The 49,866-nt window shown below is 39.3% G+C and carries 56 protein-coding genes, 3 tRNA genes and 3 pseudogenes (1 of these 62 cut by a window edge); 46 read left to right on the forward strand and 16 right to left on the reverse strand.

Annotation, left to right across the window (positions count from 1 at the left end):
• From rplB to AC07M3_RS08835, 25 genes and pseudogenes are all read left to right on the forward strand, one after another.
• On the forward strand, positions 1-665 hold the 3' portion of the coding sequence (rplB, locus tag AC07M3_RS08715) for a 50S ribosomal protein L2 (protein ID WP_004789629.1). Its footprint begins 160 nt before the window's first position; the window shows 665 of its 825 coding nt (coding positions 161-825); its start codon lies beyond the left edge, outside the window; its stop codon occupies positions 663-665.
• A 13-nt stretch (positions 666-678) separates the two neighbouring features.
• On the forward strand, positions 679-954 hold the full coding sequence (rpsS, locus tag AC07M3_RS08720) for a 30S ribosomal protein S19 (protein WP_001138119.1): 276 nt from the start codon (positions 679-681) through the stop codon (positions 952-954).
• Positions 955-965: 11 nt separating this feature from the next.
• The gene (gene rplV, locus AC07M3_RS08725) at positions 966-1,295 is read left to right on the forward strand and encodes a 50S ribosomal protein L22 (protein ID WP_004639524.1); all 330 of its coding nucleotides are present in this window, start codon (positions 966-968) and stop codon (positions 1,293-1,295) included.
• Position 1,296: 1 nt separating this feature from the next.
• Positions 1,297-2,113, forward strand: a pseudogene (gene rpsC, locus AC07M3_RS08730) (30S ribosomal protein S3).
• Entirely contained in the window at positions 2,053-2,466 is a 414-nt protein-coding gene (rplP, locus tag AC07M3_RS08735; RefSeq protein ID WP_002049688.1) for a 50S ribosomal protein L16, read from the forward strand. Before rpsC ends, rplP begins: the two are co-directional and overlap by 61 nt.
• Positions 2,466-2,663 carry a 50S ribosomal protein L29 gene (rpmC, locus tag AC07M3_RS08740; protein WP_000849928.1) on the forward strand — a complete coding sequence of 66 codons (198 nt, stop codon included), beginning with the start codon at positions 2,466-2,468 and terminating at the stop codon, positions 2,661-2,663. Before rplP ends, rpmC begins: the two co-directional genes overlap by 1 nt.
• Positions 2,660-2,917, forward strand: coding sequence for a 30S ribosomal protein S17 (gene rpsQ, locus AC07M3_RS08745; RefSeq protein WP_001291845.1), 258 nt, complete (start codon positions 2,660-2,662; stop codon positions 2,915-2,917). Before rpmC ends, rpsQ begins: the two co-directional genes overlap by 4 nt.
• A gap of 92 nt (positions 2,918-3,009) precedes the next feature.
• Positions 3,010-3,378: a 50S ribosomal protein L14 gene (gene rplN, locus AC07M3_RS08750; RefSeq protein WP_001982634.1), complete on the forward strand. Its 369-nt coding sequence runs from the start codon at positions 3,010-3,012 to the stop codon at positions 3,376-3,378.
• Positions 3,379-3,387: 9 nt separating this feature from the next.
• Positions 3,388-3,705 (forward strand): 50S ribosomal protein L24, encoded by a 318-nt coding sequence (gene rplX, locus AC07M3_RS08755; protein ID WP_002116820.1) that lies wholly within the window; start codon positions 3,388-3,390, stop codon positions 3,703-3,705.
• 15 nt (positions 3,706-3,720) lie between these two features.
• The gene (gene rplE, locus AC07M3_RS08760; protein WP_003653658.1) at positions 3,721-4,257 is read left to right on the forward strand and encodes a 50S ribosomal protein L5; all 537 of its coding nucleotides are present in this window, start codon (positions 3,721-3,723) and stop codon (positions 4,255-4,257) included.
• Between the two features lie 9 nt (positions 4,258-4,266).
• The gene (gene rpsN / locus AC07M3_RS08765) at positions 4,267-4,572 is read left to right on the forward strand and encodes a 30S ribosomal protein S14 (protein WP_003653657.1); all 306 of its coding nucleotides are present in this window, start codon (positions 4,267-4,269) and stop codon (positions 4,570-4,572) included.
• Positions 4,573-4,583: 11 nt separating this feature from the next.
• The gene (gene rpsH / locus AC07M3_RS08770) at positions 4,584-4,979 is read left to right on the forward strand and encodes a 30S ribosomal protein S8 (RefSeq protein WP_003653656.1); all 396 of its coding nucleotides are present in this window, start codon (positions 4,584-4,586) and stop codon (positions 4,977-4,979) included.
• 13 nt (positions 4,980-4,992) lie between these two features.
• Positions 4,993-5,526: a 50S ribosomal protein L6 gene (gene rplF / locus AC07M3_RS08775; RefSeq protein ID WP_003653655.1), complete on the forward strand. Its 534-nt coding sequence runs from the start codon at positions 4,993-4,995 to the stop codon at positions 5,524-5,526.
• A 14-nt stretch (positions 5,527-5,540) separates the two neighbouring features.
• Positions 5,541-5,891, forward strand: a complete 351-nt coding sequence (gene rplR / locus AC07M3_RS08780) for a 50S ribosomal protein L18 (RefSeq protein ID WP_494566933.1) — start codon at positions 5,541-5,543, stop codon at positions 5,889-5,891.
• 2 nt (positions 5,892-5,893) lie between these two features.
• On the forward strand, positions 5,894-6,391 hold the full coding sequence (gene rpsE / locus AC07M3_RS08785) for a 30S ribosomal protein S5 (RefSeq protein WP_003653653.1): 498 nt from the start codon (positions 5,894-5,896) through the stop codon (positions 6,389-6,391).
• A gap of 6 nt (positions 6,392-6,397) precedes the next feature.
• Positions 6,398-6,574 carry a 50S ribosomal protein L30 gene (gene rpmD, locus AC07M3_RS08790; RefSeq protein ID WP_003653652.1) on the forward strand — a complete coding sequence of 59 codons (177 nt, stop codon included), beginning with the start codon at positions 6,398-6,400 and terminating at the stop codon, positions 6,572-6,574.
• Positions 6,575-6,577: 3 nt separating this feature from the next.
• On the forward strand, positions 6,578-7,018 hold the full coding sequence (rplO, locus tag AC07M3_RS08795) for a 50S ribosomal protein L15 (protein WP_003653650.1): 441 nt from the start codon (positions 6,578-6,580) through the stop codon (positions 7,016-7,018).
• 45 nt (positions 7,019-7,063) lie between these two features.
• On the forward strand, positions 7,064-8,383 hold the full coding sequence (gene secY / locus AC07M3_RS08800; RefSeq protein ID WP_170834093.1) for a preprotein translocase subunit SecY: 1,320 nt from the start codon (positions 7,064-7,066) through the stop codon (positions 8,381-8,383).
• 20 nt (positions 8,384-8,403) lie between these two features.
• A complete protein-coding gene (rpmJ, locus tag AC07M3_RS08805; protein WP_000867907.1) occupies positions 8,404-8,520 on the forward strand; it encodes a 50S ribosomal protein L36 in 117 nt (38 codons plus the stop codon).
• A 105-nt stretch (positions 8,521-8,625) separates the two neighbouring features.
• On the forward strand, positions 8,626-8,982 hold the full coding sequence (gene rpsM, locus AC07M3_RS08810; protein ID WP_003653646.1) for a 30S ribosomal protein S13: 357 nt from the start codon (positions 8,626-8,628) through the stop codon (positions 8,980-8,982).
• Between the two features lie 19 nt (positions 8,983-9,001).
• Positions 9,002-9,388 carry a 30S ribosomal protein S11 gene (gene rpsK / locus AC07M3_RS08815; RefSeq protein WP_001040166.1) on the forward strand — a complete coding sequence of 129 codons (387 nt, stop codon included), beginning with the start codon at positions 9,002-9,004 and terminating at the stop codon, positions 9,386-9,388.
• 12 nt (positions 9,389-9,400) lie between these two features.
• Positions 9,401-10,027 (forward strand): 30S ribosomal protein S4, encoded by a 627-nt coding sequence (gene rpsD / locus AC07M3_RS08820; RefSeq protein WP_003653643.1) that lies wholly within the window; start codon positions 9,401-9,403, stop codon positions 10,025-10,027.
• A 17-nt stretch (positions 10,028-10,044) separates the two neighbouring features.
• Positions 10,045-11,052, forward strand: a complete 1,008-nt coding sequence (locus AC07M3_RS08825; protein ID WP_003653641.1) for a DNA-directed RNA polymerase subunit alpha — start codon at positions 10,045-10,047, stop codon at positions 11,050-11,052.
• A gap of 18 nt (positions 11,053-11,070) precedes the next feature.
• Positions 11,071-11,448: a 50S ribosomal protein L17 gene (rplQ, locus tag AC07M3_RS08830; RefSeq protein WP_002049717.1), complete on the forward strand. Its 378-nt coding sequence runs from the start codon at positions 11,071-11,073 to the stop codon at positions 11,446-11,448.
• A gap of 181 nt (positions 11,449-11,629) precedes the next feature.
• On the forward strand, positions 11,630-13,120 hold the full coding sequence (locus AC07M3_RS08835) for a flavin-containing monooxygenase (protein ID WP_494566932.1): 1,491 nt from the start codon (positions 11,630-11,632) through the stop codon (positions 13,118-13,120).
• Between the two features lie 51 nt (positions 13,121-13,171).
• Here AC07M3_RS08835 and AC07M3_RS08840 read toward each other — a convergent pair whose 3' ends face one another.
• Entirely contained in the window at positions 13,172-14,344 is a 1,173-nt protein-coding gene (locus tag AC07M3_RS08840; RefSeq protein ID WP_017388309.1) for an acyl-CoA dehydrogenase family protein, read from the reverse strand.
• Positions 14,345-14,533: 189 nt separating this feature from the next.
• On the opposite strand from AC07M3_RS08840, the gene AC07M3_RS08845 reads away from it, so the two are divergent.
• From AC07M3_RS08845 to AC07M3_RS08865, 5 genes are all read left to right on the forward strand, one after another.
• Positions 14,534-14,791 carry an FAD assembly factor SdhE gene (locus AC07M3_RS08845; protein ID WP_017388310.1) on the forward strand — a complete coding sequence of 86 codons (258 nt, stop codon included), beginning with the start codon at positions 14,534-14,536 and terminating at the stop codon, positions 14,789-14,791.
• Between the two features lie 6 nt (positions 14,792-14,797).
• The gene (locus AC07M3_RS08850; RefSeq protein ID WP_494566931.1) at positions 14,798-15,187 is read left to right on the forward strand and encodes a hypothetical protein; all 390 of its coding nucleotides are present in this window, start codon (positions 14,798-14,800) and stop codon (positions 15,185-15,187) included.
• Positions 15,188-15,957: 770 nt separating this feature from the next.
• Complete coding sequence (locus tag AC07M3_RS08855) at positions 15,958-17,046, forward strand: hypothetical protein (protein WP_494566930.1); 1,089 nt, start codon at positions 15,958-15,960, stop codon at positions 17,044-17,046.
• 83 nt (positions 17,047-17,129) lie between these two features.
• Complete coding sequence (rrtA, locus tag AC07M3_RS08860) at positions 17,130-17,705, forward strand: rhombosortase (protein ID WP_045433088.1); 576 nt, start codon at positions 17,130-17,132, stop codon at positions 17,703-17,705.
• 178 nt (positions 17,706-17,883) lie between these two features.
• Complete coding sequence (locus AC07M3_RS08865) at positions 17,884-20,079, forward strand: TRAP transporter large permease subunit (RefSeq protein WP_494566929.1); 2,196 nt, start codon at positions 17,884-17,886, stop codon at positions 20,077-20,079.
• A 162-nt stretch (positions 20,080-20,241) separates the two neighbouring features.
• Here AC07M3_RS08865 and AC07M3_RS08870 read toward each other — a convergent pair whose 3' ends face one another.
• The 4 genes from AC07M3_RS08870 to rnr all read right to left on the reverse strand — a co-directional run bounded on the left by AC07M3_RS08870 (position 20,242) and on the right by rnr (position 25,532).
• Positions 20,242-20,667 carry a hypothetical protein gene (locus AC07M3_RS08870; protein WP_092710319.1) on the reverse strand — a complete coding sequence of 142 codons (426 nt, stop codon included), beginning with the start codon at positions 20,665-20,667 and terminating at the stop codon, positions 20,242-20,244.
• 11 nt (positions 20,668-20,678) lie between these two features.
• Positions 20,679-20,888 (reverse strand): YheV family putative zinc ribbon protein, encoded by a 210-nt coding sequence (locus AC07M3_RS08875; RefSeq protein WP_004639498.1) that lies wholly within the window; start codon positions 20,886-20,888, stop codon positions 20,679-20,681.
• 40 nt (positions 20,889-20,928) lie between these two features.
• On the reverse strand, positions 20,929-22,983 hold the full coding sequence (locus tag AC07M3_RS08880) for a M3 family metallopeptidase (RefSeq protein ID WP_494566928.1): 2,055 nt from the start codon (positions 22,981-22,983) through the stop codon (positions 20,929-20,931).
• A gap of 134 nt (positions 22,984-23,117) precedes the next feature.
• The gene (rnr, locus tag AC07M3_RS08885) at positions 23,118-25,532 is read right to left on the reverse strand and encodes a ribonuclease R (protein ID WP_348948815.1); all 2,415 of its coding nucleotides are present in this window, start codon (positions 25,530-25,532) and stop codon (positions 23,118-23,120) included.
• A 261-nt stretch (positions 25,533-25,793) separates the two neighbouring features.
• Here rnr and AC07M3_RS08890 point away from each other — a divergent pair.
• The 3 genes from AC07M3_RS08890 to AC07M3_RS08900 all read left to right on the forward strand — a co-directional run bounded on the left by AC07M3_RS08890 (position 25,794) and on the right by AC07M3_RS08900 (position 26,672).
• Positions 25,794-25,884: transfer RNA gene (locus AC07M3_RS08890), tRNA-Ser, on the forward strand.
• A gap of 9 nt (positions 25,885-25,893) precedes the next feature.
• Positions 25,894-25,970 (forward strand) — tRNA-Arg (locus AC07M3_RS08895).
• Between the two features lie 108 nt (positions 25,971-26,078).
• Complete coding sequence (locus AC07M3_RS08900) at positions 26,079-26,672, forward strand: HAD family hydrolase (RefSeq protein WP_494566927.1); 594 nt, start codon at positions 26,079-26,081, stop codon at positions 26,670-26,672.
• Between the two features lie 64 nt (positions 26,673-26,736).
• On the opposite strand, the gene AC07M3_RS08905 is transcribed toward AC07M3_RS08900, so the two are convergent.
• Positions 26,737-29,022, reverse strand: a complete 2,286-nt coding sequence (locus AC07M3_RS08905) for a hypothetical protein (RefSeq protein WP_494566926.1) — start codon at positions 29,020-29,022, stop codon at positions 26,737-26,739.
• Positions 29,023-29,360: 338 nt separating this feature from the next.
• On the opposite strand from AC07M3_RS08905, the pseudogene AC07M3_RS08910 reads away from it, so the two are divergent.
• A pseudogene (locus AC07M3_RS08910) lies at positions 29,361-29,459 on the forward strand (hypothetical protein); the annotation flags it as partial.
• A 141-nt stretch (positions 29,460-29,600) separates the two neighbouring features.
• Positions 29,601-29,677, forward strand: a tRNA-Arg gene (locus tag AC07M3_RS08915).
• Between the two features lie 115 nt (positions 29,678-29,792).
• On the opposite strand, the gene AC07M3_RS08920 is transcribed toward AC07M3_RS08915, so the two are convergent.
• Positions 29,793-30,485 (reverse strand): nitroreductase family protein, encoded by a 693-nt coding sequence (locus tag AC07M3_RS08920; protein ID WP_494566925.1) that lies wholly within the window; start codon positions 30,483-30,485, stop codon positions 29,793-29,795.
• A gap of 222 nt (positions 30,486-30,707) precedes the next feature.
• Here AC07M3_RS08920 and AC07M3_RS08925 point away from each other — a divergent pair, with 222 nt between their 5' ends.
• Positions 30,708-31,205, forward strand: coding sequence for a YcxB family protein (locus tag AC07M3_RS08925; RefSeq protein WP_003653610.1), 498 nt, complete (start codon positions 30,708-30,710; stop codon positions 31,203-31,205).
• A gap of 39 nt (positions 31,206-31,244) precedes the next feature.
• Entirely contained in the window at positions 31,245-31,886 is a 642-nt protein-coding gene (locus tag AC07M3_RS08930) for a fumarylacetoacetate hydrolase family protein (RefSeq protein WP_205468502.1), read from the forward strand.
• Between the two features lie 108 nt (positions 31,887-31,994).
• Here the strand turns inward: AC07M3_RS08930 and AC07M3_RS08935 are convergent, their stop codons facing one another.
• Positions 31,995-33,242 carry a YihY family inner membrane protein gene (locus AC07M3_RS08935; RefSeq protein ID WP_199989505.1) on the reverse strand — a complete coding sequence of 416 codons (1,248 nt, stop codon included), beginning with the start codon at positions 33,240-33,242 and terminating at the stop codon, positions 31,995-31,997.
• Between the two features lie 361 nt (positions 33,243-33,603).
• Between AC07M3_RS08935 and wrbA the strand changes: the two genes are divergently transcribed.
• Entirely contained in the window at positions 33,604-34,212 is a 609-nt protein-coding gene (wrbA, locus tag AC07M3_RS08940; RefSeq protein WP_201774416.1) for an NAD(P)H:quinone oxidoreductase, read from the forward strand.
• A 49-nt stretch (positions 34,213-34,261) separates the two neighbouring features.
• On the opposite strand, the gene AC07M3_RS08945 is transcribed toward wrbA, so the two are convergent.
• From AC07M3_RS08945 to AC07M3_RS08955, 3 genes are all read right to left on the reverse strand, one after another.
• A complete protein-coding gene (locus tag AC07M3_RS08945; protein ID WP_004639480.1) occupies positions 34,262-34,837 on the reverse strand; it encodes a xanthine phosphoribosyltransferase in 576 nt (191 codons plus the stop codon).
• Between the two features lie 71 nt (positions 34,838-34,908).
• Complete coding sequence (locus AC07M3_RS08950) at positions 34,909-35,622, reverse strand: DUF3108 domain-containing protein (protein ID WP_003653602.1); 714 nt, start codon at positions 35,620-35,622, stop codon at positions 34,909-34,911.
• Between the two features lie 158 nt (positions 35,623-35,780).
• A complete protein-coding gene (locus AC07M3_RS08955) occupies positions 35,781-36,452 on the reverse strand; it encodes a hypothetical protein (protein ID WP_494566924.1) in 672 nt (223 codons plus the stop codon).
• A gap of 232 nt (positions 36,453-36,684) precedes the next feature.
• On the opposite strand from AC07M3_RS08955, the gene AC07M3_RS08960 reads away from it, so the two are divergent.
• Positions 36,685-37,569 carry an energy transducer TonB gene (locus tag AC07M3_RS08960; protein ID WP_494566923.1) on the forward strand — a complete coding sequence of 295 codons (885 nt, stop codon included), beginning with the start codon at positions 36,685-36,687 and terminating at the stop codon, positions 37,567-37,569.
• Between the two features lie 101 nt (positions 37,570-37,670).
• Here the strand turns inward: AC07M3_RS08960 and ybeY are convergent, their stop codons facing one another.
• Genes ybeY through miaB form a run of 3 tightly spaced genes read right to left on the reverse strand, consistent with a single transcriptional unit; the run spans position 37,671 to position 40,740 of the window.
• On the reverse strand, positions 37,671-38,153 hold the full coding sequence (gene ybeY, locus AC07M3_RS08965) for an rRNA maturation RNase YbeY (RefSeq protein WP_133747486.1): 483 nt from the start codon (positions 38,151-38,153) through the stop codon (positions 37,671-37,673).
• A 9-nt stretch (positions 38,154-38,162) separates the two neighbouring features.
• The gene (locus AC07M3_RS08970) at positions 38,163-39,251 is read right to left on the reverse strand and encodes a PhoH family protein (RefSeq protein WP_003653596.1); all 1,089 of its coding nucleotides are present in this window, start codon (positions 39,249-39,251) and stop codon (positions 38,163-38,165) included.
• Positions 39,252-39,288: 37 nt separating this feature from the next.
• The gene (miaB, locus tag AC07M3_RS08975) at positions 39,289-40,740 is read right to left on the reverse strand and encodes a tRNA (N6-isopentenyl adenosine(37)-C2)-methylthiotransferase MiaB (protein WP_199989512.1); all 1,452 of its coding nucleotides are present in this window, start codon (positions 40,738-40,740) and stop codon (positions 39,289-39,291) included.
• A gap of 287 nt (positions 40,741-41,027) precedes the next feature.
• Here miaB and AC07M3_RS08980 point away from each other — a divergent pair, with 287 nt between their 5' ends.
• From AC07M3_RS08980 to AC07M3_RS08995, 4 genes are all read left to right on the forward strand, one after another.
• Positions 41,028-42,971 carry a lytic transglycosylase domain-containing protein gene (locus AC07M3_RS08980; protein WP_494566922.1) on the forward strand — a complete coding sequence of 648 codons (1,944 nt, stop codon included), beginning with the start codon at positions 41,028-41,030 and terminating at the stop codon, positions 42,969-42,971.
• A gap of 57 nt (positions 42,972-43,028) precedes the next feature.
• Entirely contained in the window at positions 43,029-43,691 is a 663-nt protein-coding gene (locus AC07M3_RS08985) for a ribonuclease T2 family protein (RefSeq protein ID WP_092711057.1), read from the forward strand.
• Positions 43,692-43,902: 211 nt separating this feature from the next.
• The gene (locus AC07M3_RS08990) at positions 43,903-44,889 is read left to right on the forward strand and encodes a malate dehydrogenase (RefSeq protein ID WP_003653591.1); all 987 of its coding nucleotides are present in this window, start codon (positions 43,903-43,905) and stop codon (positions 44,887-44,889) included.
• 175 nt (positions 44,890-45,064) lie between these two features.
• Positions 45,065-45,310, forward strand: a complete 246-nt coding sequence (locus AC07M3_RS08995) for a DUF2789 family protein (RefSeq protein ID WP_003653589.1) — start codon at positions 45,065-45,067, stop codon at positions 45,308-45,310.
• A 58-nt stretch (positions 45,311-45,368) separates the two neighbouring features.
• Here AC07M3_RS08995 and AC07M3_RS09000 read toward each other — a convergent pair whose 3' ends face one another.
• Complete coding sequence (locus tag AC07M3_RS09000) at positions 45,369-45,896, reverse strand: hypothetical protein (protein ID WP_092711060.1); 528 nt, start codon at positions 45,894-45,896, stop codon at positions 45,369-45,371.
• Between the two features lie 67 nt (positions 45,897-45,963).
• Positions 45,964-46,569 (reverse strand): 2OG-Fe(II) oxygenase, encoded by a 606-nt coding sequence (locus AC07M3_RS09005; protein ID WP_494566921.1) that lies wholly within the window; start codon positions 46,567-46,569, stop codon positions 45,964-45,966.
• Positions 46,570-46,686: 117 nt separating this feature from the next.
• On the opposite strand from AC07M3_RS09005, the gene AC07M3_RS09010 reads away from it, so the two are divergent.
• The 3 genes and pseudogenes from AC07M3_RS09010 (at position 46,687) to AC07M3_RS09020 (ending at position 49,514) form a co-directional block, all read left to right on the forward strand.
• The gene (locus AC07M3_RS09010) at positions 46,687-47,544 is read left to right on the forward strand and encodes a 23S rRNA (adenine(2030)-N(6))-methyltransferase RlmJ (RefSeq protein ID WP_003653584.1); all 858 of its coding nucleotides are present in this window, start codon (positions 46,687-46,689) and stop codon (positions 47,542-47,544) included.
• Positions 47,545-47,585: 41 nt separating this feature from the next.
• Positions 47,586-48,419, forward strand: a complete 834-nt coding sequence (gene pssA / locus AC07M3_RS09015) for a CDP-diacylglycerol--serine O-phosphatidyltransferase (protein WP_005043810.1) — start codon at positions 47,586-47,588, stop codon at positions 48,417-48,419.
• 17 nt (positions 48,420-48,436) lie between these two features.
• Positions 48,437-49,514: pseudogene (locus AC07M3_RS09020) on the forward strand (DUF6670 family protein).
• Positions 49,515-49,866 lie beyond the last annotated feature (352 nt).

Below are 49,866 nucleotides of genomic sequence, written 5' to 3' on the forward strand. Positions count from 1 at the left end.
TTGGTGGTGGTCATAAGCAACACTATCGTATCGTTGACTTTAAGCGTAATAAAGACAGCATCCCAGCTGTTGTAGAGCGCATTGAATACGATCCTAACCGTACAGCACATATTGCTTTGTTGAAATATGCTGATGGTGAGCGTCGTTATATCATTGCACCTAAAGGCTTACGTGCTGGCGATAAAGTACAATCTGGTAACGATGCTCCAATTCGTCCAGGTAACTGCTTGCCACTTCGTAACATGCCGATCGGTTCTACACTTCATAACGTTGAACTTAAAATTGGTAAGGGTGCGCAATTAGCGCGTTCTGCTGGTGCTTCTGTTCAGTTGTTGGGTCGTGATGGTTCTTACGCAATTGTTCGTCTTCGTTCAGGCGAAATGCGTAAAATTCATGTTGAATGCCGCGCTGTAATTGGTGAAGTTTCTAACCAAGAAAACAACCTTCGTTCATTGGGTAAAGCTGGTGCTGCGCGCTGGCGTGGTGTTCGTCCTACCGTACGTGGTATGGCGATGAACCCAGTTGATCACCCGCACGGTGGTGGTGAAGGGCGTAATAAAGGTATTCAACCTGTAAGCCCATGGGGTCAAAAAGCTAAAGGGTACAAGACACGTACCAATAAGCGTACGACTAAGATGATTATTCGCGACCGTCGCGTCAAGTAAAGGAATCTGACTAATGCCTCGTTCTCTGAAAAAAGGCCCATTCGTCGATGCGCACTTGTTCGCTAAGGTTGAAGCGGCTGTTGCTAGTAACTCTCGCAAGCCGATTAAAACTTGGTCTCGTCGTTCGATGATCCTTCCAGATTTTGTTGGTTTAACAATTTCTGTTCATAATGGTCGTAATCACGTTCCAGTAATTGTTACTGAGCATATGGTTGGTCATAAACTCGGTGAATTCGCGCCAACTCGTACCTATCGTGGTCACGGTGTTGACAAGAAGTCTAAACGTTAATAGGTGTCATGATGGAAGTAACTGCTAAATTACGCGGTGCCGCTATCTCGGCACAAAAGGCACGTTTGGTTGCAGATCTTATTCGCGGCAAATCTGTTGCGCATGCTTTAAATATTTTAAACTTCAGCAATAAAAAAGCTGCTGTTTTAGTAAAAAAAGCATTGGAATCTGCGATTGCAAACGCTGAACACAATAACAGTTTAGATGTTGATGATCTTAAAGTTTCTACGATTTACGTTGATGAAGGCGTTAGCCTTAAACGTATTATGCCACGTGCTAAAGGCCGTGCAGATCGTATTACTAAGCGTACTTGTCACATCACCGTTAAGGTAGGGGTTTGATATGGGTCAGAAGGTTCATCCAATCGGTATCCGCCTAGGTGTTGTGAAACGTCATAACGCTAACTGGTATGCGAGTCCGAAACAATACGCTGAATACTTGCTTAAAGATCTTCAAGTTCGTGAGTTTTTAAATAAAAAACTTAAGAATGCGATGATCAGCAACATTCTTATCGAACGTCCATCAGGCGCTGCTAAAGTAACAATTAGCACAGCTCGTCCTGGTATCGTAATCGGTAAAAAAGGCGAAGATATTGAGAAATTACAGCGCGAACTTACTAGCATTATGGGTGTTCCTGCGCAAGTAAGTATCAACGAAATTGATCGCCCAGACTTAGATGCGCGTTTAGTTGCTGAAGCAATTGCTTCTCAATTAGAAAAGCGTGTAATGTTCCGTCGTGCTATGAAGCGTGCGGTTCAAAACACTATGCGTGCTGGTGCTAAAGGTATCAAAGTTGAAGTGTCTGGCCGTTTAGGTGGTGCAGAGATTGCTCGTACTGAATGGTATCGTGAAGGTCGTGTACCTTTGCATACATTGCGTGCAGACATTGACTATGCAACTGTGCGTGCAGAAACAACTTACGGTACGATTGGTGTTAAAGTTTGGATTTTCCGTGGCGAGATTTTAGGTGGCATGAAACAAGTCATGAACCCTGCTCCTGCTGAAGATCGTCCAGCTAAACGTGGTCGTGGTCGTGGTGAAGGTCAAGAGCGTCGTGGTCGTCGCGGTGACCGTGCTGCTGACAAGGGAGAATAATCCATGTTGCAACCTAAACGTACCAAATTCCGTAAGGTGCACAAAGGCCGTAATACTGGTCTAGCGCATCGTGGTAGTACAGTATCATTTGGTTCGATTGCAATTAAAGCAACTGAACGTGGTCGTATGACTGCGCGTCAGATTGAAGCTGCACGTCGTACTATTAGCCGCCGTATTAAGCGTGGTGGTAAAATCTTTATTCGCGTATTCCCGGATAAGCCAATTACTCAAAAGCCTCTTGAAGTGCGTATGGGTAAAGGTAAGGGTAGCGTGGAATACTGGGTTTGCCAGATCCAACCAGGCAAGATCCTGTACGAAATTGAAGGTGTGAACGAAGAATTAGCGCGTGAAGCATTTGCTTTAGCTGCTGCTAAACTTCCGTTTAAAACCACTATCGTGACTCGGACGGTAATGTAATGAAAACTAAAGATTTACGTGAAAAGTCGGTAGAAGAGTTGAAAGCTTTGCTTGATGAGCAACAGCTTAACCAATTCCGTCTTCGTATGGCGAAAGCAACTGGTCAGTTGGGTAAATCGCACGAAGTGCAAGTTGCTCGTAAGACAATTGCTCGTATTAAGACACTCCTTACCGAAAAACAGGGGAACGGACAATGAGTGAAAAAACAGTCCGCACGTTAACCGGCAAAGTCGTAAGTGACAAAATGGATAAATCTATTGTTGTTCTTATTGAACGCCGCGTTCAACACCCGTTGTATGGCAAGTCAATTCGCCGTTCAACTAAGTTACACGCTCATGATGAGAATAACGTCGCTAAAATTGGTGATGTTGTGACCATTAAAGAAAGCCGCCCAATTTCTAAAACTAAAGCTTGGACTTTAGTGGAAGTAGTTGAAGCAGCTGCTGAGTAATTCGACGTTCTTGTTGCATCATCGGTCAATTTCGAGTACTCTTTGAGCCTTTCGAAATTGTGACCGGTGATGCTCGGTTTTGGAGTAGGGCAATGATTCAAACCGAAACTATGCTCGACGTAGCAGACAACAGTGGTGCTCGCCGCGTACAATGTATTAAAGTACTTGGTGGTTCACATCGTCGTTATGCTTCTGTTGGCGACATTATTAAAGTTACTGTAAAAGAAGCAATCCCACGCGCACGTGTTAAAAAAGGTGACGTGATGAATGCGGTTGTAGTTCGTACTAAATTCGGCATTCGTCGTCCAGATGGTTCTGTGATCCGTTTTGATGATAATGCTGCAGTTATCCTGAACAACAACAAAGCTCCGATTGCTACTCGTATCTTCGGACCAGTGACTCGTGAACTTCGTACTGAACAGTTCATGAAAATCATTTCATTGGCTCCTGAAGTTCTATAAGAGGCAATCATGGCTAAGATTAAAAAAGGCGATCAAGTTATTGTGATCGCAGGTAAAGAAAAAGGCAAACAGGGTACTGTATTGTCTGTTTCTGAAGACCGCGTTAAGGTTGAAGGCCTTAACTTAGTGAAGAAGCATCAAAAGCCGAATCGTGTAACTGGCGCTGAAGGCGGTATTGTTACTCAAGAAGCTTCGCTTCATATTTCAAACGTGGCAATTTTAAATGCTACAACCCAGAAGGCTGACCGTGTTGGTTACCAAGTGATTGATGGCGTGAAAACTCGCGTTTATAAATCAAATGGTGAATCAGTGGCGGTAGCGAAGTAATAGGTTGAAAAGGCGATGGCCAGACTTAAAGCACGTTACAATGATGAACTTAAAGCCAAGTTAAAAGAAGAACTTAGCGTTAAGAACGTGATGGAAATTCCACGCATCACAAAAATCACCCTAAACATGGGTGTAGGCGCAGCTGCAACTGATAAGAAATTATTAGACGGTGCTGTAGTCGACATGCAATTAATTGCTGGTCAAAAACCAGTAATTACACTTGCTCGTAAATCTATCGCAGGTTTTAAAATCCGTGATGGGTGGCCGATTGGTTGTAAAGTTACTTTACGTGGCGACCAAATGTACGAATTCTTGGATCGTTTGATCTCAATCGCAATCCCTCGTATCCGTGACTTCCGTGGTTTCTCTTCGAAATCATTTGATGGTCGTGGTAACTATTCAATGGGTTTGAAAGAGCAAATCGTTTTCCCTGAAATCGATTTCGATAAGATTGATCGTATTCGTGGTATGGATATTACTATTACTACGACTGCTCGCACCGATGACGAAGGCCGTGCGCTTATGCGTGCATTCGGCTTCCCGTTCAAATAAGAGGTCGATATGGCTAAGAAAGGTATGATTAATCGCGAATTGAAACGCGAAAAAACAGTTGCTAAATACGCTGCAAAACGTGCTGAATTAAAAGCTACAATTGCAAATGTAAACGCAACTGAAGAAGAGCGTTTCGAAGCGACGTTAAAGTTACAAGCATTGCCACGTAATGCATCTCCGGTACGTCTTCGTAACCGTTGTGGTTTAACTGGTCGTCCTCATGGTTACTTCCGTAAGTTCGGTTTAAGCCGTAACAAATTACGTGACACAGTAATGCAGGGTGATGTACCAGGCGTTGTTAAGGCAAGCTGGTAAGGAGCGACTAAATGAGTATGCAAGATACCGTTGCCGACATGCTAACACGTGTTCGTAACGCACAAATGGCTAAGAAACAAACTGTTTCTATGCCTTCTTCTAAGTTGAAAGTTGCAATTGCAAACGTTCTTCAACAAGAAGGTTATGTTTCAAATGTAGAAGTTGCTCAAGAAGAGACAAAATCTACTTTGACAATTACTTTAAAATATTTCGAAGGCAAACCAGTTATCGAAGTGGTTAAGCGCGTAAGCCGTCCAGGTCTTCGCCAATACCGCGGTAAAGATAAACTTCCAAGCGTTAAGCAAGGTTTAGGTATTGCAATTGTTTCTACAAGCAAAGGCATCATGACTGATCGCGCTGCACGTGCTGCGGGCGTTGGTGGTGAAGTTATTGCTTTTGTTTCTTAATAGGTGATTCCTCATGTCTCGTGTGGCTAAAGCCCCAGTAACTGTACCAAATGGTGTAACAGTTACTCAGAACGGCCGGCAGGTCGAAGTGAAAGGCAGCAAAGGTACGTTGTCTTTCAACCTGCATGCGCTGGTCGAGCTAAAACAGGAAGAAGGTAAACTTCAACTTGCTCCAGTTAAAGAATCGAAAGATGCTTGGATGCAAGCTGGTACTGCTCGCGCTGTATTGAATAACCTTGTAAAAGGGGTTAGTGAAGGCTTCGAACGTAAGTTGCAGCTAGTTGGTGTTGGTTATAAAGCTGCGGTTAAGGGTACTGTTGTAAACCTTAACCTTGGTTTTTCACACCCAATTGACTACGCTTTACCTGAAAGTGTAACAGCGGAAACTCCAACTGCAACTGAAATCATTTTGAAATCAGCAAACAAGCAGTTGTTAGGTCAAGTAGCGGCAGAAATCCGTGCGTATCGTTCTCCTGAACCATATAAAGGTAAAGGTGTTCGTTATTCGGATGAAGTCATTCTTCGTAAAGAAGCTAAGAAGAAATAAGGCGCGAGGTTCTTATGAACGAAAAGAAACAAACCCGTTTGCGTCGTGCGAAAAGCACACGCTTGCACATCCGTGCATTGGGTGCGACTCGTTTGTGTGTAAACCGCACTCCGCGTCACATCTATGCTCAAGTTATTTCAGCAGATGGTGGCAAAGTTTTAGCACAAGCTTCAACTTTGGATGCATCTTTACGTAGCGGTACTACAGGTAATGTAGGTGCGGCTACTAAAGTAGGTGCTTTAATCGCAGAGCGCGCGAAAGCAGCTGGTGTAACTAAAGTTGCATTTGACCGTTCTGGTTTTAAATATCATGGTCGTATCAAAGCCTTGGCTGATGCTGCTCGTGAAAACGGCTTGGAGTTCTAATCATGGCTAAAGTTGAACAAAACGAAGGTCTTGTTGAAAAGCTGGTTGCCGTTGATCGTGTAGCCAAAGTTGTTAAGGGCGGTCGTATCTTCTCTTTCACAGCATTAACTGTTGTGGGTGATGGTAATGGTCGTGTTGGTTTTGGTCGTGGTAAAGCACGTGAAGTTCCAGCTGCTATTTCTAAAGCACTTGAAGCTGCACGTCGCAACATGATTACTGTAGACCTTGCAGGTACTACTTTACAACACCCTGTGAATGCTCGTCATGGTGCAAGCCGTGTATATATGCAACCTGCTTCTGAAGGTACTGGCGTAATCGCTGGTGGCGCAATGCGTGCCGTTCTAGAAGCTGCAGGCGTGCATAACGTACTTGCTAAATGTTATGGTTCTACTAATGCTGCTAACGTAGTAAACGCAACTTTCAAAGGTTTGCGTGATATGACTTCTCCTGAGAAAGTCGCTGCGAAACGTGGTAAATCAGTAGCAGAAATTCAAGGGTAATCAATCATGAAAACGATTAAAGTTACCCAGACTAAATCTTCTTCACATCGCTTGAAAAATCACAAGCTTTGCTTACAAGGTTTAGGTCTGCGTCGTATTGGTCATACTGTAGAAGTGCAAGATACGCCTTCTAACCGCGGTATGGTCAACAAAGTCTACTATATGGTTAGTGTAGAGGAATAAGCCATGACTCTGCGTTTAAATGAGCTTGCGCCTGCAGAAGGTGCAAAACGTGAAAACCGTCGTTTAGGCCGTGGTATCGGTTCTGGCGTTGGTAAGACCGGTGGCCGTGGTGTCAAAGGTCAAAAATCACGTAAAAGTGGTGGCGTTCGTCCAGGCTTTGAAGGCGGTCAAACAGCGATTTATCGTCGTTTACCTAAATTCGGTTTCACTAGCCAAATCGCTTTAAAAACTGCTGAAGTACGTTTATCTGAGTTAAGCAAAGTTGAAGGCGACATCGTTAGCCTAGAAACTTTGAAAGCTGCGAATGTTGTTCGTCGTGACCAAATTCGTGCTCGTATCGTACTTTCTGGTGAAATCACTCGTGCATTCACTGTTCAAGGTGTTGCATTGACTAAAGGCGCTAAAGCTGCAATTGAAGCAGCTGGCGGCAAAGTCGAGGAGTAATCTCGAGTGTCTATGTCTCCTAGTTCTTCAGGTCATGTCAACATGATGAAAGGTCAGCCATTTCATGTGAAATATCGTGAAATTATTCGCCGGATGAGTTTTCTAATCGGTGCATTGCTGGTCTTTCGACTAGGAGCGCATATTCCAGTACCAGGCATTAATAATGCTGCGTTAGAAAATTTATTTCATGCGAACCAAGGAACTATTCTTGGGCTATTCAATATGTTTTCTGGCGGTGCTTTAGAGCGAATGTCTATTCTTGCTTTAGGAATTATGCCTTACATTTCTGCATCAATTATTGTGCAGTTAATGTCTACGGTGATTCCTTCACTAGAATCCTTGAAAAAGGAAGGTGAGCAAGGTAAGCGTAAAATTAATCAATATACGCGTCAGGGTACATTATTGCTTGCAGTGGTTCAGGCAGTTGGTATGTGCGCAGGTTTGATTGGTCAGGGTATTACTCTGTCAGTTGGTCTTGAGTTTTATATACCAGCAGTTACATCACTTGTCGCTGGAACTATGTTCTTAATGTGGCTAGGTGAACAAATCACTGAAAGAGGTATTGGTAACGGTATCTCAATGATTATTTTTGCTGGTATTGTTTCTGGTTTGCCTAAATTAATTATGCAATCAGTTTCATCAGTAGATAATGGTCAGACAAGTTTAATTGGTCTTGTGATCTTTGGTCTTTTGTCTTTAGGTGTGTTGGCTGCCATTGTGTTTATTGAAAAAGCACAACGTCGTATTCCAGTAAACTATGCACAAAAGCAGCAAGGTCGTCGTATATTTACGGCACAGCAGACACATTTGCCATTGAAAATTAATATGGCTGGTGTGATTCCTGCGATTTTTGCAAGTTCTTTACTATTGTTCCCAGCGAGTCTTGGTCAATGGGTAGGAAGTGCAGATGCAAATGCTGGATTAATTAAGCGTAGCTTACAAGATTTAGCTTTAGTATTGTCGCCTGGACAGCCTTTGTATTTGGTGCTCTTTGGTGCGTTAATTATCTTTTTCTGTTACTTTTATACGGCTTTAGTATTTAGCCCTAAGGAAGTATCAGAAAATCTAAAACGCAGCGGAGCTTATGTGCCTGGTATTCGCCCAGGTGAGCAAACTGCTCGTTACTTAGATCATATTCTTAATCGTTTGACGTTTATTGGTGCGATTTATATTACGGTCATTTGTTTAATGCCAATGATTCTACAAAGTTCTTTTGGGATCCCATTCTCTTTGGGTGGTACATCATTACTAATCGTAGTTGTCGTTGTTATGGACTTTATGGCTCAGCTACAAGCGCACTTAACATCTCATCAATATGATAATCAAACATTAATGAGAAAAACGACTGCTCATCCTAAGGGATAAGCGCACTTAGAGGTTTCATCATGAAAGTACAAGCTTCTGTAAAGAAAATTTGTGGTAGCTGTAAAGTTATCCGTCGTAATGGGGTTATTCGCGTAATTTGTAGCGCAGAACCTCGTCATAAGCAGCGTCAAGGTTAATCTAATCAAGACCTGTTGATTTCAGTAGGCGAATTGGGTTAATATCCGCCCCTCAAGATTTTGTGGGGCGGTTGATTATCTCTACTGCCTTTTTGGAGAAAGTGAATGGCTCGTATTGCCGGTGTAAACATTCCGGATAACAAGCATGCTGTTATCTCCCTCACTTACATCTTTGGTGTCGGTCGCCATACTGCTAAGAATATCTTAACAGCAGTTGGTATTACTGAAACTACTAAGATCCGTGAGTTGGACGATGCTCAGCTTGATGCGATTCGTGCAGAAGTTGCTAAGGTTCCTACCGAAGGTGACTTACGTCGCGAAATTTCCATGAACATTAAACGTTTAATGGATTTGGGTTGCTACCGCGGCCTTCGCCATCGTCGCAGCTTGCCTGTCCGTGGTCAACGCACCAAAACTAACGCACGTACCCGTAAAGGTCCGCGCAAACCGATTAAAAAGTAAGATTTCTGGAAGCTAAAAGATGGCTAAAGATACTCGCACACGCAAGAAGGTCACCCGTACCGTCTCTGAAGGTGTTGCACACATTCACGCGTCTTTTAATAACACCATTGTTACGATTACTGATCGTCAAGGTAATGCATTGGCTTGGGCCACCTCTGGTGGACAAGGCTTCCGTGGTTCACGTAAATCAACTCCGTTTGCTGCTCAGGTAGCTGCTGAAGTTGCTGGTAAAGCAGCTTTAGATTACGGTTTGAAAAATCTGGATGTCCTTGTAAAAGGTCCTGGTCCAGGTCGTGAGTCTGCGGTTCGTGCATTAGGCGCAGTGGGTTATAAAATTAACAGCATTACCGATGTGACGCCAATTCCTCACAACGGTTGCCGTCCACCTAAAAAACGTCGCGTGTAAGGAGAAACATTCATGGCTCGTTATATTGGTCCAAAATGCAAACTCTCTCGCCGCGAAGGGACAGACCTGCAACTTAAATCTGGCGTTAAACCTTTTGACGTCAAAACTAAAAAAGCTAACAAAGCACCTGGTCAACATGGTCAGGCACGCGGTGGTAAGCAATCTGAGTATTCACTACAATTACGTGAAAAACAAAAAGTCCGTCGTATTTACGGTGTGTTAGAACGTCAATTTAGTAACTACTATAAAGAAGCAGCTCGTGTTAAAGGCGCAACAGGTGAGAACTTGTTGAAATTGCTTGAAAGCCGTCTTGATAACGTTGTTTATCGCATGGGTTTTGGTTCTACACGTGCAGAAGCTCGTCAGTTAGTAAGTCACCGTAGCATTACTTTGAATGGTCGTCGTGTAAACATCGCATCTATTCAAGTTAAAGCTGGTGATGTAATTGCGGTTCACGAAGGTGCTAAACAACAATTGCGTATTAAAAACGCGATTGAGTTAGCTGCACAACGTGGTATTCCAGCTTGGATGGATGTTGATCATTCTAAGCTTGAAGGTACGTTTAAAGCTGCACCAGATCGTGCTGATTTACCTGCTGAAATCAATGAAAGCTTGATTGTAGAATTGTATTCTAAATAATCCTTGAGGTAGCAATAATGACGCGTACTGCAAACGAGTTTCTAACTCCGCAAGCGATCAAGGTCGAAGCGGTTAGCGGGACCTCGGCAAAAGTGATTCTAGAACCTTTAGAGCGTGGTTTTGGCCACACTCTAGGTAATGCTTTACGTCGCATTCTATTGTCTTCTTTACCTGGCGCTGCTGTGGTTGAAGTTGAGATAGAAGGTGTCGAGCACGAGTACAGTACTTTAGAAGGCTTGCAGCAGGACATCGTCGAGCTCTTGCTGAACCTAAAAGGATTGTCTATTAAGCTGTTCGATCAAAATGAAGCATATTTAACATTAGAGAAACAAGGTCCTGGCGAAATTACTGCTGCTGATCTTCGTTTACCTCATAATGTTGAAGTGGTTAATCCAGAACATTTAATAGGTACTTTGAGTGCTTCAGGCTCATTAAAAATGCGCTTGAAGGTTGCTCAAGGTCGTGGTTATGAAACATCTGATTCTCGTTTCCCTGAAGGTGAAACACGTCCTGTTGGTCGTTTGCAATTAGATGCTTCTTATAGCCCGATTAAGCGTGTTTCTTACACCGTTGAAAATGCGCGTGTAGAACAACGTACCGATTTAGATAAACTGGTAATCGACCTCGAGACAAATGGAACGGTTGATCCTGAAGAAGCAATCCGCAAAGCGGCAACAATCTTGCAACAACAAATTGCAATTTTTGTTGATCTTCAGAAAGACCAAACTCCAGTTGCTCAAGAGCCTCGTGAAGAAGTTGACCCAATCTTGCTTCGCCCAGTAGATGATCTAGAGCTTACTGTTCGTTCTGCTAACTGTTTGAAAGCAGAAAATATTTACTACATTGGTGATCTTGTTCAACGTACTGAAGTTGAGTTGTTAAAAACTCCTAACCTTGGTAAAAAATCGTTAACAGAGATCAAAGATGTTTTGGCATCGAAAGGCTTACAACTCGGTATGCGTCTTGAAAACTGGCCACCAGCTAGTCTTCGTATGGACGACCGTTTTGCCTATCGTAGCCGTTAATTAAGTAGGACTATCACCATGCGTCATCGTAATAGTGGTGTGAAATTAGGCCGTACAAGCAGCCATCGTAAAGCGATGTTCCAAAACTTGGCTAATTCTTTATTTGAACACGAGTTGATCAAAACAACTGTGCCTAAAGCTAAAGAATTACGTCGTGTTGCTGAGCCTTTAATCACTCTAGCAAAAAACGATACTGTAGCAAATCGTCGTTTAGCATTTGCTCGTACTCGTAATGCTGCAACTGTAGGTAAATTATTTACCGTACTCGGCCCTCGTTACAAAGAACGTAACGGCGGTTATCTACGTGTTCTTAAAGCGGGCTTCCGTGCTGGTGATGCAGCGCCGATGGCTTACGTTGAGCTTGTAGATCGTGAAGTGAATACTTCAGCTGAATAATTGATTTTATTCAAAAAAGACCGGTTTTATACCGGTCTTTTTTATTTCTGTTAATTAATAAAATTATAAAAATGTCCCCAAGTGACATAAAAAAACGGATAAACGGTCAAACTTGACATTGTGTATTGTCAAAATTGTGCTTTAATAAACTTATATTCTCAACAATGGGTATAAAAATAAAATGGAAAAGCAAGTTGATATTTTAATCATTGGCGCAGGTATCTCAGGAATTGGAATTGCTGCCCATTTATCAAAAAATTCTCCACAACGCCAATTTGAAATTTTAGAGCGTCGTGAATCTTTTGGTGGAACATGGGATCTTTTCCGTTATCCAGGCATTCGCTCAGACTCAGATATGTCCACATTTGGTTTTAACTTTAAACCATGGTGTAAAGCGAATGTATTAGCTGATGGTGCTTCTATTAAAGGGTATTTAGGCGAAGTAATTGATGAATATAAATTAAAAGAAAAAATTCACTTTGGTCATCGTGTGCTTTCTGCTAATTATGATTCTGAATCAAAGAAATGGCAGGTTGTAATTGAAGATGGTAAGAAAAAACAACAGACTTGGATTGCTAATTTTGTTGTAGGTTGTACCGGTTATTATAATTATGATCAGGGATATGCTCCTTCTTTTCCAAATCAAGAAGCTTTTAAAGGGCAGCTTATTCACCCACAGCATTGGCCTGAAAACTTAGATTATACAGGTAAAAAAGTCGTTATTATTGGTAGTGGCGCAACTGCAATTACTTTAGTACCAGCAATGGCTAAAGGTGGTGCTGGTCATGTAACGATGTTGCAGCGTTCACCAACGTATATTGCTAGTGTACCGTCTATCGACTTCGTTTATGAAAAAACGCGTAAATTTATGTCTGAAGAAACAGCTTATAAATTTACCCGTGCACGTAATATTGGTATGCAGCGCGCTATTTATGCATTATCGCAGAAACATCCAAAGACTGTACGTCGTTTACTCTTAAAAGCAATTGAAGTGCAGTTGAAGGGTAAGGTAGATATGAAGCATTTTACACCTTCGTATAACCCTTGGGATCAACGTTTGTGTGTGGTACCTGATGGCGATTTGTTTAAAATTTTGCGTGAAGGTAAAGCAAGCGTAGAAACTGATCAGATTGAGAAATTTACCGAAAAAGGTATTCTACTTAAATCTGGTAAACACCTTGATGCTGATATTATTGTTTCTGCAACAGGCTTACAAGTTCAGATTATGGGTGGTGTTCAGGCGACTATTGATGGGAAAGCAGTTAATTCATCTGAGCATATGCTTTATAACGGTGTGATGTTAAGTGATGTACCAAACATGGCTATGATTATTGGTTATGTAAATGCATCGTGGACCCTTAAAGTTGATATCGCTGCGGAATATATTTGTCGCTTGTTAAATTATATGGATAAAAATCACTATGATGAAGTGATTCCATCTGGTGATAAAACTGAAATGGAAGAAGATACTGTAATGGGTAAATTGTCTTCAGGTTATATTAGCCGTGCGGCACATGAACTTCCAAAACAGGGTAAGCACGCTCCATGGCAAGTGACTAATAACTATTTAGAAGATAGAAAGTCGCTGAAAAATTCAAAATTTGAAGATGGTGTTCTACATTTTCATAAACGTTCAGAAGCTAATGAGCGTAAGCCAAAATTAGTATCTTGATACATATTAGATAAATAAAAGGGGCGTAATGCCCCTTTTCTTATGAAGGTATTAAAGTGTTCTTGAAATTAACTCTTTCATGATTTCATTGGTACCTGCATAAATTCGATTTGCTCGATGATCAATGTATGCACGTGCAATTGGATATTCAAGCATATAGCCATAACCACCATGCAATTGAAGACACTCATCTACAATTTTTGAGAACATGTCTGAAATTTTATATTTAGCAGCTGCAGCAGCTTCCACACTCAATTTTTCTTCAAGTTGTAATTCCATACAACGATCTAAATAAGTACGGCAGAAATCTATTTCTGTTCTCAGTTCAGCAAGTTTAAAACGCGTATTTTGAAAAGCACCAATATGTTTGCCAAATGCTTTACGGTCTTTTGTGTATTGAACCGTATGTGCAAATGCCGCTTCAGCTCCTGCCTGACAAATAATAGCAACTAGCATTCGTTCCCAAGCTAACTCTTTCATGAGCATGATAAAACCCATGCCTTCCATACCTAAAAGATTTTCTTTAGGAACACGAACATTATCGAAAAACAATTCGCACGTATCTTGGCCTTTCATTCCAATTTTATTCAGAGGCTTACCTTTGCTAAAGCCAGCTCTGTCTGCTTCAACAATAATGAGTGATAAGTTCGCTGAACCTTTGTCATTATTGCCAGTTTTACAAACCACTACGACCATGTCACATAAGTAGCCATTAGTGATGAAAATCTTTGAACCATTAATCACATAATCATCACCATCAAGAACGGCTGTGGTTCTTACTGCTTGTAAATCAGAACCAGTGCCTGGTTCAGTCATGGCAATAGCTGTGACCACTTCTCCAGTGGCCATTTTAGGTAACCATTTTTGTTTTTGTTCTTCATTACCAAAGTTATTCACGTAATTGGCAACAATATCTGAATGCAAAGAGAAGCCCGTGCTAGAGTCCATAGCATAAGCTTGTTCTTCGATTAAGATCATACTGTACAAGCGGTCTACTCCGGATCCACCGTATTGTTCTGGCATTGTGGTACACAAGAGGCCTAATTCTCCAGCCTTATTCCAAAGATCGCGATCAACATGTTGCTGTTTTTCATATTTTTCAATATTGGGAACAACTTCTTTTTCATAAAATTTACGAACTGTTTCGCGGAATGCCTCATGTTCTTCGTTAAATAATTGTCTCGGTAACATATTTGGAATGGGACGGATAGCACCAGATTGCATTTGTATTTCTTCCTTGGTTCAGGTGTGATGTTATGAACTTAAACATACGGAAGCCTTGCTTATGTAACAATGTGATGAATGCTCAATTATGAGTACAAGATGATAAATTTGGTCAATTTGATATTTTTAGCGATCTTTGGAATGTGATCAGGTAAACTAAGCGCACTATCAACGCAGATGGGGAAATAAATGTCTGACGAAATGACCTTGGAAGAACGTAAAGTAATTTATCGAGCACGCCGCGGCTTAAAAGAAATTGACGTCTATTTTGACCCTTATGTAAAAAACTATTATCTAAAAGCAGATTCGGCAGAGAAGGCCTTATTTGCAGAGTTAGTTGAACAAGAAGATCCTGATTTACTCGATTGGTTCATGGAAGTTTCTGAACCTCCACGTACAGAGTTACGCGAATTTATTTATAAATTAAAACAGTACGTTCATGGCTAAACTGTTTTGATAAAAGAATTAAATTTTGAGCTGAAATATAGTCGTTTCTCGATAATATTTCAGCTTTTTATTGGCTTGAGTTTAGCCATCCTACTTTATCAATTGTTATCACCAATTTGGTGGTTGATTACTTTCATCCTTTTATCTATTAGTTTTCTATTTTTTTTAAGACAATCACGAATTTCTCAAATTGCATATTTAGACCAAAAATCGTGGTCAATTGCATACTCCTCACAAAAGATAATCTCTCGTGTCGAAATTTCTAAAATAATTGATTATCAGTTGTTTATGGTTATTTATCTTGAGGGGGCACCGATGAAAGTAGCCATAATTTGGTTTGATCAACTTCCTTTGCAGTATTGGAAAAAGCTAAAAGTCTTACAGAAACTTCATTAATTGTTAGACAATTCTACATTTGTATATTTATTTAAAAATTATAAAAAACAATAATTTAATCTTTATTTTCTTGCTTGAGTTTAGGATTGTCTAATTAAAAATTAGAAAAAAGCTAAGGAAATACAATTGTCTGACAATTTCACCTATGGGTATCTAGTTGATCGGTTAAAGTACAAACACCAACGTAAAGTGTGTCGGAGGTCTCAAAATGGAGATGCCAACATGGTCGTTCTTGGTCATTGCCATCATTTTGGCAGTGGTGATCGGAAGAGCAGGAACTTTACTCAGGGAACATCTTAACAAAGTTAATTTTAACAAAGTTAAGAGACAGAGGATGCAAGGTCGTCGATCAGTCAATTATTAAATTGGTTAGTCGATTAATTTCATCAAGTGTTCAGTTTATAACTGGGTGCGATTGTAGTAAAGGAGGTCTCTCATGGAGATTTCAATGTGGATGTTTCTGTTAATTGCAGTGCTTATGGCTGTAGTAGTAGGAAGAGCAGGAACTTTACTTAAGGATTATCTAGAACAAAAATAATATAAGCCGTTAAAAGCTTATCTCAGTTAATAAGTAGCATGTGCTGAACCGTCGCAATGCTACTTTTTTTTGCCTAAAATTTCTGTTTTCTGAAAAAACTGTCAATTTTATCTACTGTGAAGTGTGTCAAAGTATAAGCGCTACAATTAGAGTAATTACTCTTTTATTCAAGATATGCATCTGCTAATGTACATCTGAAAAGGAAAAAACAAATTACATAGAGGACAGGAAGATGTCTAAAGTCCAAAAAATAAGCCAAGGTTTGGCGGTAAGTTTGCTTGCAGCTTCAGTATTATCAGGTTGTTCATACGTCGTGAAAACCGGAGCAAATGTTGCTTTAGGTTTTACGGAAAAGCACGTCGTTCCACCTATTTTAGCAATGCAAGATGCTGAAATGGTTTGTAATACGGGTAGTGCATTAACACCTGCAATTATGTCTACCAAAGGTATGGGTGCAGATCCAACGCGTGTTGCTGTATTAATGTATGCCGCATCAGGTGTATGTGCTGAAAACCAAGCGTTAGAACAGGAATTACGTTATTTACGTGCATCAAAAGCAGGTCAAGTAACCGAAGCTCAAGATGCTCGTATTGCTCAGAAGCGTTGGGCAGCCATTGCTGCTGAGCGTCAATATACGGGCTATAAATTGTTCGCTGACCGTTGGGAATCTAAATATAAATATCATTTAGGTGATTCTTGCCCAACTATGCGTAGTGATACTGATCAAACTGTTTATTTACTTGGAATGATTAGTGGCCTTCAGGCTGTAACCAATGATATTAACTCTGGTGGTGCAGTCAATGTTCCAAAAGATATTGCTGCTATTGTAGAGCGCGGCATGGTTTGTCTGAATAATGAAAAATTCTGGGGCGCGCCTAATGCAACACGTGCTGTTATTTGGACTTTACTGCCTGGGGCTGATGAAGGGAAACCTGACCCATATCAAACTTTAAAACAGTCAGTTCAAATTGGTGAACAAAAGGGTGTTCGCCTGTCCCATGCTTTGTATGCGGTAGCTGCCCAAGCAAGTGGTGATGATGCAAAAATCCGTGATGCATTAAGATCATATGCCGCATCTCAAGCTGATGATAAGCCTGTCAATCCGAACTTTAAGTTAATCGATAGTATGGCTGGTCTGATTGTACGTGGTATTTCTGACCGTTACTGGACTGAGCATACTGGTGTGCGTACCGGAGATGATGGTATGTCACATTTCTGGGATGATAAAAATGAAGGTGCAGCAGAGTTAGATGAATTGTTTGATGGAGGGGCCGCATCTGAAGCTCCTGCAGACTCATCTGTTCCACCAGCAGCGCAGTAAAAATATTTGAAAGGTTAACTTCTTGCGAGACTGTTGTTAAGTTTTACAATGGTAGCAAGAAGTTTAATTTCAAGGAGTGTGCCATGAAGGATCATGTACTGAATCATAAAGTGCTTTTGGTCGCAGTGTGCATTTCTGTGTCTGCCTGTCTACAGGTGTTTCCTGATACATTTATTTATTGGCGTGAAAGCCTACTTGGCGAATTCTGGCGTTTATGGACTGCACATTGGGTACACGTTGGGTGGATTCATTTCCTTTTAAATATGATGGCATTCGCCTGTTTGCCTTTTATCTTCCCGCATACCAAGGCGTGGCATCTTTTAAGTCTGCTTTTTCTTTTGCCACCGTTCATTAGTCTGGTGTTCTATTTCTATTTGCCTTATATCGAAGCGTATGCAGGGCTATCTGGTGTATTACATGGGCTCTATACAGCAGTTGCTTTAGTTTATTTGCAATATCGTAAAGAACGGAATTTTGCTTTTCTGGTTTTAGGATTAATTATTGCAAAACTGATATGGGAAAATACCTTTGGGCAAACAGGAACGGCTCAGTTAATAGGAAGCCCAGTTTTAACTGAAGCTCATCTCTATGGCGCGATTGGTGGTGCAGTTTTTGGGGGATGCTATTGGCTGGTACAGAGATTAAAAAAGAAATATTGACAATACGAACTGTTAAAAAAGTGATTTTAGTCATTCTTTATTAATAAAGTTTGATGCAAATTTGATCGTTGAATAAAGGGATTGGTAGAAGGGGTATGGATTTAACCCCTGACCAAGAAAATTGCATGACTCAAGTCTTTATTTTTTAAGGACTTGAGAGAACAAAATTGGAATATTTATGCAAGAATATCAAGAAAAAAGATCTGGATTAGGTCTGCTGGGTTATATCTGGAACGAATGGATCTCAACATTCGTCATCCTCACTCTGCTATTAATGACTTTAATCATTGGTACCGGGGAAATGATCCACGGACAATTATTACGTATCGGGGAGCGTCTTTATGGTGACCCTGCTATAGGCATGCAATATTCATTTTTGCGTGCTGAACCTGAAAAGCCGACTTGTGATCGACATCCAAATATCGATGCCCAAGTAAAAGAACAAATGAAAGCGAATGCATCTGATGATTTTTCGAGTTTCTTTGGTGCAGCATCGGAAAGTGATGTCCGTGCATCGCTACTCGCCGCGCAGCAACAATGTGACGAGAAATATCAGGCCTATGACAAGACAATTAAATATATCGAAGCTAACCCAGGGGTGCGTACTTACCGTACCATCGAGACAGGTTTCTTTGGTATTTTTAAATTTGGTACAGAAAATCGTGCCATTTTACTGATTTTTATGGTTTTGATTTCTGCGATTACAGCATCGTTAAAATTTCACCATATTGGCTTACGTAATCCAGCAACAAAAATAGATTACAAAGTCTATTCCATCTTTATGGTAGTTGCTAATGCACTACTCAGTTTCTCTGTAATTAGCCAGTATCGTTCAGTTATTAATTCTGGGGTAACACCAACCTACGAAACAGTAACTATTTACTGGATATGGATGATTCTATTTGTTGTTCTGACTTTAATTAGTCTTTATCAACTATTTGTTTCACCTCCACCAAAACGTGAAGGCGGTAATATTGGCTTAGCCCTTCTAAGTGTACCTTTATATGCTTATATGGGTTTGATTACGGGTATCGTATTCACATTCTTTATGGATTATCCAATGGGGCAAGGGATTTACCTTGGTTTATTGGTTGAGTTTTCAGGTATTTTCCTAAACCTTGCCTTGTTTATTTGGGCAGGTATGCTCCTAACTCAAACACGTGTTATGGATTTATTCCTTAATGTGCTTCGTCCATGGAATTTGGCACCAGAAACCCTAACATGGTTAATCCTAATTGCAGCTGCGGTACCAACGGCTTATACAGGTGCATCAGGTATTTTCGTTATTGCGGCAGGTGCGATTATTTATAAAGAAGTTTGGAATGCAGGTGCTCGCCGTCAATATGCTTTGGCTGTGTCTGCAATGTCAGGTTCTTTAGGGGTCGTTGTACGTCCATGTCTATTGGTCGTTTTAATTGCCATGCTTGATAGTCGTCATGTAACGTCCGATGAATTGTTTGGTCATGGTATTTATGTATTTTGGCTAACAGCATTTATTTTCTTGGGTGTGTCATTACTATTGGCTGAAGAAAAATTCCGCGTGAATTCACCAAAAGTAGCGATTCCGGGTATGTTGCGTGCCTTTGTACCCGTGATTCCATACATTCTGATTACTGTTGTTGTTCTTGCGATCTATAAATATGCGCTAGACACAGGAATGAATGAATTTACTGCACCAGTAATTTTGCCATTAGTCCTGATAGCAATGATCTTGTATGACAAATTGGTGTCTACAAAAGAAGCCCCTGCAATCAATATTCATGAAGCAATTGTTCGTGAACATGAACAAAAATCACCATTCTTGCAGTCACATGATCCGCATAGTTCTCAATACCGTCTTGGTTTTGGTGGAGCACTTCGTTTTGCGACCTCAGAAACTGTAGGTCATATTGGTGCACTAATTATCTTGATGGCATTGTCTGCAAGTGTAGGTGGTTTAATTGAACGCTCTGAAGTGGTTGAATTATTGCCAACTCATTTAGGCAGTATCTATATATCACTGGCATGTATTGCACTGCTACTTGCGATTATTGGTATGTGTACCGATCCATTTGGTGCTGTAATTTTAGTTGCTGCAACCATTGCACCTGTGGCATACGAAAATGGTATTCATCCAATTCACTTCTGGATGATTGTGTTGGTTGCATTCGAATTTGGTTATGTAACTCCACCAGTTGCCTTGAACCATCTACTCACGCGGTTGTCCGTCGGAGATGATGAAGTTAATGCGGCGGATGCTGAAGCGAAAGAGAAATATACAAGTTTCTACTTCCGTTATGAGCGCTGGTTACTACCAATTATTGTCTTGTTCTCATCATTGGTATTGGTTACTTATGTACCGTATGTGTTCAAGTTATTCGATTGGTATAAATAACTTAAATTAAAGTATCTGTTATACAAAAAAGCCCTCCTAAATGGAGGGCTTTTTTGTATTAGAATTCAGTAATTTTTGGAAAAAAGATGACTAAAATTATTTTAATTAAAATAAAAAAGCTAAAGATGAATAACTTTAGCTTTTTAAGTTCCCATTGAAAAACTATTGATGCTTGAGTTGAGCTTCAAGCAATTTAACTTGTTCTTCTTTGAGTTTCGTTAATTGATCTGCATCTGCATGCTGAGCTTTTAATGAACTTTCTTGATCTTGCAACTGACGGTGGATGTCATCGAGTTTAGACACTTCTTCTTTAGCTAAAGATTCTTGAGCAGGTACAGGCTGTTTAAGCACATCTTCATTCACCAGTTGTTGTGAACTCGCAGCCTCTGCTTTCGGTTCAGAAGCTGATGATGGATCAGTGGCTTTAACAGGCGCAGGTGTCGAAACAGGATGAGGATCAACCATTGGTGTGGATGACTCGGTTTTTTTGAAAAACCATTGTGCAGCGAAAAAAAGCACTACGAGAATGCTTAAGCCCCCAATTAAAATCCACAATAGTTTTGAGTTTTGTTTTCTTTGTAGTGGCATCTCTAAGACCTTTAGTCAGGACGACGAGGCTTGAACTGTATTACTCCAACTTCATCAGGTACAGCAGGTGCTTCAGGCTCATCAATATGAGTCGGACGATTTTCGCTATAACCGCATTCGATACATTCAATCCATTCGTCTTCAGCGGTGGTTAGCATGACAATCCGATCTGTTGCTTCACATTTTGGACATTTAGCCCCAGCAATGAAACGTTTTTTCATCTTTATCACCCTAACCACACGATCAATTTAGGCCCATAGTTTAAGCGGTTTTGCTGTCATTCGTCCAACCTTGATGACGTAACAATGCATCAATTTTAGGTTCACGACCACGGAAATTAACAAATGCTTCAAGCGCAGTGTCTTTTCCGCCTACAGCTAAAATCGCCTGACGGAATTCTTTACCCGTTTGAGTATTGAAAATACCTTCATGTTCAAAACGGTCAAATGCATCGCTAGCTAACACTTCTGCCCATTTGTAAGAGTAATAACCTGCAGCATAGCCTCCTGCAAAAATATGACTAAAACTGTGTTGGAAACGGTTGTATCCGACAGTAGGAACGACAGCATATTGGCTACGTATTTCATTTAAAGTCTGCTGAATTTGCTCACTGTTCAGTGCTGGTGTTTTGGTGTGAATTGTTAAATCAAATAAGGCAAATTCAAGTTGACGTAAAGTCTGCATGCCAGACTGGAAGAAGCGGGCATTTAATAAAGCATCTAATAATTCTTGTGGTAAGGTTTGTTTACTCTCAATGTGCTCACTTAATACATCTAGACTTTCTTTATCCCAAGACCAGAATTCCATGAACTGACTTGGTAGTTCTACCGCATCCCAAGCGACACCATGAGTACCTGCAACCGAAATGTTATCTACTTCGGTCAGCATGTGATGTAAACCATGTCCAAACTCATGGAATAAGGTGATGACTTCATCATGAGTCAGTAAAGCAGGCTGATCACCTACTGGAGGTGTAAAGTTACATACCATGTAGCAAATTGGTTTTTGTAGACCGTGAAGAGTCTGCATGCGTGAGCGGAAACCATTCATCCATGCACCACCACGTTTACCCGTACGTGCATAGATGTCAAAGAAGAATCCACCAATAACTTGGCCTTGGTCTTCTAACTCAAAATAACGTGCATCTGGGTGCCAGACAGGTGCTTGTCGCTCAATGATGTTAATACCATATAAGCGCTGTACGATCTGGAATAATCCTTGAATGACTTTAGGTGCAGGGAAGTAAGGTTTTAACGCTTCTTGAGATAAGTTGAACTGTTGTTGTTTAAGCTTTTCAGAATAATAAGTGGTATCCCAAGGTTGAAGTTCATCGACACCATCTTGTTTGGCAATATCTCGAAGTTCAGCAACTTCTTGGAGAGCAGGGGCACGTGCATGTTCGGCTAGATCCACCAAAAACTCATGTACTGTTTTTACATCTGGCGCCATCTTGCTTGCAAGAGAATATTCAGCATAATTATTGAAACCGAGTAGCTTCGCCATTTCTTGACGAAGACTCAAAATTTCTTCCATAATTTTACTGTTATCAAATTCAGCTTGCTCAGCTTGATCAGAAGCACGAGTCACATACGCTCTGTAAAGCTCTTCACGTAATGAACGGTCATCTGCATAGGTCATAATGGCAAAGTAAGCAGGAAAGTCGAGTGTCGCTACTGCTTGATCTAATTCACGCTGTTTACCGTACTGTTTCAACAACTCAACATTACTTTCTGGAAGACCTTTTAGCTCAGCTTCTGTAAGGGGTTTAAAATAAGCTTGTGTTGCATCAAGTACATGATTAGAAAAATCAGAAGAAATTTGTGACAAACGTGCAGAAATCTCTGCATAACGTTTTTTCTCTTCACCCTCTAAAGCTACGCCTGAAAGTTTAAAATCACGTAAAGCAAGGCGAATAGCACTTTGTTGGGCTGGACTAAGAGACGTATAGCCCTGACCATCATGGATATGTTGATAAGTTTGATAGAGCGCCGTGTGTTGACCAAGCTGAGTATAGTACTCGCTCAACGCTGGTAATAACGATTGATAGACTTCTCTGGTTTCAGCATTGTTCATCACAGCATTTAAATGTGATAAAACACCCCATGATTCACTCAGATTATTTTCAAGTGTATCGACTTGTTCAAGTACGGCAAGTTGTTGAGCGGTATCGCTAGGTACAACTTTAAGCGTATTTAAAAATTCTTGACCTGCTTGAATCGCTTGTTGGATGTCTTCTTTTAAATTTTCTAATTCAATTTGATCAAAACGCGGAGTTGGTAAGGTCGCTTGTTGAAAAGTCATTGCTGTTAGCCACATTATTTTTTAAACATGGTATTAGATGTAGGTCCTGTCAGGTAGGAAATCAAGTTTAATTTGCAAAATAAGCTTTTTAAAAAGAAATAAGCTCCAAATCGGAGCTTATTTCTAAATTGGCAACATCTATTGTTTAATTATTCAGCCTTTGATTTTGCATTGGCCTTTTTCTTTTTAGGCTTAGACTTTTTCTTTACTTTTTCTGGTTTACTTTCTGCTTTTGCAGAAGTTTTTTTACCAGGCTTTTTAGTATAAGAACTAGGCTTGGCTTTCTCTTTCTTTTTGTGAACAGGCTTTTCGCCATCACTACTTGTTGGTTTGCTGAAAACTTCTTCAGTTGCCTGTGAAGATGTTTTGGTTGTGCGTGGAGCTCGGCTACGAACTACTCGTCCTGCATGTGTGACTTGTTGAAGAAGCTGGAAGTCAATTTTACGTTCTTCAAGATTTACGCCAGCAACCTGAATTTTAACTTCATCGCCTAAACCAAAAACTTGACCTCTATTTTGGCCTACAAGATTTTGACTCGCTTGGTCATAAATAAAGAAGTCATCACCGAGTTGGCTAATATGAATCATGCCATCGACATATAAGTCTTTCAGTGTCACGAACAAACCAAATTCAGTTACGGCACTTACAATACCAATGAATTCCTCACCTAAATGCTGTTGCATATAGTGACATTTCAACCAAGTCGTTACACTACGAGATGCTTCATCTGCACGGCGTTCAGTTTTAGAGAAATGTTCACCAGCATCATCTAGTGCAGCGCCAGAAAGTGGAGAAGGTTTTTGTTTTAGATGAGCTTTAATGGCACGGTGTAACAATAGATCTGGGTAACGACGGATTGGCGAAGTGAAATGCGTATAGGCTTCATAAGCCAAACCATAGTGCCCCGCATTTTTTGCGCCATAATAAGCTTGCATCATTGAACGTAATAAAACGGCATGAATGCTTGGTGCATCAATACGGTCTTTGGTTGCTTCAATAACTCTTTGATAGTCTGCTTGAGTTGGCTGGTCAGGGAAAGGTAGACCAAGTAATTTAACAAAGTCTTTTACTTTCTGAATACGTGAAAACTCAGGAGCTTCATGTACGCGATACAACATTGGGATATCATTTTCTAATGCATATTCCGCAGCCGCTACGTTAGCAAGCAACATACATTCTTCAATGAGCTTATGAGCTTCATTACGTGTACGTGGCAAAATTTCTTTAATCCCGCCTAGCTCATCAAAAGTCATGTACGTTTCAATGGTTTCAAATTCCATTGCATGACGATCGGCACGTAAGTTTTTCAAAATTTGATAAAGCTGGAAAAGCGTATTTAAGGATTTATGAACATCGCGATCTTTTGGAATCGCATCTGTTGCGCCTTCAAAATATTGTGCTACTTGAGTGTAGGTCAAACGCGCTTTTGAGTGCATGACCGATGGATAAAACTCAAAGCCAGTTACACGGCCTGTACGAGAGAGTTTAAGGTCACAGACCATACATAAGCGGTCTACATGAGGGTTCAGAGAGCACAGACCATTTGACAATGCCTCTGGTAGCATTGGTAATACAAAGTGAGGGAAGTATACAGAAGTACCTCGTTCCTCAGCTTCTTCATTGAGGGCTGAGTCTAAGCGTACATAATGACTTACGTCTGCAATTGCCACCACAACACGGTAACCACCACCAGGACGTTTTTCTGCATAAACTGCATCGTCAAAATCGCGAGCATCTTCACCATCAATCGTAACTAATGCTAAATCTCTTAAATCAATGCGGCCTTCACGGTCTTGAGCTGATGGCTCTTTAAAGCTTTCAGCTTCTTTTAATACCTGATCTGGAAACTCATATGGCAAACCAAATTCAAGAATGGTTTGTGGAATGATAATTTCTGTATCAGCTTTATCGGCCATAGACTGAATAATATGCGCCGTTGAAAACTCTTCGCGGGTTGGATAGCTATCAATTGCAACACGTAGCATATCGCCAACATTCGCTTCAGCGTGTTTTACGAGTTCTTTTTCTAAAGGAATAGGTTGGTGCTGATTAGGACTGTTGGGTTGAATAAAATATTCGCCATCATGAACTGACAATTTACCGATCATTTGTTTGACGCGATGTTGTAAAACTTCTGTAATAAAACCCCAAGGTTTACCTTTACGGTCTACTGAAGTCTGGCGCACTCTCACTCGGTCGCCATTAAATACTAAACGTAATTCACGTTCAGGAAGTAAGAGGTCAGTTTGACCATCAATATGTGCTGTACCTAAACCTTTACTATTAATATAAACAGTTGCTTCATATGTTGGTTGATCTGCCACCAACTGAAATTTAAAACCGTCTTTCATGATTTGACCATCACGAACCATAGCACTTAAACGATGACTTAACGCTTCGATACTTTTTTGGTCATGAATATTAAAATGATCGACAAGCTCTGCATGAGATTGTGGTGTTTGAACCTGCTCCAATGTATCTAAAATAAGAGTACGGCTTGGAATAGGATTGTCATAACGTTCAGCTTCAGCTTTCGCTTCAGGGTCAGCCCAGTTTTTTGTCATGTCGTTTGGTTTCACGCTTGGCAGATAAGTTTAGCATAAGCCATGCAGACCCGAACTGCACGTTTAGGTTTGCAATAATGTGTTATGCACTACAGTATTTTGATGAAGAAATAATATCTATCTTAACAAGCGTTTGATCGAAAAAGACGAAAATAATGAGTAAATTGCTTAAAAAGTAATTCATTGAACTAAAAAACAAGAAAATTTTAGTATGATGACTTGATCAATGTGGTTTTAGTTTGTATTATGGCGGCTCGTTCCGGTGAGGTGGATGAGTGGCTGAAATCACTTCCCTGCTAAGGAAGCATACCTATTACTGGTATCGAGGGTTCGAATCCCTCTCTCACCGCCATTACTTAATGCGCTCATAGCTCAGCTGGATAGAGCACTTGGCTACGAACTAAGGGGTCGGGAGTTCGAATCTCTCTGAGCGCACCAACTTGAAGAATTAACCGCTTTTATAGCGGTTTTTTTGTGCTTGTTTTTTAGTAATTTTAAAAAAAATCTAAATTTATAACTTTTTAATTATATTAGAGATAATCATAAATGAATCTAGCTTTATTTGATTTTGATGGCACGATCACTCACAACGACACATTTAGCTTATTTCTTAAGTTTTCGTTGAATAGAAAAACTCAAATCGTCGGTGGTATCCGACTTGCACCGTATATAGCAGGTTATAAACTTGGTTGGGTAACGGATAAAACTATTCGGACTAAGCTCTGTCAGGTAGGGTATGTAGGCTATGATGCGAATTCCTTAAAATATATGGGCCAAGAGTTTGCAAAAAAAGTACTTCCTAAATGTGTTCGTGAAAATGCTTTGGAGCGTATTCTCTGGCATAAACAGCAAGGTGATCAGATTGTTGTTGTCTCTGCATCATTAGGCGTTTATTTAGAAAGTTGGTGCCATTCTTTAGGTTTAGATGTTATATGCAATCAACTTGAAATACATAATGGTATTTTAACAGGTCATTTTATTGATGGTGATTGTGGTTATTTAGAAAAAGTAAATAGAATAAAAAATAAATATGATTTAAGCCAATATTCTACAATTTATGCTTATGGTGATACGCCTAATGATTATGCAATGTTAGAGTTGGCGCATAATAAATATTATAGATGGCAAGAAATGAATTAATATTTAAAAATATATTAATAAAGAAAGCCACTTACTATAAGTGGCTTTCTTTTGTTTAATTATATTAAACAGTATTGAAAGAATTATCTAAGAAGTTATCAGTAAGTAATGACTGAGGTACGATAGTATGCGTTGTATTTGTTACGCTAGATACTGTAGAAGTTACTCCACCGAGTAATCCACCGCTCGTTAATCCACCAAGTAAATTAGAAATAACATCTAAACCACTTCCACCCGTAACACCGCCAGTTAAGCTACCCACGATATCAGTTACGATACCAATTGGATTGTCGCCACCCACACCGCCGGTAATCCCACCAGTTAAGCCACCTACAAGGTCAGTTACTACACCAAGAGGACTGTCACCGCCAACGCTACCAGTTGCGCCACCAATAGTTCCTGTCACTCCGCCAAGGATTTCTGTTAATAAGCCCGTTGCAGTAGAGCCATTAGTAATAAGTGTACCTAGAATGCCAGTCGCTGATTCAGTTGCGCCTTGAATATCACCACCGACTAAATCAGATACAACTTCAAGTGCACCATTTACAGTGTCACGAGAAGTTTCGAAAGTTAATGTACCAAGGTCTGCAATTTCAGAAACAGGATGCTCTACTTGTGGAAGAATACCGATAATTGTATCTGCTACTGTATCAATACCAGTGTTGATGATTTCAGTTTTTAAGCTTTCTACACCCTGAAGAATATCAATACCGCTTTGAACTATGTCAATCACTGGAGAGATTGGAGATGTCCCACCACCAACGCCGCCAGTTACACCACCGATAATGTCAGTCACAACTTCAAGAGGGTTACCACCAACGCCGCCAGTTACACCACCGATAATATCAGTCACGACTTCAAGAGGATTGCCACCAACGCCGCCAGTTACACCACCGATAATATCAGTCACGACTTCAAGAGGGTTGCCGCCCACACCACCAGTTACGCCACCGATAATGTCAGTCACGACTTCAAGAGGGTTGCCGCCCACACCACCAGTTACACCACCGACTACATCTGTAACACTTCCAACAACACCAGTGATAATACCAGCAGCAGTTGTACCATTATTGATAAGCGTACCTAGAATGCCAGTCGCTGATTCAGTTGCGCCTTGAATATCACCACCGACTAAATCAGATACAACTTCAAGTGCACCATTTACAGTGTCACGAGAAGTTTCGAAAGTTAATGTACCAAGGTCTGCAATTTCAGAAACAGGATGCTCTACTTGTGGAAGAATACCGATAATTGTATCTGCTACTGTATCAATACCAGTGTTGATGATTTCAGTTTTTAAGCTTTCTACACCCTGAAGAATATCAATACCGCTTTGAACTATGTCAATCACTGGAGAGATTGGAGATGTCCCACCACCAACGCCGCCAGTTACACCACCGATAATGTCAGTAACAACTTCAAGAGGGTTACCACCAACGCCGCCAGTTACACCACCGATAATATCAGTCACGACTTCAAGAGGGTTACCGCCCACACCGCCAGTTACACCACCGATGATATCAGTCACGACTTCAAGAGGATTGCCACCAACGCCACCAGTTACGCCACCGATAATGTCAGTCACGACTTCAAGAGGGTTGCCGCCCACACCACCAGTTACACCACCGACTACATCTGTAACACTTCCAACAACACCAGTGATAATACCAGCAGCAGTTGTACCATTATTGATAAGCGTACCCAGAATACCAGTTGCTGATTCAGTTGCACCTTGAATATCACCACCGACTAAGTCAGAAACAGTTTCGAGAGCACCATTTACAGTGTCACGAGAAGTTTCGAAGGTTAATGTACCGAGGTCTGCAATTTCAGAAACAGGATGTTCGGTTTGTGGAAGGATGCTAATGATTGTGTCGGCAACAGTGTCGATACCTGTATTAATAATTTCAGTTTTTAAGCTTTCTACGCCCTGAAGAATATCAATACCGCCTTGAACCACATCAATGACTGGAGAAATTGGTGAAGTTCCACCAGTCACACCACCTGTTACGCCGCCGATAATACCAGTGACAACTTCAAGAGGATTGCCACCAGACACTCCACCAATCAAACCGCCAGTTATACCACCCACAACATTGGTTACAGTTTCTAAGGGATTTGTAGAACCGACAGTACCTGTTACTGTACCAACCACATCAGAAACCAAGCCTGTTGTTGTGTGGGTAACAGTATTAGTTACTGTTGAAATAACATTTGAAAGTAAGCCTGATGTTGAAACATTCGCATCAACAGAGGAACCCGTGTTTACAGTGGTACTTACCGATACAACATTACCCAAGTCTTGAGTAACTTTTGATATCGAAGATACGAGATTTTTTAGTAAAAACATGTTGGTCTATTTCCTATATAATTATGTATTTTTAAGTAAGTATTATTTATTGCGCTACATAATTAGTGAGATGTATATCTCAATAATTAAAATTTAGTATTGGTTAGATATCAAAAGCTGTCAATGTGTATTTTTAGTCACATTTTTTGATATTAAATGATATTTAATGAAATAATAATTTATTTAATTTAGACGTAAAAATAATAATAGTTTTTATATAATATTTTTTTGATGAATTATTTTTTAATCATATTTTCACTCATTTGAAGCATTATATTAGATAAATTTTACTGGTGCGTATAATGTTAAAGTTCAACTAGAAATATATTATTTCTATAATGTTGACTAAAACAGTAGCCTTTATCTTGTAGGTAGATGGCCAAATGCTTCAAAAAGCCTATAAAACTTATTTGAAAAAAAATATTTCAAATACATCTTAGATGAGAAAAACATCAATAATTTTAGCTCCCATTTTTTATAAAATAGGGGGTGGCTAAGAACTAGACGGTTGATGACAGAAAGATGAAAAAAGACTTCCTAAGCTTTGAAAAATGCGTATAATGCGCAACATCAAGTACGCGCTCATAGCTCAGCTGGATAGAGCACTTGGCTACGAACTAAGGGGTCGGGAGTTCGAATCTCTCTGAGCGCACCACTTGAAGAATTAACCGCTATTATATAGCGGTTTTTTTGTGTCTGATTTTTATCATCTTTATTAAAAGCCGGTGTTCATAGAAACCAGCTTTGAAAAGAATTAAAGGTGAAAAAGATTAATCAAATGTTTTAAAACGGCTTTCATCTTCAATAAAAGCTTTTTCACCTGCTTCGCTTTCGATTGAACCAAATACTAATTGAGCTCTTAATTTCCAGTGAGTAGGAACATTAAAAGCTGCATTAATTTTCTCATCAATGATTGGATTATAGTGTTGCAATGAAGCGCCAATGCCTTGTTCAGCTAGGACGTTCCATACTGCAAATTGTGCAATTGCTGTTGAATGCTCAGACCAGATTGGAAAGTTATCAGCATATAGCTCGAATTGCTCTTGTAGACCTTTAATCACATCTTGGTCTTCAAAAAATAAAACTGTACCTGCACCTGATGCAAAACTTTGAATTTTCTGTTCAGTTCCAGTTAGGGCTTCTGCCGGAATAATCGTTTTTAATACATCTAGAACTATATTCCAGAAATTTTGGTGTGATTGGTCAAATAAAACCACAACGCGAGAAGATTGGGAGTTAAAGGCAGATGGGCTATGTTTTACAGCTTCTTGAATTAGTTTTTCAATTTCAGTAGGAGAGAGTTTTAAGTTTTTTCCAATTGAATAAATAGAACGGCGTTTTTTAATTAATTCTAAAAAGCTTGGTTCATTGGAAGGATTCATCTTTTGAGTGGTTTGCGTAACCACATCTTTTGAGACAGTTGCTTTTTGATTTAAGCCAAATAATTTTGCAAAAAAAGACATGAGACATTCCACTAAGAAGGTGATGCTTTTATTGTAGAAATTTTAAAAAGTGAAATAAGCCCAATAAATATGAATCTACGTTCCATATATGCAACGAAAAATATTTTTAATCTCGTTACTAAGGCTACTTTTGAGCAAAACAAAAAATAGCCTTTGATTCATTTTAAAGCTGAAATGAATATGCTCTAATAGTTCCGATTTATTGAGTATCGATGCAGTGCAATGACCGAGCAAAAAACAGCTTTATCTTTACGTTACTATTTGAATTTAGAAGAGTCACAAGATGGATTTTCATTAGTGACATTTGGGAAAAAACAATTTACCCGTTTTCTAACACCTGCGATTAGTATCGCAATTATTATTTGGGGACTTTATTTAGGTTTCTCTGGGGTTGGTCGATATTATGTTGGGCTAGGTATTTTTTTTCTGGTGATGCAAGGGCTGATGCGTTATTGGCTTTTACCGATGTTATTTAAGCGTCAATTTGTTCGTTACCAGTTTGGAAAGAGCGAGCAGGGCATCGACCTCTATCAAGATTATTTTGAGCTTTATGCCAGCGGTCGTAAACAAGTGATGCAATATTCAGATGTGCAAACTTTTGCTAAAGGCAAGCTGACTTACATGCTTGAGCTAAAAAATAAAACTGTAATTATTGTGCCAAAGCGAGCATTTGCACAGGTTTCAGATCAAACTATATTTGAAAATACATTTAAGAAATAAATTATTGGACTTATTAGCCGCAACAACAAAGGAAGCCTCATGAATACACGTCCTTCAAAAATCGTTTGCGTAGGCAGAAGTTATGCCGATCATGTCAAAGAATTAAATAATGCTATGCCTGACAGACCTATATTATTTATTAAACCACCTAGTAGCTTGATTGGTTTAAATGACGGTATTTCATGGAATCCAGCTTGGGGCAGTTGTCATTTTGAGTGTGAATTAGTTTTACGTATTGACCAGCCTTTAAAAGGTGAAACGGACCCTGAAAAAGCATTGAAAGCGATTGGGGCAGTGACTTTAGGTCTTGATTTAACAATGCGTGATTTACAGAATGACCTGAAAACTAAAGGTCACCCATGGGAGCGTGCAAAAGCTTTTGATGGTGCTTGTGTTTTGGCAGACTGGGTCGATTTGAGCGAAATTACAGATTGGCAAGAAACTAAATTCACGTTCCATATTAATGATGAGTTACGTCAAGATGGGAATACTGAACTATTAATGTTTACGATTGGTGATCTGTTAACTGATATTAATCAGGTTTTTTCATTAGAACCAGGTGATGTAATTATGACAGGCTCACCTGCCGGTGTTGGACCATTACACTCGGGTGATCAGTTGAAAATGACATTAAAGGGTGCAACACAAGATTTTGTGTGGGAAACTTTTGTAAAAGCGTAATCCCATTTACGCTCCTACATATTTTTAACCCTATTATTTTTTAATAATAGGGTTTTTTATGAGCTAAGAATTAGAGTACAGATAATTAAATGAGAAGCTACTGTCTACTTATTTCTCTTCAAGAATTGTGGAGAGCGGAATAGAAAGTTTTGCAGCTAGATAGTCATTAGACTCTACTAAAGCTGGACCAATTTTTTCCATCCATTCATCGTCATCATGCACATTTTGGACATCTTGGCGTAAAGGGAGTGGATATGGAAGAGCCGTAAAAAAGCTCCAGAAGTCGACTTGAGACAAATTACGAACTAAGACATATTCATCTTTATCTGTACGCTTAATCAAATTTTGCTCTTCAAGTAAAAGTACATAAGAGGGCCAGCGTCCAATTTCTCCTCGGCCTAAAATTTCTAAGGCTTCTTTATCACTTACACTTTCACCCAGTTTTTGCTTTTTATAAAACAATTCAAGAATATCTAATAACATGAGCACAGGGTGTCGTTTTTGCTCTTTACCTGAATGAAAAGCAGTTAAGGCAAAACTGACTTCTACCCCCAGCAAAATAATATTCCATGAGAGAAAGATCCATAACAGGAAAATGGGTACTGCGGCAAATGCACCATAGATCAGTTCATAACTGGTGAAGTTTGACATTACGAAGCTAAATAAGTTTTTGAGTATTTCAAAAAGTGCAGCACTTAAGCAGGCAGCTATAGCGGCTGCATAAACTGGAACTGTTCGATTCGGAATAGTCCAATACAAAATAAAAAAGCCAACAATAGTCAATACAAACGAAATCATCCAGAGAATGAATGATCCATCAAGCTGATATCCTGCAAAATTATTGCTGAGAATGTTCATGGAGGCGACAGTCGAAGAAATGACGAATGCGCTTCCTAAAATAATTGGACCTAAAGAGATGATCGTCCAATAACGCATAAAGCCCATAATGCCACTACGAGTTTCTTTTACGCGCCAAATACGATTAAAGACAGTTTCAATTGATGTGAGCATTAAGACGGTTGTGACGAATAAAAACAGCACACCGATAACAGTTAAGTTGCTGGATTTTTCTGTAAAAGCATTTAGCGCTTTATCAAATGCGATAGTGCTCTTAGGTAAAAAATTACTATAAATTAAATGTTGGAGCTGTTGTCTTGCAGGTTCTAACGCTTTAATTGAAGAAATAATTACTAAAAAAACCGTTAACATCGGCACAACTGCGAATAGAGTTGTGTAAGTGAGAGAGCCCGCTTGTTCGCGGCACCGATCAGCTTCAAAACGCTTAAATACATATAAAACGAATTGAAACCAGGTTTTATTATAAAAAGGAAGCTTACTTAAAAAACGTTGTAACATGCGTCGTCTATCCCGATTTTTTTAATCATCATGTTGGGCGATTAATAGCTTATCAAAATATGAGCTTAACAACTCAAATCATAGATTAAAGCAAAATAATAACTTATAGAACTATAAGTCGTTCTGGAAGTTTACTATGCGCTATAGAAAAAATTGTAGCCCTAATCTTTTTCAAAAAAGTTGGCTTTCTGTTGTCTGAGCATAAAATTCAACAAAGTCGATAAACTTTTTACCCAACGAATTTGAGAAATTTGCTCGTGTTACCTTTCATGCTACACAATCAATCACCTCTAGAATTTCATAAGATTGGTTTCGCCAAAAAAATAAAAAATACCGTATAGTGTTCTTTTTAACAAAATTTATGAAACCGATGCAACCTTACATTCTTGTACTCTATTACAGTAAATATGGCTCTACAAAAGAAATGGCACATTTAATTGCCAATGGTGTTGAGTCTGCGGGTATGTCAGTGAAAATTCGGACAGTGCCAAATATTGCTCCAGTCGTCACAATAGCTGAGCCAAGCATTCCGGAAGAAGGTGATATTTACTGTACGTTAGATGATCTTGCGAATTGTGCGGGTCTGGCATTAGGTTCTCCAACTCGCTTCGGCAATATGGCAAGTGAAATGAAGTATTTTTGGGACCAAACGACTAGCCTTTGGCTCAATGGGGCATTACATAATAAACCAGCTTGTGTTTTTACTTCTTCTGGATCGATGCATGGTGGGCAGGAGAGTACTTTACTCACGATGCTGCCGCCGTTATTTCATCACGGGATGATGATTTTGGGATTACCAAATGCAATTCCTGCTTTATCTAATACTAAAACAGGTGGAACACCGTATGGGGCAAGTCATGTAAGCGGACCCCGCCATGACCAGAATTTAAGTCAGGATGAAAAGATTCTGTGTGAAGCACAAGGTAAGCGTCTAGGTGAGGTTGTTAAGAAGCTTTCAGGGGTACTTTAAAAACAAATAAAAAAAGAGCGGATATCCGCTCTTTTTTTATTTGTACAATTCATTCTTTTACAAAGGTAACTTTTCCATCTGTAAGAGAAAGAACACGTGCTAATGACTCAACTCGGTAGCCTTTTTCAAGCAATAAATCACGACCTGATTGGAATGATTTTTCAATCACAATACCTACACCGACAACTTCTGCATTTGCTTGGTGAATTAAATCAATTAGTCCTAATGCTGCTTGACCATTCGCCAAGAAGTCATCAATAACTAATGCTTTATCAGTTGAATGAAGGTGTTTGTTTGAGATCGCAATTGTGCTTTCAGTTTGTTTAGTAAAACTAAATACTTTAGAGCGATATAAGTCATCTTTTAACGTCAATGACTGATATTTACGAGCGAAAATTACAGGTACACCAAGTTCCAAACCTGCCATGATTGCAGGTGCAATACCTGATGCTTCAATGGTAATAATCTTGGTAATCCCTGCATCTTTAAAGCGAGCGGCAAATTCTTTACCAATCTGCTGCATGAGTACAGGATCAATTTGGTGGTTTAAGAAAGCGTCGACTTTCAAGACTTGATCAGATAGAACGATACCTTCTGTTAAGATTTTCTGTTCTAGTGCGTGCACGGGAGAATCCTCTAGACGGATGCTTTTAAAGCAAATGCGTATTTTAAAAAGCATCCGAAAAAATGCAAGCTTTAATTCGTTTTACCCGTATAACTTGTTAATAACAGGCCATAAGAAGTTTTACCATCAATATGGCTGACTTTAACTGGTAAATAATCTAGTTTTGGGGCTAACCAAAAGACTGTACTGCGTTCAGGTTTGCTGTGTTGTAAAACGACTTTAATGGTATCGAATGTTCCATAAGATGTTTTAATTTTTTCATTGCCTTGTTTTACAAAGCGACGATTTTCAACTTCTTTTGCATCTGCAAGTGGATAAGAGGTTTTAAGTGAACCATTTTTTAGGTCTTCACGAAGTTGTAACTCTGCATTTAATTCGTCAAGTACGCCAGCCTGCCAAGCGAATGAACGAGCTTTATCATCTTTCTTGGTAGAAATAGTTTTGCTGTTTGGATTAAAGTTAATATTCATGGTGTTGTTATGAATCAAAATTTTGCTGGTACGGCTAAAACTTTGAGATCCAATTTTACCATTAGCAAAACTAAATTTACTTGTTTCACTTGCAGAAGCGATTCCACCTGCTTTTGCAGTGAAATTATAAGTCCAATTATTACCTTGCTGGCTTAAGGCACGTGTTGCTGAACCCATACCTTTATTATTATAAGTAAACTGATAATTTGCCTGAAATGGGCTCATGGCAAGTGCATGACTTGAGAAGCCTGCAAAAAGCAAAGTTGTTGAAATACCTGTTGCGATGCCAAATGATTTCAGAAATTTTGTTGCCATAAGTAAATATCCTTGTACAGACTGAAAAGTCAGTGCTGATGCATCTATAACTTAAACATATTATGCCTGTTGATCATGGAGAAAAAATCAGGATTTATGCTAAATGTGTAATCTATTTGTGTTTTTTGGCGGTTAATTCATTTTTATTCATTACAGCTTTATACATCTTTTTGCTGGATTGGCGTGATTTCAGAATCTTCTAATTCATCTTCATAATCATCGTCCTGATCACGGTAAAGCAGGGCGGCTAAATTAACATTTCCAAATACGACTAACTCAGCCTCACGAACTCGTGCGTAATTTACATGCACTTTACCTAGTGTCTCGATGATACTGGCTTTTTTACCAAACCAGCGGTTGAGATCAAGAAATATGAGTTCATCACGTTCTTCTGCTACATTAAAACGTTGAAGAATCATTCCCAAAGGATCTTTTTTCAAGATTTTATGGTAGTAAAAAACTGCGGCTTTTACGGCAATCTTTTGCCAAAAGTTTTTATATTTCGCTTCAATAATTTGTGTGTTGCTAATTTGCTCAAAAACTAATAGCTGTTGTTCTTTATTAAATTCCATCTGAATCAGTTTTAAATCAACAGATAATGTCGTCTCTAGGCCTTTTACATGCATGGTTGCATATAACCTTAACCAGTCATGATAAAGATCGGCATGGAGGTCGTCTAAAAATTCAACATTATTGGTGACATAACGCTGTAAAGTCGCATTCAGAAAGGTTTGTGATAGCGTAAAATCTCTTTCTTCTTCAATGAATGCTTCTGCTTTTTGGTAGACTTTTTGAAGGCGTCTGACTAATGAGGAAAATAGCGTTTGCATAAAAGAACTTCCAGAAGATAATTTACTTAAGAACCAACACAATCTTTATTATGATAAAAAACGAGTTTTGATATTGCAGTGTAACAAATTTAATTGATACATTTTGACAAAATGAAAATGGATAAAACTCTATACTTGAAGTGAATCACACTTTTATCCAAATTTGAATATCAGTTTATATTTTATTCGGTATTAAACCGTGGGGATAAGGCATTTATATGCTTTTAAAATTATGTTGAACAAAAGAAGTCTATCGATAGAGCCTTTTTATCATTGGTGGCAAGACCGAGTCTTTATTGCTGCGACAATATTGGCAGTCTTACTGCATATTTTTGTATTGCTCATTCACTTTTCGATGCCTAGTCCATCAGAGCAATCTACTAAAGAAATTGCAATTTCAATTCGATCAAGCAATGAGCCATTTCAGCAGGCAGACTTTTTGGCGCAAGCAGACCAGCAAGGTTCAGGTGCATTTCGAGAAGCCCACCGTACCTCTAGTGATACTCCAAATCCTATGCCTAATGATGCTTCAACTGGAGATGCGCAGTTAGAAAGTTTGCAAAAGGTTCAGCAGCAAAGAGAGCTTAAATTTGAAGAAAAAGTCTTAATGACTGTTTTGAGTTGGCAAAAACAAGCTGACGCCAGTCAAAGGAAAAAAGAATTAGAACAATTACAAAGTCAATTTCAGGCAAAAGCTGTGATGGTTGCGAGCCTTGAAGCACAATATTTACAACGCAGACAAGATTTCAGCCGCCAGCAAAAAATAAAAACAGTAGATGGAATTCAGGCGAAAAAAGATGCCTCGGCTGCTTATTTAGATAAGTTCCGTGAAAAAGTGGAGTTGTATGGTAATCGCTATTACCCAGAAGAAGCCAAACTGCAACAGTTAAAAGGCGAAGTCCGTTTAATGGTTATTTTAAATGCACAAGGAGGGATTCGTGCAATCCGGTTACTTGAGAGCTCAGGGCATTCGGTATTGGATGAAGCTGCAAAGTCTTCAGTACGTCGCGGCGCACCATTTGGGCATTTTGATACCAATATGAAAGATATTTCTGAATTGCGTATTGTACGTACTTGGCGTTTCGATCCTGCTCAAGCTGAATTTGAAGTGCATTAATAAAAAATGTGGATAAGTTTTAGCTTATCCACATTGATTTTAGTTCATTAAACAACAGCTCACCTGAAGGCAGACTATGTTTTTCATCTAATCAATAACGATTAGATCTGTTCTTGGTAGGGATTGTCTATATTCAGTTTTGCTAGAATTTCAACTTCAAGCCCTTCCATTTCTTCAGCTTCTTCGTCACTAGTTTCGTGGTCATAACCGAGTAAATGCAAAACACCATGTACTAATAAATGTGCAAAGTGTTCTTGAGCTGTTTTCTTTTGTTCAACCGCTTCTTGCAATACAACTGGAATACAAATGACTAAGTCACCCAGAGGAAAGGCATCGAGCATTGGTAAAACTTCTTCAGGAATATCACTTGGAAAAGATAAAACATTGGTTGGTTTATCTTTCTCTCGATATTGCAGATTAAGTTGTTGGCTTTCTGCTAAATCGACACAAGCGACGCCAATTTCGCAATCTTCTTTATAACCAACGTGGCGTAAGGTTGTTTCAATGATTTTTTTGAGTTGAGCTCGTTTGAGCTCTAACTCAGGTGATAGGAAGTCTTGTTGTAAACTTAAACTGATTTTCAAAATGAATCCTTAAGCATCCTGATGTTGCAAGTCTGCTGCTGTATCGTTTTCAGTCATTAACGCTTCTTGACGTGCTTTGCGTTCAGCACGAGCTTCAGCATTAAGACGATGTTGTTCTCCATCCCAACCTTCATACGCTTCAACAATTTTTTGAACAAGTTGATGACGTACAACATCGCGGGAATGGAAACGGGTAATATGAATTTCGGTAATATTCTCAAGTACACGAAGTGCGTGTGCCAGACCAGATTGTTGACCTTTAGGTAAATCGACTTGAGTAATGTCACCTGTAATCACTGCACGAGAGCCGAAACCTAAACGGGTCAAGAACATTTTCATTTGTTCAGGTGTTGTGTTTTGAGCTTCATCCAAAATTACAAATGAATGGTTAAGTGTACGACCACGCATATATGCAAGAGGCGCAACTTCAATTACTTGACGCTCAATTAACTTGGCAACTTTTTCAAAGCCAAGCATTTCGTAAAGGGCATCGTAAAGAGGGCGTAGATATGGGTCGATTTTCTGGGTTAAATCACCAGGTAAGAAACCCAGCTTTTCTCCAGCTTCTACAGCAGGACGTACAAGTAAAATCCGCTGGATTTCGTTACGTTCTAGCATATCTACGGCGGCGGCAACTGCTAAATAGGTTTTACCTGTACCAGCAGGGCCTACACCAAAAGAAATATCGCTTTGTAAAATACGTTGTACATAACGTTTTTGATTGGCACCACGTGGATTAATGCGGCCTTTTCGTGTCTGGAAATAGACATCGAGCGGCGCATCATTTTCATCCATTTCGTCACCAACCAACTCGAAATTGCGTTCAGTTTGTGAAGATTGAATGAGGAGGTGTAATAGATCGGCACTGATTTGCTGGGATAGCTCAGACTCTTCGTAGAGTCGTTGCAATAATGCTTCGGCTCTCCCAACAGCGTCAATTTCACCATCTATGTGAAAAACATCTCCACGATGAGTAATTTTGACATCTAAACGCTGTTCAATTTGCTTCAGGTGCCCATTATAGGCACCCAGAATGCTCTTTAAACGTTCCATTGAAATTTCAGGAAATGTTACGGTACGTCGAATCGCTGCAGTCAAGAGAAAACCTTTCAGTAGACTTTAGAATACCTCTACATTACGCCACGTCAGGTTCAAGATTCAAGAGCTCACCGTAAACAAAATTTAAAGTTTTAATTTCAGTAATCTCGATCTCTGCAAACCGACCAACCCAAGTCGCATCACCAACGAAAGTGACCAGACGTGTATTGTCAGCAGTACCAATTAAAATATTAGGGTCTTGATCAGATACTTTTTCAATAAGTACACGTTCAATTTTACCTAACATGGCATCTGTTTTTTCAATACTAGATTGCTTAATTACTTTTTGAACTTGAGCTAAACGTTCTTTTTTAACTTGCTCAGGTGTGGTGTCTGGCAAGTCTGATGCTGGTGTGCCTGGGCGTTTTGAATAAACAAAACTATACGAATGATCGAAGTCTAAATCATTGATAAATTGCAATGTTTCTGCAAAATTTTCATCGGTTTCACCAGGGAAGCCAATAATAAAGTCACTTGATAAATGCATATCTGGGCGAATTTTGCGGAGCTTCGCAATTTTATCGATATAAACATCAATCGTGTGATTTCGCTTCATTGCTTTTAAAACATCATTCGAACCACTTTGTACCGGCAAGTGTAAATGTGACACCATTTGAGGTAAATCTTCATAACACTGAATAAGCTCATCAGAGAACTCAAGTGGGTGCGAAGTCGTATAGCGTAAGCGTCCAATACCCGGAATTTCTGCAACGAGTCGTAACAATTCAGGGAAAGTACAGATGCCACCTTCAAAGGTTTCACCGCGGTAACCATTTACATTTTGTCCAAGAAGTGAAATTTCACGGACACCTTTTTCAGCAAGCCCTGCAATTTCTGCAAGTACATCATCTAAAGGTCGAGAAACTTCTTCACCGCGTGTATATGGAACTACACAGAAAGAACAGTATTTAGAACAGCCTTCCATAATAGAAACAAATGCCTTAAAGCCTTCTACACGTGGTTCTGGTAAAAAGTCGAACTTTTCAATATCTGGGAAAGAAATATCAACCAGTTTGATTTTATCTTTTTTAGGTTTTTCTACTTGAGCATTATGTTGATCAAGCATTTGCGGTAAACGGTGTAATGTTTGAGGGCCAAAAATCATGTCCACATAAGGCGCACGTTTTTGAATGTTGTCACCTTCTTGAGAGGCAACACACCCACCAACACCAATCACAAGATCAGGATTTTTGTCTTTTAGTTTGCGCCAGCGCCCTAATTCACTAAATACTTTTTCCTGTGCTTTTTCACGAATAGAACACGTATTCATGAGCAGGATGTCTGCTTCGCTAGGGTTGCTCGTTAAAATGTAACCGTGAGAGTCCCCTAAAAGGTCTGCCATACGGTGACTGTCATACTCATTCATCTGACACCCTTGAGTTTCAATATAAAGTTTTTTTATTGAAACATCAGTGGTGTGCGTTGGCTGGGTAACAGTGTTTTCTGAGGCAGCTTTGGCACCATTGGGAATGAAGGTTTGAACCGTCATGCAGGCTCCTAACAGATCGATCTAAAAAAGAATAAATTTGCCCAAAATGGGTCAAACCATTCATTATAGCAGTATTTGGACCGAACCGATAACAGTAAACCTTCAGAACATGACACGGTTTTTTTGAAGTAAATTATGTAAATTTTAATGATGTTGAATCAGAGAGTTACATAACACAACAAAAGAAAGCACGAAGACTAATTAAACTATGCTCTGAAGGTGAATAGTCAGGGTTTAACACATTTATGAGACCAAGTAGAAAGAGCTCATCAATCCATAGTCGTGTAATGAAAAATAAATATATGCATCGTAGCTGGTTAGGAGCTATGTGTTTACTTGGTTGTTCATTTACCTATGCTGCCGAAGAGCAGTTTAATGATGCATTAAACGCTGCAAATAGTGGTAATACAGCATTATTAGACCAATATCAGCTTGCTATGCAAAATGATGTATTGGGATACTATCCAGAATATTGGAAACTTAATACCAATCTTGGCTTTCAACCTTCAGCCTCGATTGTAAGTTTTGCTCAACGTTACCCTCAATCAGCAATGGCTGAGAAATTAGCCGCCGATTATGTAGAAGAAAAAGTTAAACAAGCTGACTTCGCATCTGCACAACCTTTATTATCTTATGTAACTAATCCTGATCAGGCTGAAAATTGCGCATTGGCACAGGTGAGAGCGAAAACCGGTGATGCATTAGTTTTTGCTGAATACAAAGATGTATGGCTAGCCACCGAATCGCAACCTGAATCTTGTGTAGGTCTAGGACGCTTGATGTTATCTACTCCATTAATGAGTCAGCAAGATAAACAACAGCGTCTTTGGGTGCAGTTACGTTCTGGTTTAACAGGGCAGGCCCTTGCTACCGCACAGACTTTGGGAATGAATTTGTCGTTGGCGCAGCTTAACCAAATTCAGGCTAATCCACTCAATTATTTGTGGAGTGCGCCTAAAACAAATGATACAGACTATGCTTATTTGATTTTTGCATTAGGTCGTTTGGCTAATAATGACTTACCTAACGCTTTTTCGAACGTACAACGTGTCGCTCAAGGTACACCAGAGAATATACAAAAGTATTTATATCGAACCGTTGCTTATATTGGTGGCACCACGGTCATGAAAAATAATTTTAATCGTGAGGTTCTTCAATATTTTGATGCAAGTTATGGTTATCCTCTAAGTCCGGAAGAAGCTGAAATTTATGCGCGTCAGGCAATTCGATTTGGTGCGTGGGAAAGTTTAATCCGTGCCATTGATAGTATGACCGTGACACAAAAACAAGAAGATCGTTGGCAATATTGGCTTGCTCGTGCAACAGAGCAGCGCGGTGATAGTAGTTCGAAAAATACTGCGCAACGTATTTATAAAAAATTGGCTGAAAGTGGTGATGACTATCACAACCTTTTAGCAAAAGATCGTTTGGGTGAACGTTATAATCATCAACCCTATGATGACCAACCAACAGCAAGTGACTTAAGACGTTTAGACCAGAATATTCACTTTAATCGTGCTTTTACTTTAAGACGTATTAATGCAAATCCAACCTATACCAACCGAGAATGGAACTGGGCAGTTCGACAAGCTTATCTTCAACATGATGATGGTGTGTTGTTAGCTGCGGCAAAGCGTGCCCATGATATGGGGTGGTATGACCGTGCAATTTATGCAGCAGATCGTACAACAAATAAACATAATGATACGTATCGCTATGTGACGCCTCATAAGACTAATGTCGTAAGTCATAGTTACAATGCAGGAATTGATCCAGCGTGGGCTTATGGTTTAATGCGACAAGAAAGCCGATTTGTTACCTCCGCACGTTCTCACGTTGGAGCGGGCGGTCTTATGCAAATTATGCCTGATACAGCGAAGTTGATTGCACGTCAAATGGGTGAAACCTATAATCCAGCGGCATTAAATGAAATGAATACCAATATTCGATATGGAACATTTTATTTGTCGATGATTCAAGGGCAATTAAGCAATAACCCTGTTTTGGCTACAGCAGGGTATAATGCGGGGCCTAATCGGGCGAGACGTTGGCAACCGGACTATCAATCAATTTCGGCTGACCAATATACAGAGACAATCCCATTGTTAGAAACCAGAGACTATGTCAAGCATGTTATGACTAATGCAACACATTATGGGGTGATATTGGGTCAAGGGGCTCAATCTTTATCACAACGTATGAAAGTCATTCCAATGCGTACATCGCCTTAAGTTTAAGGTAGTTGATGATGGATCTTCTTTTAATTGGCATATTCAAGTTTTAATTAAATGAAATATAGATATTTGGAACTTCGTTCAATTTTGCAACTTGCATGGTGGCTTATCTGTGCAGGAGTAGGGTTGATGAGTTCCGTTTTACATGCCGAACCTGTTAATTTACAGGGGTATGTCATGCATGTGCAGATGACACCTGCCGCGTGTGCGTTAGATCCCTCTAAACAAAAACAACGTAAATGTCTCGAAGGATATTCTTTGACAATTACAGGCCTCATGCCAGAAACAAATCAAACCGATTGTTCAACAGAAAGTTCGGCCACTCTTTCTCCATTACAATCTAAAGTCGTAGCGCGGGTTATGCCTGATAACAATGCCCGTGTGCAGCTTTGGAAAAATGTAGGTGGGTGCGTTCCTATGAATGCAAGTCAATATTTCCGGACAGTCATTAACTTTGCTGAACGTCTAAAAATTCCAGCTAGCCTCACAAGTTCGACGAATGTTGAAATTCAACAGTCAGCTTTAAAACAGCAATTTACTCGTCTTAATCCGACCTTGCCTCAAAATGGTATTCGTTTAAGTTGTCAGTTATCACGTTCAGATGTTGTTTTAACTGAAGTGAAGGTGTGTTACACGGTAAAAGGCCAATATAAACAATGTGCAAATCATGTGGTATCAAATTGCCCAGGTGAAATCACGATTAAAGGTAGTTACTAAAGATGGCGATCATTTCGTAAAAAAATGCTGACCATGCATTGAATCTTTTTGTAAATATTAATTTGTATTTTCTATCAGACTTTTGGTGAAAATGAGTCGCTTTTACATGCATCTGCCAGATCTTTAGAGTACAATCTTTGCCGTTTATGATGATTTAGTTAGATGGAATTCCTATTTAGCTAGATTAAGGACATTCATTGGAGACAATTACATGAAGCAACCCGTTCGTGTTGCCGTGACTGGCGCTGCAGGTCAAATTGGTTACAGCTTATTATTCCGTATCGCAAGCGGTGAAATGTTAGGTAAAGATCAGCCTGTTATTTTACAATTGCTTGAAGTTCCAGTTGAAAAAGCACAACAAGCGCTTAAAGGCGTAATGATGGAACTTGATGACTGTGCTTTCCCTTTATTGGCTGGCATGATCGGGACTGATGATCCGAAAGTTGCATTTAAAGATGCTGACTACGCTTTATTGGTAGGTTCTCGTCCACGTGGTCCTGGTATGGAACGTGCTGACTTGTTAAAAGTTAACGGTGAAATTTTCATCGGTCAAGGTCAAGCATTAAACGAAGTTGCTAGTCGTGACGTTAAAGTATTAGTTGTAGGTAACCCTGCAAACACTAACGCTTACATCGCTATGAACTCTGCTCCAGACCTTCCAGCGAAAAACTTCACTGCAATGTTGCGTCTTGACCACAACCGTGCGTTGACTCAAGTCGCTCAAAAAGCTGGTGTTGCAGTTGCTGATATCGAACACTTAACAGTTTGGGGTAACCACTCTCCAACAATGTATGCTGACTACCGTTTTGCAACTGCAAATGGCGAAAGCTTAAAAGACAAAATCAACGATGCGGCATGGAACAAAGATGTGTTCCTTCCAACTGTTGGTAAACGTGGTGCTGCGATTATCGAAGCGCGTGGTTTGTCTTCTGCTGCTTCTGCTGCTAACGCTGCAATTGACCATATGCGCGACTGGGCACTTGGTACAAACGGCAAATGGGTAACTATGGGTATTCCATCTGATGGTTCTTATGGTATTCCAGAAGGCGTTATGTTCGGTTTCCCTGTAACAACTGAGAACGGCGAATACAAAATCGTTCAAGGTTTAGAAATTGATGAATTCAGCCGTGAACGTATTAACTTTACGTTAAATGAGCTTGAAGAAGAACGTGCAGCGATTGCTGACATGTTGAAATAATTTATCTTTTTGATAAGTTAAAAAAGCACTCTTTTTAGAGTGCTTTTTTATATTCAATCATTCGCAACCAAACACAAAAAACAACAAGAAAATATAGACACTATCATGCATATAAAAAGGTTTTATTGTTAGATTAGTTAATAGATGATTTAAAACAAGTTATAGGAGAATAACAATGTTTGAGCAGCAACCTACTTTAGAACTTTTATTTGATCAGCTGGGTTTAGATTCGGATGAAGCAAGTATCGAAAACTTTATCAAAACACATCAATTGCCGGCTGATCAGAAACTACATGAAGCCTCTTTTTGGTCAAAAGGCCAAAGTGACTTCTTAAAAAGTCATTGGGAAAAAGATGATGAGTGGATTGTGGTTATTGATGAGCTGAATGAACAACTACATGAAGATAGTGTAAAGAGATAAATTAAAAATAAGGCCTGTTTTACATAAGATATAGAACAGGCCGATTCAAATTAAATATTTAGTGCGTTTTTGATTTTACTAAATTTTTATACCATGGTTCTTGGCGAACCGAATTAAAGACAGGGTGTGCGTGAAGCAACTCAAGATCACATTGGGTTGTTGATAAATATTTAGTTAACCAATGTCTGGTTAGTGCTGACTCTTCTCGCGCTGCTGATGCATAAGCCAAGAAGAAATATATATCTGCATGTTCATAGTGGGCTAATGGCTTCAAAATTTGTTGAGTAATCAACGCAAAACGTTTTTCTTTATTTAATTCAAAATAAAGCATATAGGCTTTAGCCAAATGCAAAGATAAATTGAGATACAGACTCAATGGCATTTCTTCATATTCCATACGAGCTTGTTCAAGTAAAACAATCGCTTCTTGTAAAAAATGAAGCTGCTCTTGGCGAACATGACTTAATATGACAAGTTGTAAGCGTAAATCGGCACGCTCCAAAGCAAGTTCAGGCGTATTTTCAGTCAAATAAAGTTGATCTGTCTCACCAATTCTGTTCACAATCGTTTTACTTTCAATAGACATACGCCCTAGTCCTTCTTGATCAATAGCATTTATATCGGGTTCATTTACTAAATTTAAAGAGTAGCTTTTAAAGCCAGATAGAATTTCCGCTACGAAGCCAAGCTGTAATCGAAAGTCTTTGTTGCTTTGAAGTTAATACTTCATGTAATAAGTTGCTTTGAAATATCACCAGTCGATTGGGTTCTGGGTTAACAATATGCCATTTCTCATTTTTATCTTGCAGTCGTAATTGACCACCCCAATCTTCTTGCCATTCTGGATGTAAATAATAAACGGTTGAGATAATACGATCATTTTTTTGTTGAGGATTGTCTCGGTGTAAAGCATAAAACTCACCCAAATTATAACGGGCAAAATGAGCCTCAACTTCTTTAATTCCTAAATAGAATGCTTGATTTAGACTTTGCGAAAATGAAGTTAGGGTTTCAACATGTTGTTGAGCAATAGGGAGTTGATCATTAATCCAGAGAATATGGTCACTACGAATATTGCTCACTACACCATTTTGAATACTAGCTTCTCTAAATTCATCAATATGATAGCTACACTCTTTGGCGACTTGCGCGCGATATTGATCCGAATAGGCTTGATTAATAATAGCAAAGCCATGCGTATTTAAGTCATCCAGAATTTGATCCAGATCCCATGAGTCCGGAAGCAGGTGAGAGAGCATATAACCTCGAGTAGATCGTAAAAATATCAAGCTGCTCTATTTTAGATGATCACAACCTTACGAAAGAATATTTTTTTCATGTTAAACTATTTGTTGAATTGAGGAATTAAAGTCAACATGAATTACCGTCACCATTTCCATGCGGGCAACTTTGCAGATGTTATGAAGCATGTGCTTTTGCTACAGCTTCTCAACCGTTTAAATGCTAAAGATAAACCTTATCGTTATATCGATACGCATGGAGGTGCAGGAAAATATAATTTATCTCTGGCACCTTCACAAAAATCTGGAGAGTTTCTTACAGGCATTCATCGACTAGTTCAGATATCTGAAATGGAAAAGCGTCAGGCACCTGAAGCAATCCAGCAATATTTGAAGTTAGTAGAACAGTTACGTTCTGAAGAAGGTAAGGGTAGTTATCCGGGGTCACCATGGTTTGCTTTGCAAGGTATGCGTGAGATTGATAAAGCAACCGTGTTTGAAATGCAGCGTGATGTTTTTGAGCAATTGCGACATAACATTTATGATAAACGTGCAGGTTTACATGAGCGTGATGCATACGAAGGCTTGCTCGGCGTTATTCCACCGAAAGAAAAACGTGGTTTGGTCATGATTGACCCGCCTTACGAATTAGAGCGTAAAGACTTTCCGCAATTAGTTGAACTTTTACAACAAGCTTATAAAAAATGGCCAACAGGTGTTTTTGCAGTTTGGTATCCAATTAAAGACCGAGCGATGATTGAGCGTTTTGAAAAGAAAATGTTCAAAACAGGTATTCGCCGTCAATTGGTTTGTGAAATCTGTGTATGGCCAGATGATACACCTGTAGGCTTAAATGGTTGTGGTCTATTGGTGATTAATCCACCTTGGCAGTTCTCTGAACAAGCCGACCAAGCCCTACAGTGGTTATTCCCGCATCTACGTATGCAAGAAATTGGTGGCCATGCTGCTGTTCGCTGGTTAGTAGGTGAATAACAGTTAACTTAAATCAATGCACATGTTTGGAATAGAAAATAATGACAAATGCGCCTAAACCAGAGCAAGATTTAACTCATAATGAACATTCATTTGATGGGATTACATTCGAAGTGGTTGAAGAAGAAGATAATCCGGAAGGACAAAAAGTGAAGCGCCGAGGAATTTATCTTTGGCCTAACTTAATTACGACAGCCGCTTTGTTGTCTGGTTTCTATTCCATCATTGCGAGTATGAATGGGGATTTCACCCAAGCTATTTATGCCATCTTTATTGCAGCTTTACTCGATGGTTTAGATGGCCGGGTTGCTCGAGCTATTGGTGCACAAAGTGCTTTTGGCGAGCAATATGACTCACTTTCAGACTTATTGGCTTTTGGTGTAGCTCCAGCAATGCTTATGTATAGCTGGAGTTTGCATGATTTAGGTCGTATTGGTTTGGCATGTTGTTTTGTTTATACAGCATGTGCAGCTTTCCGTTTAGCACGTTTTAATGTGCAAATTGGTGTGGTTGATAAGCGTTATTTTATCGGAATTGCAAGTCCACTGGCTGCCATAATCATTATTTCATTAGTGTGGGTTGCTCGCGACTATCCTTTCATTTTTGATTTACGTGATATTGCGATTAAAACCATTAATGCTGTTCTTATGGTTGTTGTGGGATTACTCATGATCTCCAATATCAAATATTACTCTTTCAAACAAATGGACCGTAAAAGAGTTCCTTTTGTAGTTATGTTGCCAGTAGTACTGATTTTTGCAGCAATCACTTATAATATTCCAATGGGCATTTTGACCGTTTCAATAATCTATGCTCTATCTGGTTTTGTTACGACATTATTTGCACGCAAGAGTAACGAAACAATAAAAACATAAAATAGAAGAGGTTCGGTATGCCTATGTTGATGAATCAAATTAATCAATTACAGCAGCTGGGCCTTAATGCCAAAGAGGGGGTTGTCTATCAACCTTCTCGCGGCTTTTTTAAAATTGTTTATCAAGCCTTAATCCTTCCAAATCTACCGGCTCCACTGCGCTATTTTAATTACATTAGTATGGTTGGACAGCCGCGCATTCCTCTTTGCTATAACACTCACTCAATTACGACTTCGGCAATCGATACTGCAACTGTGCTTGTAAGTAATAGCCAGCATAGTGTGGGACATTTAAAAACTTATTCTATTCGGCGGCAATGCCAGTTTGACTCAAAACAATATCAGTTTGATAAAACAGATTTGATTGATTGGGAAATTCCAATTATCCATCTTCAGCGACTAGACCCGGAAATGGGATGTGATCTTACTATTCAGATTCCAGAAAATATCTCTAATACTTCTGCATTACAGTGGGGAGTCTCAGACTTTTGGTCAACCTTATGTTTATGTGAGGGTGAAATTTTTTATAAAGGACAAAAGTATCAAGTTGAAGGATTAGGACGCTTTAAACATGCAAGGGCTCTACATTTACCGTTTTTATCTTTATGTTTCTATACATGCCAAATTATTAATTTAAATGAAACCACTCAGCTTACATTTACACAAATAAGAAATCAGTGGAATATCATCTTATGTTCACGGTTAGATATTCAAGAATTTGGTAAGCCTGTTGAAAGTTTTACTGAAGATGTAAATTTACATATCCATCGTGTTTATCCAAAAGTTAGAACACCCAATGATAAAGAGATGTATTTGCCAAGAGAATTTTCTTGGCAGTGTAAAAAAAATGGAAAAATTATTTTTGAACTTTATGCACAAAGCCGTGGTGACTATAAGTTTGGATTGGCTGCTGGATATGTGGGAAGCTTTCAATATCAATTAAGTTGGAATGAACAATGTCTACAAGGTGAAGGTGGATATTGTGAATATATTGATTGTCGCCCACTTAGGTGGCAGGAAAAGAACCAAGACGAAAAAATATTAGATAAATTGATGCTTTTACAGCCATGTTTATATAAAAAATGACTATTTTTAGCATTTTTGATTAAAAAGCGAACTGTTGTTTCATTAATATTAAAAAAGGGGTTGCCAAGAGAATTTAATGGTCTATAATGCACATCCATCGGCGGTGATGCAGATAGAAACTTGTTGAAAAACAGTTACTTGGAATTGAACTAGTTGCTTTAGGCAGTGAATTTGATGAGAAGTTAGTTTTGAGAATAAGTTTTAAAAATATCGAAATTACCTGTTGACTTTTAAGAGATTAAGAGTAATATAGCCGACCTAGCTTGCTGGTGACGAACCAGTAAGAAGATCATTAAGAGATTATGAAGAACAACTTGTGTGGATTTTTACTGATTGATCGATCGAAATATTATCATTGATTG

The sequence above is a fragment of the Acinetobacter sp. GW821-FHT09D10 genome (assembly GCF_059416285.1).

Coding starts and splice junctions, on each gene's coding strand:
- rrtA (WP_045433088.1), top strand. CDS start 17,130: ATGAAGGATCATGTACTGAATCATAAAGTGCTTTTGGTCGCAGTGTGC.
- secY (WP_170834093.1), top strand. CDS start 7,064: ATGAAAGGTCAGCCATTTCATGTGAAATATCGTGAAATTATTCGCCGG.
- AC07M3_RS08985 (WP_092711057.1), top strand. CDS start 43,029: ATGAAATATAGATATTTGGAACTTCGTTCAATTTTGCAACTTGCATGG.
- AC07M3_RS08840 (WP_017388309.1), bottom strand. CDS start 14,344: ATGCAATCTGGTGCTATCCGTCCCATTCCAAATATGTTACCGAGACAA.
- rplE (WP_003653658.1), top strand. CDS start 3,721: ATGGCCAGACTTAAAGCACGTTACAATGATGAACTTAAAGCCAAGTTA.
- AC07M3_RS08900 (WP_494566927.1), top strand. CDS start 26,079: ATGAATCTAGCTTTATTTGATTTTGATGGCACGATCACTCACAACGAC.
- rpsN (WP_003653657.1), top strand. CDS start 4,267: ATGGCTAAGAAAGGTATGATTAATCGCGAATTGAAACGCGAAAAAACA.
- AC07M3_RS08845 (WP_017388310.1), top strand. CDS start 14,534: ATGTCTGACGAAATGACCTTGGAAGAACGTAAAGTAATTTATCGAGCA.
- AC07M3_RS08925 (WP_003653610.1), top strand. CDS start 30,708: ATGACCGAGCAAAAAACAGCTTTATCTTTACGTTACTATTTGAATTTA.
- rplO (WP_003653650.1), top strand. CDS start 6,578: ATGACTCTGCGTTTAAATGAGCTTGCGCCTGCAGAAGGTGCAAAACGT.
- AC07M3_RS08955 (WP_494566924.1), bottom strand. CDS start 36,452: ATGCAAACGCTATTTTCCTCATTAGTCAGACGCCTTCAAAAAGTCTAC.
- rplF (WP_003653655.1), top strand. CDS start 4,993: ATGTCTCGTGTGGCTAAAGCCCCAGTAACTGTACCAAATGGTGTAACA.
- rpsD (WP_003653643.1), top strand. CDS start 9,401: ATGGCTCGTTATATTGGTCCAAAATGCAAACTCTCTCGCCGCGAAGGG.
- rpmC (WP_000849928.1), top strand. CDS start 2,466: ATGAAAACTAAAGATTTACGTGAAAAGTCGGTAGAAGAGTTGAAAGCT.
- AC07M3_RS08930 (WP_205468502.1), top strand. CDS start 31,245: ATGAATACACGTCCTTCAAAAATCGTTTGCGTAGGCAGAAGTTATGCC.
- AC07M3_RS09005 (WP_494566921.1), bottom strand. CDS start 46,569: ATGCTCTCTCACCTGCTTCCGGACTCATGGGATCTGGATCAAATTCTG.
- pssA (WP_005043810.1), top strand. CDS start 47,586: ATGACAAATGCGCCTAAACCAGAGCAAGATTTAACTCATAATGAACAT.
- rplX (WP_002116820.1), top strand. CDS start 3,388: ATGGCTAAGATTAAAAAAGGCGATCAAGTTATTGTGATCGCAGGTAAA.
- AC07M3_RS08825 (WP_003653641.1), top strand. CDS start 10,045: ATGACGCGTACTGCAAACGAGTTTCTAACTCCGCAAGCGATCAAGGTC.
- rplV (WP_004639524.1), top strand. CDS start 966: ATGGAAGTAACTGCTAAATTACGCGGTGCCGCTATCTCGGCACAAAAG.
- AC07M3_RS08950 (WP_003653602.1), bottom strand. CDS start 35,622: ATGGCAACAAAATTTCTGAAATCATTTGGCATCGCAACAGGTATTTCA.
- rpsQ (WP_001291845.1), top strand. CDS start 2,660: ATGAGTGAAAAAACAGTCCGCACGTTAACCGGCAAAGTCGTAAGTGAC.
- AC07M3_RS08995 (WP_003653589.1), top strand. CDS start 45,065: ATGTTTGAGCAGCAACCTACTTTAGAACTTTTATTTGATCAGCTGGGT.
- AC07M3_RS08935 (WP_199989505.1), bottom strand. CDS start 33,242: ATGTTACAACGTTTTTTAAGTAAGCTTCCTTTTTATAATAAAACCTGG.
- rplP (WP_002049688.1), top strand. CDS start 2,053: ATGTTGCAACCTAAACGTACCAAATTCCGTAAGGTGCACAAAGGCCGT.
- rpsE (WP_003653653.1), top strand. CDS start 5,894: ATGGCTAAAGTTGAACAAAACGAAGGTCTTGTTGAAAAGCTGGTTGCC.
- AC07M3_RS08990 (WP_003653591.1), top strand. CDS start 43,903: ATGAAGCAACCCGTTCGTGTTGCCGTGACTGGCGCTGCAGGTCAAATT.
- rplR (WP_494566933.1), top strand. CDS start 5,541: ATGAACGAAAAGAAACAAACCCGTTTGCGTCGTGCGAAAAGCACACGC.
- AC07M3_RS08905 (WP_494566926.1), bottom strand. CDS start 29,022: ATGTTTTTACTAAAAAATCTCGTATCTTCGATATCAAAAGTTACTCAA.
- AC07M3_RS08960 (WP_494566923.1), top strand. CDS start 36,685: ATGTTGAACAAAAGAAGTCTATCGATAGAGCCTTTTTATCATTGGTGG.
- rpmD (WP_003653652.1), top strand. CDS start 6,398: ATGAAAACGATTAAAGTTACCCAGACTAAATCTTCTTCACATCGCTTG.
- AC07M3_RS09000 (WP_092711060.1), bottom strand. CDS start 45,896: ATGTCTATTGAAAGTAAAACGATTGTGAACAGAATTGGTGAGACAGAT.
- AC07M3_RS08865 (WP_494566929.1), top strand. CDS start 17,884: ATGCAAGAATATCAAGAAAAAAGATCTGGATTAGGTCTGCTGGGTTAT.
- AC07M3_RS08870 (WP_092710319.1), bottom strand. CDS start 20,667: ATGCCACTACAAAGAAAACAAAACTCAAAACTATTGTGGATTTTAATT.
- AC07M3_RS08855 (WP_494566930.1), top strand. CDS start 15,958: ATGTCTAAAGTCCAAAAAATAAGCCAAGGTTTGGCGGTAAGTTTGCTT.
- rpmJ (WP_000867907.1), top strand. CDS start 8,404: ATGAAAGTACAAGCTTCTGTAAAGAAAATTTGTGGTAGCTGTAAAGTT.
- miaB (WP_199989512.1), bottom strand. CDS start 40,740: ATGACGGTTCAAACCTTCATTCCCAATGGTGCCAAAGCTGCCTCAGAA.
- AC07M3_RS09010 (WP_003653584.1), top strand. CDS start 46,687: ATGAATTACCGTCACCATTTCCATGCGGGCAACTTTGCAGATGTTATG.
- rpsM (WP_003653646.1), top strand. CDS start 8,626: ATGGCTCGTATTGCCGGTGTAAACATTCCGGATAACAAGCATGCTGTT.
- rnr (WP_348948815.1), bottom strand. CDS start 25,532: ATGACAAAAAACTGGGCTGACCCTGAAGCGAAAGCTGAAGCTGAACGT.
- AC07M3_RS08980 (WP_494566922.1), top strand. CDS start 41,028: ATGAAAAATAAATATATGCATCGTAGCTGGTTAGGAGCTATGTGTTTA.
- AC07M3_RS08880 (WP_494566928.1), bottom strand. CDS start 22,983: ATGTGGCTAACAGCAATGACTTTTCAACAAGCGACCTTACCAACTCCG.
- AC07M3_RS08835 (WP_494566932.1), top strand. CDS start 11,630: ATGGAAAAGCAAGTTGATATTTTAATCATTGGCGCAGGTATCTCAGGA.
- AC07M3_RS08875 (WP_004639498.1), bottom strand. CDS start 20,888: ATGAAAAAACGTTTCATTGCTGGGGCTAAATGTCCAAAATGTGAAGCA.
- rpsH (WP_003653656.1), top strand. CDS start 4,584: ATGAGTATGCAAGATACCGTTGCCGACATGCTAACACGTGTTCGTAAC.
- rplQ (WP_002049717.1), top strand. CDS start 11,071: ATGCGTCATCGTAATAGTGGTGTGAAATTAGGCCGTACAAGCAGCCAT.
- AC07M3_RS08920 (WP_494566925.1), bottom strand. CDS start 30,485: ATGTCTTTTTTTGCAAAATTATTTGGCTTAAATCAAAAAGCAACTGTC.
- rplN (WP_001982634.1), top strand. CDS start 3,010: ATGATTCAAACCGAAACTATGCTCGACGTAGCAGACAACAGTGGTGCT.
- wrbA (WP_201774416.1), top strand. CDS start 33,604: ATGAAACCGATGCAACCTTACATTCTTGTACTCTATTACAGTAAATAT.
- rpsS (WP_001138119.1), top strand. CDS start 679: ATGCCTCGTTCTCTGAAAAAAGGCCCATTCGTCGATGCGCACTTGTTC.
- rpsK (WP_001040166.1), top strand. CDS start 9,002: ATGGCTAAAGATACTCGCACACGCAAGAAGGTCACCCGTACCGTCTCT.